The 57,671-nt window shown below is 73.7% G+C and carries 33 protein-coding genes and 1 pseudogene (2 of these 34 cut by a window edge); 19 read left to right on the top strand and 15 right to left on the bottom strand.

Annotated elements, in window-relative coordinates:
• Positions 1 to 634: the 5' portion of a phosphatase PAP2 family protein gene (locus OIE51_RS02130; protein ID WP_326595050.1), read on the bottom strand. It extends 1,280 nt beyond the left edge of the window; the window shows 634 of its 1,914 coding nt (coding positions 1-634); it begins with the start codon at positions 632 to 634; its stop codon lies off the left edge, out of view.
• A 1,177-nt stretch (positions 635 to 1,811) separates the two neighbouring features.
• Between OIE51_RS02130 and OIE51_RS02125 the strand changes: the two genes are divergently transcribed.
• Complete coding sequence (locus OIE51_RS02125) at positions 1,812 to 2,630, top strand: helix-turn-helix transcriptional regulator (protein WP_326595048.1); 819 nt, start codon at positions 1,812 to 1,814, stop codon at positions 2,628 to 2,630.
• Here OIE51_RS02125 and OIE51_RS02120 read toward each other — a convergent pair.
• The 9 genes and pseudogenes from OIE51_RS02120 to OIE51_RS02080 all read right to left on the bottom strand — a co-directional run bounded on the left by OIE51_RS02120 (position 2,568) and on the right by OIE51_RS02080 (position 28,609).
• Entirely contained in the window at positions 2,568 to 3,917 is a 1,350-nt protein-coding gene (locus tag OIE51_RS02120) for a cytochrome P450 (RefSeq protein ID WP_326595047.1), read from the bottom strand. The genes OIE51_RS02125 and OIE51_RS02120 overlap by 63 nt on opposite strands.
• Before the next feature lie 13 nt (positions 3,918 to 3,930).
• A complete protein-coding gene (locus OIE51_RS02115; RefSeq protein WP_326595045.1) occupies positions 3,931 to 4,140 on the bottom strand; it encodes an MbtH family protein in 210 nt (69 codons plus the stop codon).
• A 99-nt stretch (positions 4,141 to 4,239) separates the two neighbouring features.
• Positions 4,240 to 8,181: an amino acid adenylation domain-containing protein gene (locus OIE51_RS02110; protein ID WP_326595044.1), complete on the bottom strand. Its 3,942-nt coding sequence runs from the start codon at positions 8,179 to 8,181 to the stop codon at positions 4,240 to 4,242.
• Positions 8,178 to 20,621 carry an amino acid adenylation domain-containing protein gene (locus OIE51_RS02105; RefSeq protein WP_442811844.1) on the bottom strand — a complete coding sequence of 4,148 codons (12,444 nt, stop codon included), beginning with the start codon at positions 20,619 to 20,621 and terminating at the stop codon, positions 8,178 to 8,180. The genes OIE51_RS02110 and OIE51_RS02105 overlap by 4 nt, the downstream gene beginning before the upstream one ends.
• Positions 20,622 to 20,719: 98 nt before the next feature.
• A pseudogene (locus tag OIE51_RS02100) lies at positions 20,720 to 24,190 on the bottom strand (amino acid adenylation domain-containing protein); the annotation flags it as partial.
• Positions 24,183 to 25,268: a methyltransferase gene (locus OIE51_RS02095; RefSeq protein WP_326600461.1), complete on the bottom strand. Its 1,086-nt coding sequence runs from the start codon at positions 25,266 to 25,268 to the stop codon at positions 24,183 to 24,185. The gene OIE51_RS02095 and the pseudogene OIE51_RS02100, both read right to left, overlap by 8 nt.
• Positions 25,268 to 25,978: a DUF6875 domain-containing protein gene (locus OIE51_RS02090; RefSeq protein WP_326595042.1), complete on the bottom strand. Its 711-nt coding sequence runs from the start codon at positions 25,976 to 25,978 to the stop codon at positions 25,268 to 25,270. The genes OIE51_RS02095 and OIE51_RS02090 overlap by 1 nt, the downstream gene beginning before the upstream one ends.
• Before the next feature lie 34 nt (positions 25,979 to 26,012).
• Entirely contained in the window at positions 26,013 to 27,275 is a 1,263-nt protein-coding gene (locus OIE51_RS02085) for a pyridoxal phosphate-dependent aminotransferase (RefSeq protein ID WP_326595041.1), read from the bottom strand.
• A complete protein-coding gene (locus tag OIE51_RS02080; protein ID WP_326595040.1) occupies positions 27,272 to 28,609 on the bottom strand; it encodes a KamA family radical SAM protein in 1,338 nt (445 codons plus the stop codon). Before OIE51_RS02080 ends, OIE51_RS02085 begins: the two co-directional genes overlap by 4 nt.
• A gap of 272 nt (positions 28,610 to 28,881) precedes the next feature.
• Here OIE51_RS02080 and OIE51_RS02075 point away from each other — a divergent pair, with 272 nt between their 5' ends.
• Together OIE51_RS02075 and OIE51_RS02070 are read left to right on the top strand one after the other, a co-directional pair.
• The gene (locus OIE51_RS02075) at positions 28,882 to 30,123 is read left to right on the top strand and encodes a cytochrome P450 (protein ID WP_326595039.1); all 1,242 of its coding nucleotides are present in this window, start codon (positions 28,882 to 28,884) and stop codon (positions 30,121 to 30,123) included.
• A gap of 12 nt (positions 30,124 to 30,135) precedes the next feature.
• A complete protein-coding gene (locus tag OIE51_RS02070; RefSeq protein WP_326595037.1) occupies positions 30,136 to 31,362 on the top strand; it encodes a cytochrome P450 in 1,227 nt (408 codons plus the stop codon).
• A 104-nt stretch (positions 31,363 to 31,466) separates the two neighbouring features.
• Here the strand turns inward: OIE51_RS02070 and OIE51_RS02065 are convergent, their stop codons facing one another.
• The gene (locus tag OIE51_RS02065; RefSeq protein ID WP_326595035.1) at positions 31,467 to 32,567 is read right to left on the bottom strand and encodes a PLP-dependent cysteine synthase family protein; all 1,101 of its coding nucleotides are present in this window, start codon (positions 32,565 to 32,567) and stop codon (positions 31,467 to 31,469) included.
• A 114-nt stretch (positions 32,568 to 32,681) separates the two neighbouring features.
• Here OIE51_RS02065 and OIE51_RS02060 point away from each other — a divergent pair, with 114 nt between their 5' ends.
• The 6 genes from OIE51_RS02060 to OIE51_RS02035 all read left to right on the top strand — a co-directional run bounded on the left by OIE51_RS02060 (position 32,682) and on the right by OIE51_RS02035 (position 37,236).
• Positions 32,682 to 34,250 carry an MFS transporter gene (locus tag OIE51_RS02060; protein WP_326595034.1) on the top strand — a complete coding sequence of 523 codons (1,569 nt, stop codon included), beginning with the start codon at positions 32,682 to 32,684 and terminating at the stop codon, positions 34,248 to 34,250.
• A gap of 58 nt (positions 34,251 to 34,308) precedes the next feature.
• Positions 34,309 to 35,040: a TetR/AcrR family transcriptional regulator gene (locus tag OIE51_RS02055; protein ID WP_326595032.1), complete on the top strand. Its 732-nt coding sequence runs from the start codon at positions 34,309 to 34,311 to the stop codon at positions 35,038 to 35,040.
• Positions 35,041 to 35,102: 62 nt separating this feature from the next.
• On the top strand, positions 35,103 to 35,675 hold the full coding sequence (locus OIE51_RS02050; protein ID WP_326595031.1) for a DUF4240 domain-containing protein: 573 nt from the start codon (positions 35,103 to 35,105) through the stop codon (positions 35,673 to 35,675).
• A gap of 434 nt (positions 35,676 to 36,109) precedes the next feature.
• Entirely contained in the window at positions 36,110 to 36,409 is a 300-nt protein-coding gene (locus OIE51_RS02045; RefSeq protein WP_326595030.1) for an HNH/endonuclease VII fold putative polymorphic toxin, read from the top strand.
• On the top strand, positions 36,390 to 36,902 hold the full coding sequence (locus tag OIE51_RS02040) for an Imm50 family immunity protein (protein WP_326595029.1): 513 nt from the start codon (positions 36,390 to 36,392) through the stop codon (positions 36,900 to 36,902). Before OIE51_RS02045 ends, OIE51_RS02040 begins: the two co-directional genes overlap by 20 nt.
• Position 36,903: 1 nt before the next feature.
• Entirely contained in the window at positions 36,904 to 37,236 is a 333-nt protein-coding gene (locus OIE51_RS02035; RefSeq protein ID WP_326595028.1) for a hypothetical protein, read from the top strand.
• 1 nt (position 37,237) lies between these two features.
• Here the strand turns inward: OIE51_RS02035 and OIE51_RS02030 are convergent, their stop codons facing one another.
• Positions 37,238 to 38,554, bottom strand: coding sequence for a DUF2252 domain-containing protein (locus OIE51_RS02030; protein WP_326595026.1), 1,317 nt, complete (start codon positions 38,552 to 38,554; stop codon positions 37,238 to 37,240).
• A gap of 341 nt (positions 38,555 to 38,895) precedes the next feature.
• On the bottom strand, positions 38,896 to 39,651 hold the full coding sequence (locus tag OIE51_RS02025; protein WP_326595024.1) for a hypothetical protein: 756 nt from the start codon (positions 39,649 to 39,651) through the stop codon (positions 38,896 to 38,898).
• 325 nt (positions 39,652 to 39,976) lie between these two features.
• On the opposite strand from OIE51_RS02025, the gene OIE51_RS02020 reads away from it, so the two are divergent.
• From OIE51_RS02020 to OIE51_RS01990, 7 genes are all read left to right on the top strand, one after another.
• On the top strand, positions 39,977 to 40,621 hold the full coding sequence (locus tag OIE51_RS02020; protein WP_326595022.1) for an ABC transporter permease: 645 nt from the start codon (positions 39,977 to 39,979) through the stop codon (positions 40,619 to 40,621).
• Positions 40,618 to 41,685, top strand: a complete 1,068-nt coding sequence (locus OIE51_RS02015) for an ABC transporter ATP-binding protein (RefSeq protein WP_326595020.1) — start codon at positions 40,618 to 40,620, stop codon at positions 41,683 to 41,685. Before OIE51_RS02020 ends, OIE51_RS02015 begins: the two co-directional genes overlap by 4 nt.
• Positions 41,682 to 42,446 carry an ABC transporter permease gene (locus OIE51_RS02010; RefSeq protein ID WP_326595018.1) on the top strand — a complete coding sequence of 255 codons (765 nt, stop codon included), beginning with the start codon at positions 41,682 to 41,684 and terminating at the stop codon, positions 42,444 to 42,446. The genes OIE51_RS02015 and OIE51_RS02010 overlap by 4 nt, the downstream gene beginning before the upstream one ends.
• A gap of 88 nt (positions 42,447 to 42,534) precedes the next feature.
• Complete coding sequence (locus OIE51_RS02005; RefSeq protein WP_326595017.1) at positions 42,535 to 43,524, top strand: glycine betaine ABC transporter substrate-binding protein; 990 nt, start codon at positions 42,535 to 42,537, stop codon at positions 43,522 to 43,524.
• A 46-nt stretch (positions 43,525 to 43,570) separates the two neighbouring features.
• Positions 43,571 to 43,828 (top strand): hypothetical protein, encoded by a 258-nt coding sequence (locus tag OIE51_RS02000; RefSeq protein ID WP_326595016.1) that lies wholly within the window; start codon positions 43,571 to 43,573, stop codon positions 43,826 to 43,828.
• A 353-nt stretch (positions 43,829 to 44,181) separates the two neighbouring features.
• On the top strand, positions 44,182 to 45,408 hold the full coding sequence (locus OIE51_RS01995; protein ID WP_326595015.1) for a cytochrome P450 family protein: 1,227 nt from the start codon (positions 44,182 to 44,184) through the stop codon (positions 45,406 to 45,408).
• Positions 45,409 to 45,584: 176 nt separating this feature from the next.
• Positions 45,585 to 47,039 carry a DUF6882 domain-containing protein gene (locus tag OIE51_RS01990; RefSeq protein WP_326595014.1) on the top strand — a complete coding sequence of 485 codons (1,455 nt, stop codon included), beginning with the start codon at positions 45,585 to 45,587 and terminating at the stop codon, positions 47,037 to 47,039.
• Between the two features lie 75 nt (positions 47,040 to 47,114).
• Here the strand turns inward: OIE51_RS01990 and OIE51_RS01985 are convergent, their stop codons facing one another.
• Entirely contained in the window at positions 47,115 to 48,200 is a 1,086-nt protein-coding gene (locus tag OIE51_RS01985) for a ParB/RepB/Spo0J family partition protein (protein WP_326595013.1), read from the bottom strand.
• A gap of 483 nt (positions 48,201 to 48,683) precedes the next feature.
• On the opposite strand from OIE51_RS01985, the gene OIE51_RS01980 reads away from it, so the two are divergent.
• On the top strand, positions 48,684 to 48,896 hold the full coding sequence (locus OIE51_RS01980; protein WP_326595012.1) for an MbtH family protein: 213 nt from the start codon (positions 48,684 to 48,686) through the stop codon (positions 48,894 to 48,896).
• 106 nt (positions 48,897 to 49,002) lie between these two features.
• Here the strand turns inward: OIE51_RS01980 and ccrA are convergent, their stop codons facing one another.
• The gene (gene ccrA / locus OIE51_RS01975; RefSeq protein WP_326595011.1) at positions 49,003 to 50,352 is read right to left on the bottom strand and encodes a crotonyl-CoA carboxylase/reductase; all 1,350 of its coding nucleotides are present in this window, start codon (positions 50,350 to 50,352) and stop codon (positions 49,003 to 49,005) included.
• 516 nt (positions 50,353 to 50,868) lie between these two features.
• Here ccrA and OIE51_RS01970 point away from each other — a divergent pair.
• Both OIE51_RS01970 and OIE51_RS01965 read left to right on the top strand, forming a co-directional pair.
• Complete coding sequence (locus OIE51_RS01970; protein WP_326595010.1) at positions 50,869 to 52,410, top strand: tryptophan halogenase family protein; 1,542 nt, start codon at positions 50,869 to 50,871, stop codon at positions 52,408 to 52,410.
• Between the two features lie 217 nt (positions 52,411 to 52,627).
• A protein-coding gene (locus OIE51_RS01965; RefSeq protein WP_326595008.1) for an SDR family NAD(P)-dependent oxidoreductase crosses the window boundary here: on the top strand, positions 52,628 to 57,671 show its 5' portion. Its footprint extends 3,809 nt past the window's final position; only the first 5,044 of its 8,853 coding nucleotides appear in the window; its start codon is at positions 52,628 to 52,630; its stop codon lies off the right edge, out of view.

Here is a 57,671-nt window from a genome sequence, read left to right as displayed (position 1 = left end):
AGTACGTGACGCTGTCGCCGGGCAGCGCGGCCCAGGCCACCGCCGTGCAGGCGGCGAAGGCCCCGGCCGCGCCGGCCGCCCCGCGCCGCCGACCCGCGAGTGCCAGCAGCGGGACGAAGAGGAGCAGCACGGGCTGTAACGCGGCCCCGACGCCGATGAGTACGCCCCCTCGGCGTTGGCCGGGCACCAGCAGCCAGCCGGCCAGCACCAGCAGGACGGGCAGCAGGCCGGGCCGCCCCTCGGCGAGCGCCTCGCGCACGGGCCGTGAGACGAGCAGCAGACAGAGGGCGGCGGGCGGTGCGAGCCACGCCGTCCGGGCCGCCACGGGCGCGGGCAGGCCGCGCGCCGCGACCAGCCCGAGGGCGGCGACGAGCAGCAGGATGCCCACGGTCCACGCGGCGTCCAGCGCGATGCCGGGATCGTCGGGGAAGGGCTCCAGCGACAGCGCCGAGAAGGGCGGGTCGGGGAACGGGCCGCCGCCGTCGTAGCGGGAGCCGTCCGCGCCGAGCCACGTGTGCAGGGCGGTGAGCCGCTCACCCGCCGGCCGCCGCAGCAGTGTCACGGCCTCCCGGACGGCGAGGAACCCGGCCAGCAGCCACAGCGCCCCCACCGCCCACCGGCCACGGACGTTCACCGTGCCGTCCCCCTGTCGTCTCGTCCGCACCACCCGATCGCCCTCCGGTGTCGACGAGATGAACGGCCGGCACCGTGGAGAACTTACCGCGCCGCCTCCCGCCCCTCGCGCCCCCGGCCGGTCGCCACGCGGCGCGCACGTGGCGGCTCGCGGCCATCAGCCGCGGCGATATGACGTGCGTTCATATCTGATGGTCGATCTTTTTGTCAGCGAGGGGCGGTGCCGCGGCGCCGGTGCCCACAGCGAGCGCGCGGGGGCCGGTGCCCGTGGACGTTCGCGCGGCGGGGCCCGGCTGGGCAGGTGGGTGTCGTGGTGGGGTGCGTACACCCCGGGAGGTTCCAGCCGAACCATGCGCCTCTGATTGCCCATGGGCCGCAGCTCAACGCCTGAAAGATCGTCCGGGCCGGGGACCGGGGGGAATGCGGTCGGCCATGTGCGGCATCAACACGCAAGGGACAGTTGGGAATTGGTCGCGCCAAGCGCGGCGCGGGGCCGATCACCGCCGATCGCTCCCGGACGCGGCGCCACCACGATTACGCGGGACCGGCGGCCCGGAAAGGATTCCGCGCGGGGGCGCCACGGAAATCGGGGCGGGCGCCGTGGCACTCCACAATTCGCCGCCGGAGCCGCCCGTGAAATCTCTTACATGTGGAATTCGGTCGTCCGCATTGTTCGTGGGCGGCTTGATCCGGACGCCTGCCGGTCGGCGGCCGATCGGTCGCCGCTGCCCGGGGACGCCCCGGGAAAGCGCCACGAGCAGCCCTGACACCGACCCGCAGGCGGCGCTCCGCCCGCCATGACCCCGCCCAACTCCCCACCCATTTCAGTCAGTCAGCCCCTTGAGGCCCGATGTGACATAGATCACTGGCCTGGATTACCCGCTATGGCCGTCGCGGGACAGGCGGTATTTTATAAGGGCGATCTCGGGGGGTCGGGGAACGCCATAAACGTGTACGGGGCGTGTACGCGACAAGTGCGAGTAGTGGAAGTCGCGAGGACAGCGGAACGGACCGCGATCGGCAGTACGGGGGTCGATTTGAGCACGACGCGCAGCGGCATCGGTCAATTACCCGCGGACGACAGAGAATCACCTTCAGGAAAAGGGGCGGGATATGTCGAAGAGGCGCTTCTCCAGGCGCAGAATCTCATCCAGTCGGCGCTGGGCAGCTACAGCAGTATGCGAGGCGCCCCGCCCACCCTCATGGAGGCGCTCCCCTCGGAGGACGCCCTCCATTCGGTGATCGACCAGTGGCTCACGGATTCCGCGCGCCGGCCCGTGGACCTGTCCTTCGTCCACCATTCCACCGCCACCGCCCACCACAGCGGCTTCCCGCCGTGCCTGGAGGAGCGGCTGCTGCGGCGCGGAGCCTCCGTGCGCACCCTCGCGCTGGCCGGCGAGAACGGTGGGGCCGGGGCGTCGGGATATCTGGAGCGCCTGGTCCGGCACGGCGCCGAAGTGCGGGTGTCCGGCCAGCCGTTGCCCAGCTTCGCGGTGCTCGGCCGGACCATCGTCATCCTGCACACCAGCGCTCCCGGACAGCGGGTGTGCCTCGCGGTCCGGGAGCCGAACACCGTGCGCTCCCTGTACGCGCTGTTCGACGCCGTCTTCCACGGTGCCGTGCAGTGGACCCTGGCCGCCGGCTTCGCCTTCGACGACGACGGGGAGGACAGTCCGCTGCGCGAGGTGCTGGGGATGCTGGCCGCCGGGCACACCGACGAGGTGGCCGCCCGCGCGCTCAGCATGTCCGTGCGCACCTACCGCAGACACGTCGCCGAGGCGATGCAACGGCTGGGCGCCTCCTCGCGGTTCCAGGCCGGACTGCGGGCGGCGGCGCTCGGCCTGATTCCCGCCGCCCCCCGCACCACGACCGGTGGCGCCGCCGAGTCGGGTCCCGGGCGCGTCCCGGGCCAGGGGGCGCGGCGCGTCCCGCCGTCACCCCCGCGCTCCCGCCGGGCCCGCGGCGACCGGGGGGCGCCGTCCGGCGCGGGGGCGTAGCCGCACCGGGAGCGAGGCGAAGCCCCAGATGAGATGGGACCCCAGCCGCCGCGCCGGTCCCGCCGGTTCGGGGAGCTCCACCCGGTCACGGAGCTCCTCGAAGGTGACGGTGAGCTCGGCCAGGGCGAGGGACGAGCCCAGGCAGTAGTGCTCGCCGGGCGCGAGCGCCAGGTGGCGGTTGGGGGTCCGCGCCGCGTCGAACCGTTCCGGATCGGGGAAGACGGCCGGGTCGCGGTTGGCGGCGGGCAGCCAGACGGCGACCCGGTCACCGGCCCGCAGCCGGTGCCCGGCCAGCTCGGTGTCGCGTTCGACGGTGCGCAGCACGTGCATCGCCGGGCTGGTGTAGCGCAGGATCTCCTGCGCGGTGGTCTCCACCGGGTGGTCCGCCCGGCGCAGCACGGACCACTCGTCGGGGTGCAGCATCAGGGCGCGCAGCCCGCCCACCGTGGCGTGCCGGGTGGTCTCGTTCGCGCCGGAGACCAGGCCGTCGCAGTTGAGGTAGATCTCCTCGTCGGTCAGCGGGCGGCCGTCCACCGTGCCCCGGACCAGGGCCGAGACGACGTCGTCGCCCGGCTCCCGGCGGCGGCGTTCGACCAGCTCGGCGTAGTAGAGCAGGATGTCGGTGTGCGCCCTGGCCACCGCCGCGCGGTCGGCGCCGCCCCCGGCCGGGCCACCGAACGCGGTCATCGTCCGCTCCAGCATGAAGTCCCGGTCGGCGGGGGGCACTCCGAGCATGTCGCAGATGACCGACACGGGCAGCCGGGCGGCGACGTCGGTGAAGTCGCACACCCCGCGCTCCAGGGCCTCGTCGATCACGGCGCTCACGGTCACCCGCATGTTCCGGCGCAGCCGGGCGACCATTCTGGGCGTGAAGGCGGAGTTCATCACCCGCCGGAGCTGCGCGTGGCGCGGCGGGTCGGAGACGATGAGCATGCGGCCGGACGCCGCCCTGGTCGCCTCCGGGTTGTCGTCCAGCCGCATGCCCCGGCCGGAGACGAACAGCCGCGGATTTTTGAGCACTTCGGTCGCCTCGCGGTGGCCGAGCACCGCCCAGAACCACGTCGCGTCCGGACGCCGGTCGCGGTGCACCGGGGAGGCGGCGCGCAGCCGCGCCCACAGGGCCTCCGGCTCCCCGGTCCGGTACAGACCGGGGTCGGCCAGATCGGCCACGCCGGCCAGGTCGGCCACGCCGGCCAGATCGGCCACGCCGGCCAGGTCGGCCAGGCCAGGGTCGGCCAGTTCGGCCGGAGGGGGGTCGGCCCGGTCGGCTGGTTCGTCGCTGGTCATGGTCCCGGCCCGGTCAGTCGGCCGCGCGGCTGGTCAGGCTCCTGGGCCGCATGTCGGTCCAGTGCCGCTCGATGTAGTCCAGGCACTCCTGGCGGCCGTCCTCCTCGTGCACCACCGTCCAGCCGTCGGGCACGGCGGCGAAGGCGGGCCACAGGGAGTACTGCTCCTCCGCGTTCCGCAGCACGAGGTAGCGGGCGTCGTCGTCCTCGAAGGGGTTGGCCATGGGGTCTCGTCCTCTCAGTCGGGTGGTTCGATCGGGCTGTTCGTCGGGCTGTTCGGCCGGTCGGCGGTCGGCGGTCGGGCTCCCGGGCCGGGTCCGGTATCAGGAGCTGCGGTCCAGGGCGGCGCGGACCACGGAAGCGATCCGGGCGAGTTCGGCCGGGCGGGTCATGTGCCCGTGGGTGGTCCCGATGTCGTGGACATCGATCCGGCCGGTGACATACGGCCGCCAGGCGTGCGGATCGGGCGCGCCCTCGGGCCGCCCGAGGGTCGCGCGGAACAGCAGCAGGTCGCCGTCGTACGGCACCGGGCGGTGCTCCCGCGCGGCGCGGGCACTGGCGGGCAGGACGGCGGCGATGGCCGCCAGCTCGCGTTCCGACAGGTCCGCGGTCCCCGAGGCGCGCAGCAGCCGGGCGGCGCGGGCGGCGTCCAGCGGGCCGTCCCCGGCGGGGGGCGGCGCGATGCCGAAGTACTCGGTGAACAGGAACCGCAGGATCTCCGAACCGTCCACCGGCTCCGCCGCGGGCAGCTCCTCGGGCGGGTAGGCGTCCAGCAGGGCCAGCAGCGCCACCCGTTCGCCGTCGTCCCGCAGCCCGGCCGCGACGGCGTGGGCGAGCTGCCCGCCGAAGGACCAGCCGAGCAGGTGGTACGGGCCGGTGGGCTGGACCGCGCGGATCCGGGCGCGGTACTCGGCGGCGAGCTCCTCGACGCCGGCGGCCACCCGGTCGGGGTCGGTCAGGCCGGGCGCCTGGAGGGCGTATACCGGCCGGTCGGTGGGGAGATGGCGCAGCAGCCCGGCGTAGCACCAGCCGAAGCCGCCCGCCGGATGGACGCAGAACAGCGGCGCCCGGGAGCCGGTGGACCGCAGCGGCAGCAGCACGGACCAGGCGTCGCGGGCGGCGCCGAAGCCGAGGCGGGCGGCCAGTCCGGCGGGGGTCGGGGCGTCGAACAGGGCCCGGAGGGTGACATCGGCGCCGAGCACCGAGCGGATCCGGGCGATGAGCCGGGTGGCCAGCAGGGAGTGGCCGCCGAGCGAGAAGAAGTCGTCGTCGGCACCGACCCCCGGCACGCCCAGGACGTCCGCGAACAGCTCGCACAGCACCTGCTCGTCCGGATTCCCCGGCGGTGCCTGGCCGTGGGCGGCGGCGTCCGGCGCGGGCAACGCACGGCGGTTGACCTTGCCGTTGGGGGTGCGCGGCAGCGCGTCCAGCACCACGACGGCGCCGGGCACCATCGGTGCGGGCAGCCGGTCCGCCGCGTGGCGGCGCAGCGTGGCCGCGTCCGGCACGCGGTCGGCGGCCGGCACCGCGTAGGCCACCAACTCCTGTCCGCCCTCCGGCCGTTCACGGGCGGCGACGGCCGCCTCCCGGACATCGGGGTGGTCCAGCAGCACGGCCTCCACCTCCCCCGGCTCGACGCGGACCCCGCGCACCTTCACCTGGTCGTCCGAGCGGCCGAGGAAGGTGAGGCTGCCGTCCGGGCGCCACGCGACGAGATCCCCGGTGCGGTACATCCGCTCGCCCGGCGCGCCGAACGGGTCGGCGACGAACCGCCCGGCGGTGATCCCGGGCCGACCCGCGTAGCCGCGGCCCACCCCCGCGCCCCCGTAGTACAGCTCGCCGGGCACGCCCTGGGGCACCGGCCGCAGCGCGGAGTCCAGCACATAGGCGCGGGTGTTCCACAGCGGTCGGCCGATCGACCGGTCCCGCTCGTCGCACTCGGCGTACAGGCTCTCGCTGCTGGCCTCGGTGCAGCCGCAGAAGTTGACCAGCCGGGCCCGCGGGCAGATCCGCGCCAGCCGGCCCGGCAGGTCGTCCGGCATGGGCTCGCCGCTGCTGAGGACCAGTCGGAGCGAGGCCAGCCGCCCGGCGGGGCCGCCGCCCGCGTCCTCCTCCTCGCGCAGCAGGGCCTGGAGCAGGCTCGGCACGGCGGTGAGCACCCTGGTGCCGCTCTTGTGCACCAGGTCGGCGAGCGCGGCCGGGGATCCGGCGGTGGTCGCGTCCGCCAGCACGACCCGGCCGCCGTGCGCGAGGGTCTCCAGCACCTCCACGGTCCCGTCGATGAAGCTCACCGAACTCTTCGCGCACACTGGGTCGTTGTCCTCGAACGGATAGAGCTCCGCGAACCACGCCAGGCGGTTCACCAGCCCGCCCTGCGTGCCGACGACGCCTTTCGGGCGGCCGGTGGAGCCCGAGGTGTAGATCACGGACACCGCGGAGGCCCCGGTGACCGCGCCGCGCAGGTCGCCGGGGCGCGGATCGCGGGCCGGCCGTATCGCCAGCCGTTCCAGCGTGGACGGCTCGTCCAGGACCAGCGGAGGCCGGGCGGGCTCGGCGGACAGGGCGGACAGGGCGGGCTCGGCCGCCTGGTCGGTGAGGACGAGCACCGGGCGGGCGTCATCCAGCATGGCCGCGACGCGCTCCGGCGGGTAGGCGGGATCGACCGGCAGATAGGCGGCGCCGGACTTGAGGATGGCCAGCAGCCCCACGACCATGGCGACCGACCGGCTCGCGGCCAGGGCGACCACCCGCTCCGGCCCGGCCCCCTCGCTGATCAGCAGCCAGGCGAGGCGGTTGGCGCGCGCGTTCAGCTCCTCGTAGCCGATCTCCAGGTCACCGGAGACCAGCGCCACCGCGTCGGGGCGGGCGCGGGCGGACGTCTGGAGCAGCTCGGCCACGGTGACCGGCGGCACGTCGCGGCGAGTGTCGTTCCACTCGGCCAGCAGGCGGTGGCGCTCGGCCGGGGGCATCGGGTCGAGGGACGCGACGGACCGTTCCGGGTCGCCGGCCAGGGCCGTCAGGACCTCGACGCAGCCCGCGAGGATCGCGCGCGCCGCCTCCTCGCCGATCGCCTCCGGCTGATGGTCCAGCCGCAGGTGAAGACGCGCGCCGGGGACGGCGGCCAGCATCAGCGGATAGTGGGTGGCGTCCTCACCCGCCGCGCCGGTGACCCGCAGCGCCCGGGCGGTGGGGGTGGCGGCGCCGGCCGGGTAGTTCTCGAAGACCACCACCGTGTCGAAGAGCCCGTCCAGGCCGGCCGCCTTGTGGATCTCCGCCAGCGGCAGGTGGTGGTGCGGGGCCAGGGCGAGGTGCCGGTCGCCGGCCTGGGCCGCCACGGTCCACAGCGCGGCGCCGGGCGCGAGCCGGAGGCGGACCGGGACCGTGTTGATGAACAGGCCCACCATGCTGTCCACGCCCGGCAGTTCGGGCGGCCGGCCGGCCACCACCGTGCCGAACACGACATCGTCGCGGCCGGTCAGCCGCCCCAGCACCACGGCCCAGGCCGCCTGCACGAGGTTGCTGAGCGTCAGCCCCCGGGACCGGGCGGTCTCGGTGAGCGACCGGGTCAGGTCATCGCTCAGCTCGGCGGTCAGCTTCCGGGGCGGCACCGGGCGGCCGGGCGGGGCCGGGACCGCCCGGGTGGCTTCGTCCAGGCCGCCCAGCTCCGCGCGCCAGGCCGCGCGGGCGGCGTCGGCGTCCTGCGCGGCCACCCACGCCAGATACTCCCGGTAGGGGGTGGCGCCGGGCAGGACCGACGGGTCGCCGTCCGCGTCGTACAGGGCGAACAGCTCCCGCACGAGCACGGGCGTGGACCAGCCGTCCAGCAGGATGTGATGGTTCGTCAGCACCAGCCGGTGTCGTTCGCGGCCGAGCCGCAGCAGCGCCATGCGGAGCAGCGGGGGCGTGGCCATGTCGAAGCGCCGGGCCCGGTCGCCGGCGAGGAAACGCGACACCTCCGCCGCGCGGTCGGACGGCGGCAGGCCGGAGAAGTCCAGCTCCGACCAGGGCAGTTCGACGTGCCGGGGCAGGACCTGGACGGGCTGGTCGAGGCCGTCCAGCCAGAACGCCGCGCCGAGCTGCGGATGCCGGTCCAGCAGCGCCTGGCCGGCCCGGCGCAGCGCGGCGGCGTCCAGCGGGCCGTCGAGATCGAGGGTGAGCTGCGTGACGTACACGTCGGGCCCGTCGCCGTCGTAGAGGCTGTGGAAGAACAGCCCCTCCTGCAACGGGGCCAGCGGCAGCACGTCGGTGAGTCCGGACGGGTTCATCGCGGTGACCTCCACACTGCTTCGAGTCGGTCGATCTGTTCCTGGGTGAGGCTGACCAGCGGCAGGTCGGACGGGGTCCGCCCGCCCGCCGCCGCGCCGAGTCCGGCGAGCCGTTCCACGGCGGCGACCCACGTGTCGGCGAGCGTCCGCACGTCGTCCTGGGCCAGCAGCGCGCCCGGCCACGTCCACGCCGCGCGCAGCACCGGCCCCCCGGCGCGGTCCTCGGCCACCACGTTCAGCGCCACGGCGTGCGGCACGGGCAGGCCGGGGTCGGCGCCGCCGCCGAAGGCGCCGGGCTCCGGGGCGACGCCCCAGCCGTTGGCGGGGCCGGTGTCGCTGCCGGCCGGGAGCCGGCCGAGGTAGTTGAAGCCGACGCGCGGCACGGCCGGCCCCGACAGGGCGGGCGCCGTCGCCGGGTTGAGGTGGCGCAGCAGCCCGTAGCCGATCCCGTCGCCGGGGACCGCCCGCGCCTGCTCCTTGATCCGCTTCACCGCCTCGCCGAGGGCCGGACCGCCGCGCAGCGCGTCCCCCGGATCGAGGCCCGCCAGGTCGAGCCGGACCGGGTGGGCGCTGGTGAACCAGCCCACCGTGCGGGAGACGTCGGTGCCGGGCAGGTCGGCGCGGCCGTGGCCCTCGATCTCGACCAGCAGGCCGTCGCCGGGCGCGACGCCCCGGCCCTGCCGCCAGCGGGCCACCGCCAGGGCCAGCGCCGTCAGCAGCAGATCGTCGGCCCCGCAGTGGAACGCGGCGGCGACCGATGTCAGCAGCGCGCCCGTGGCCCCGGCCGCGACGACGGACTCGCGGTGCCGCGTGGTGGACGTCAGATCTCGCGTCGCGACCGGCTCCAGCCCGGGGGCGGGCAGACCGGGGTCCGCCACGATCCGCCGCCAGGCGGCCAGTTCGGCCACCCGCCGGGGGCTCGTGGCCTCGGCGGCCAGCGCCCGTGACCAGCCGCGGAAGGAGGTGACCACGGGCGGCAGCGCCGGATCGCGCCCGGCCTCGGCGGCGGACGCCGCCTCGGCCAGATCCTCCAGCAGGATCCGCCAGGAGACGCCGTCGACCGCGAGATGGTGAACGGCCAGCAGCAGCCGACCGGGCTCACCGGCCCCCGCGTCGAACCAGACGGCCGCCACCATCCGCCCCGCGTCGGGCGCCAGCGCGCGCACCGCGTGCCGGGACTCCGCCGCCAGAACGCGCTCCCGCCCCTCGGCGCTCAGGCCCCCGAACTCCACCCGGCGCAGCAGCTCACCGGCCCGCACCGACCCCGGCGGGGGGACGGTCAGGGTCCAGCCACCGCCGGACGTGGGCGCGCGGCGCATCCGCAGGGCGTCGTGATGGTCGATCAGGCTCCGCAGGACGGTGGCGACCGTCTCCCGGGAGAGGCCGGCCGGCACCCGGAGCAGCAGGGACTGGTGGAACGCCTCAGTGGGGCCGCCGAGTTCGCGCAGCCAGTGCATCACCGGGGTGAGCGTCACCTCGCCGGTGCCGTCGTCCGGCACCGCCGTCGCGGCCGGCCCGGCCGCGACGGCGACGGCGGCCAGCTGGGCCACCGTACGGTGCCGGAAGATGTCGCGCGGGGTCAGGGCGAGCCCCGCCGCGCGGGCCCGGCCGCAGACCTGGATCGCGGTGATGCTGTCGCCGCCCAGCTCGAAGAAGTCGTCGTCCACGCCGACGTCCCGCACCCCGAGGGTGTCGCGGAGGGTGTCGCGCAGCGCCGTCTCCAGCGGGCCGCGCGGCGCGCGGGCCGCCGTCCGGGCGGCGGGCTCCGGCGCGGGCAGCGCCGCACGGTCGAGCTTGCCGTTCGGGGACAGCGGCAGGCTCGGCAGGGTGACGAACATGCCGGGCACCATGTAGTCCGGCAGCGTCCTGGCGGCGAAGCCGCGCAGCGCCGCCGGATCGAGCGCGGCGCCGTCGCCGCCCCGCGCGGGCACCACGTAGCCGATCAGCCGCTGGTTGCGCGGGCCGGGCCGCGCGGCCACCGCCGCCTGGGCGACGGCCGGGTGCAGCGCGAGCGTCGTCTCGATCTCGCCCAGCTCGATCCGGTAGCCGCGGATCTTCACCTGTTCGTCGGCGCGGCCCACGAACTCCAGGCTTCCGTCCCGCCGGCGCCGGGCCAGGTCCCCGGTCCGGTACATCCGCTCGCCCGGCGCGCCGAACGGGTCGGCGACGAACCGCTCGGCGGTGGTCACGGGCCGCCCCCGGTAGCCGCGCGCGAGGCCCGCTCCGGCGAGGTAGACCTCCGCCACCACCCCCGGCGGCACCGGCATCAGCCGCTCGTCCAGCAGGTGCGCCCGCACGTTGCGGATCGGGACGCCGATGGGCGGCGTGCCCGAGCCGGTCAGCGGAGCGGTGACGGTGGCCGACACCGTGGTCTCGGTCGGACCGTACGAGTTGAGCATCCGGCAGCGCGGCGCCCACCGTTCCACCAGGTGTGGCGGGCACGCCTCGCCGACGACGAACAGGGTGGTGTCCGGCAGCAGCGCGTCGTCCGGCAGGATCGCCAGCACGGACGGCGGGATCGCCAGGTGCGTCACCTTGTGCCCGGTCACCAGGCCGAGCAGGTCCTCGGCGGCGTTCCAGGCGCCGGTGGGGTGCATGACGACGGTGCCGCCGGCCAGCAGCGTGACGCCGATCTCCCAGAAGGCGCCGTCGAAGCTGGGCGAGGCGAACTGGAGCACCCGGCTGCCCGGCCCGACGCCGCCCAGCTCGGCGCCGGAGGCGGCGACCAGGTTGGCCACCGCGCGGTGCGGCACCTCCACCCCCTTGGGCCGCCCGGTCGAGCCGGAGGTGTAGATGAGATAGGCGGGGTGTTCCGGGTGGAGCGGCGCGCGTCGGGCCGCGTCGTCCAGGTTCCCGTCGCCGGCGCGGCGCAGCGCGCCGACCGTCTCCTCGGTGCCCAGCGCCAGCACCGGCCGGCCGTCGAGCGCCGATCCTCCCTCCGGCGGGGCGTCGGTGACGACCAGCACCGGCCGGGCGTCGTCCAGCATGTGCGTGACGCGCGGGGCCGGGTAGTCCGGGTCCACGGGAAGGTGGACCGCGCCCGCCTTGAGGACGGCCAGCAGCGCCTCGGCCAGCCGTGGCCCGCGCGGCAGATGGACGGCGACGACGGCTTCCGGCCCGGCGCCCCGGGCCACCAGCAGCCGGGCCAGGCGGTTGGCCGCCGCGTTCAGCTCCGCGTAGGTGAGCTGCGCCTCGCCCGCCGTCACGGCCACCGTGTGCCCCGCCTCGCGGACCCTCGCCTCGAACAGCGCGGCGGCCGTCGCCAGCGGAGCGGGCCCGTGGTGCGCGGCTCGGTCCGGCAGGCGCCGTTCGTCCTCGGTGAGGATGTCCAGCGCGCCCACCGGCGTGTCCGGCCGGTCCGCCGCGCGGCGCAGGAGCAGCAGCAGCCGTGCGGTGAGCGTCTCGGCGGTCGCCGCGTCGAAGAGGTCGGTGCTGTACTCCACGCTGCCCTGGACGCCGTCGGCGACCAGGTCCCCGACGACACGCTCGCTGAACCCGAAGGTCAGGTCGAACCGGGCGGCCCCCGTCCCGACCGGGCGCGGACTCACCCGCAGGCCCGGCAGGTCGACCGGGGTGTGGGCGTTGTTGTCCAGCGCGATCATGACCTGGAACAGCGGATTGTGGGACATCGAGCGCTCCGCCCCCGCCACGTCCACGAGGTGGTCGAAGGGGAGGTCTTGGTGGGTGTAGGCGGTGAGGTTGGTGGTGCGGACGCGGGTGAGGAGTTGGCGGAAGGTGGGGTTGCCGGTGGTGTGGGTGCGCAGGACGAGGGTGTTGACGAAGAAGCCGATGAGGTGGTCGAGGTGGTCGTCGGTGCGTCCGGCGATGGGGGTGCCGAGGGGGATGTCGGTGCCTGCGCCGTGTCGGGTGAGGAGGGTGGCGAGTGCGGCTTGGAGGGTCATGAAGAGGGTGGTGCCGGTTTGGCGGGCGAGGTCGAGGAGTGCTTGGTGGAGGTCGGGGGGGATGGTGAAGGTGTGGGTGGCGCCCTGGTAGGTGCTGGTGGCGGGGCGTGGCCGGTCGGTGGGCAGGTCCAGTACGTCCGGCAGCCCCGCCAACGCCTCACGCCAGTACGCGGTCTGGGCGTGGGCCACGGTGCCGGGCCGCGCCGCGTCACCGAGGAGCTCGCGCTGCCACAGCGCGTAGTCGGTGTAGGTGACGGGCAGCGGGGGCCAGTCGGGGGCGTGGCCTTGGACGCGGGCGGTGTAGGCGTCGGTGAGGTCGCCGAGCAGGGGGCGCAGTGACCAGCCGTCGCCCGCGATGTGGTGCATCAGCAGCAGAAGCGTCCACTGCTCCTGCCCGTCCTTCCCGGTGCTGAACAGCGTGACTCGCAGGGGCGGTTCGGCCCCCAGATCGAACGGATGGCGCGCCGCGTCCGCGAGCTCCGCCTCCAACCGGTCCGCCTCGACGGCGTGTTCGCGTGGCGTGACCAGCCCCGGCGCGGCCGGGTGGATGATCTGCCGCGGCTCGCCGTCCCGTTCCCCGATGGTGGTGCGCAGCGGCTCGTGCCGGGCCACGAGGTCGTCCAGCGCGGCCCGGAGCGCGCGGCGGTCCAGGCTTCCCTCCATCCGCAGCGCGAGCGGAACGTTGTAGGTGGGGCTGGGGCCTTCGAGGCGGGACAGGAACCACAGCCGCCGCTGGGCCGACGACAGGGGAATGGCGTCGGGGCGTTCGCGCGGGGCGAGCGCGGGGCGGCGGCGGTCCTCGGCCGCGTGCAGCCGCTGGGCGAGCCGGGCCGGGGTCGGCGCGTCGAACAACGCCTGGATCGGCAGCTCGACGTCGAGGAGCGCGCGGAGCCGGCTGGTGACCCGGGTGGCCAGCAGTGAGTGGCCGCCCAGCTCGAAGAAGTGGTCGTCGACGCCGACGCGGGCGGTGCCCAGGACCTCCGCGAAGACCCGGCAGACGATCTCCTCCTGGGGCGAGCGCGGGTCCCGGCCGCCACCGGACACCGTCGCCCCGGGCACGGGCAGCGCCCGCCGGTCCACCTTCCCGTTCGGCGTGAGCGGCAGCGCGTCCAGCACCATGAACACGCCCGGCACCATGAACGCCGGGAGCAGCCCCTTGAGATGGGCGCGGAGTTCGCCCGTCAGCGCGGCGTTCCGGGGTGGCGCGGCCGGGCTGTTCGTCAGCGTGCCGGTCACGGGCGCCTCCCGGTGTGTCCCGGACAGCGCCCGCCCGGCCGCCCGGTCGGCGTCCACGAACAGCACGTCCAGCTCGGTTCCGGTCCGGTCCGCCGCCCACGTCACAGCGGTCTCGAACCCCAGCCGGTCACCGAGAGCGGTGAAGTCCTCCGGGTCCGGTGCCCGCGCCGCCCGAGGCGGTGTCCGCCACAGGTCGGAGGCGGCCCGCGCGTTGGGCACGCCGGTCAGCCGCAGCGCGGCCGGTCGTGGCCCGGCGGTCAGCCGCGCGGCCAGGCCGTCGAGGCCGGTCACCTCGGCGCCCCAGCGCAGGCGGGGCGCGTCGCCGACGGTGAGCAGCGGCCCGGTCGGCTTCTTGCGCAGCACCACCTCGTAGCGGTAGCGGGTGAGTTCGTTGTGCGACCGGCCGCGCTTGAGCCGTATGTCGGCCCCGCCGAGGTCCTCGGCCTCCCGGGCGAAGGCCGTGAACAGCGCCGGATCCACGAGCAGTTCGCGCTCCGACGCGGCGGCCAGCGCGGCGGCCCGGCTCACGTGCCCGTCCGTGGCGTCCGGCCCCAGCCGGGCGGCCTCGGCCGCCTCGTACAGTCCCCGGGCGGAGCGCAGGTCCCGGATGTCCCCGAGGAACAGGGCGCCGCCCGGGGCCAGCAGCCGCACCGCCTTGCGCAGCACGTCGAGGAGATAGGACTCGCTCGGGAAGTACTGCACGACGGAGTTGAGCACGATGGTGTCGAAGTGCCCCTCGGGCAGGGCGTCGACCGCGTCGGCGGCGAGCGCCCGCAGCTCGACCCGCGCCGCCGTCTCGGGGCGGGTGGCGAGCCGGGCCCGGAGCGTCTCGATCGCCTCGGACGACACATCGGTGCCCCAGTAGCTCGCGCACTCGCCGACCAGCGGGGCGAGCAGCAGGCCGCTGCCGACGCCGATCTCCAGCAGACGCCGGGGCCGCAGGGCGCGGATCGCCGCGACGGCCGCGTCCCGCCACTCCCGCATGTCGTCCAGCGGAATGGGCCGCCCGTCGTAGGCGCTCTGCCAGCCGGAGAAGTCCTCGCCGAGCGCGGCTCCCGAGTCGTCCCCGTACTGGGTGCGGAACACCGAACGCCAGGCGTCCAGGCGCTCCCGCTCGGCGTCGTTCCCGGAGGCGGCTCCGGCGGTACCCGGCACCACGTACGCCGTCAGCCGTCCGTCCCCGGTCTCGTCCCGGTGCACCGCCACCGCCGCGTCCGCCACGGCCGGGTGCCCGGCCAGCACGGCCTCGATCTCGCCGGGCTCGATGCGGTGGCCGCGTACCTTGACCTGGTCGTCGGCGCGTCCGGCGAAGACGAGTCGCCCGTCGGGGGTCCAGCGGACCAGGTCGCCGGTCCGGTACATCCGCTCGCCCGGCGCCCCGAAGGGGCAGGCCACGAACCGCTGGGCCGTCAGCCCCGCCCGGCCAAGATAGCCGCGCGCCAGAGCCGGCCCGCTCACGTACAACTCGCCCGCGACGCCAGGCGGCACCGGCATCAGCCGCTCGTCCAGGACGTATACGCGGGTGCCCGGCAGCGGCCGACCGATGGGCGGGGCGCCGTCCCCGGCGTGGAGCGGCTCGCTCGCCGTCGCGCACACGGTGGTCTCGGTCGGCCCGTAGGCGTTGACCATGGCGCGTCCGGCCGACCACCGCCGGACCAGATCGGGCGCGCACGCCTCGCCGGCGACCACGAGCGAGACCACGGACGGCAGTGGGCGGTCCTCCAGGGCGCGCAGCGCGGACGGCGGCAGCGTCGCGTGGGTGACGCCGAACTCCTCGGTCAGCGCGGCCAGCGGCTCGCCCGGCAGCAGCCGGTCAGCGGGCGCCACCACCAGGGCCGCCCCGGTCAGCAGCGCCATCACGGTCTCCCAGAACGCGGCGTCGAAGCTCGGCGAGGCGAACTGGAGGACCCGGCTGCCCGGACCCGCGCCGAGCCGCTCCGCGTGGAAGGCCGCCAGGGCGGCCACACCCGTGTGAGTCACCACGACGCCCTTGGGCCGCCCGGTGGACCCGGAGGTGTAGATCACGTACGCGGCGCGCTCCGGCTCGCCGGTCGCCGGCGGGGCCGTATCCGGCTCGGCCGCGAGGGCGGCCGACACGGCGGGATCGTCCAGGAGCAGGACGGGAACGTCCCCGGCGTCCGTGGTCCGGCGCGGATCGGCGGCGCTGTCGGTCACGAGCAGCGCGGGCCGGGCGTCGCGCAGCAGGTAGGCGACGCGCGCCGCCGGATAGCCGGGGTCGACCGGCACATAGGCGGCACCGGACTTGAGGACGGCCAGCGTCGTCACGATCAGCTCGGGGCCGCGTGGCAGCGCCAGCGCCACCCGGTCCTCCGGCGCGACGCCGCGCGCACGCAGCAGCCGCGCCAGCCGGTTCGCCCGCGCGTCCAGCTCCGCGTACGTCAGCTCGCCGCCGGGGAAGAGCAGCGCCGGAGCGTCCGGCGCCGCCGCGACCCGCCGCGCGAACAGCGCCGGAACGTCGGCCCGCGCCACCGGGGCGCCGGTGTCGTTCCACGAATCGAGCATCCGGTGTCGCCGCTCGCCCGTCACCAGCTCCATGTCGCCGATCGGCAGGTCGGTGTGGGCGGCGCAGGAGCGCAGCAGCACCTCCAGCAGCTCGACCGTGCGCGCGACGGTCGCCGGATCGAAGAGGTCCGTCGCGTACTCGACATAGCCCTCCAGGCCGTCCGGCGCCCCCTCGGCGTCGAAGGTCTCGTTGAGGCTGAGGGAGTAGTCGAACTTGGACACGCCCGGAACGGTCGGCACCGGCCGGATGTCGAGCCCCGGCACGGAGTAGTCGGCGGCCGGGGCGTTCTGGAGCACGACCAGGACCTGGAAGAGGGGCTGGCGGGAGAGGGAGCGTTCGGGATTGACGGCCTCCACCAGGTGCTCGAAGGGCAGGTCCTGGTGGGCGTAGGCGGTGAGATCGGTGGTGCGGACACGGGTGAGAAGGCCGCGGAAGGTCGGATTGCCCGTGGTGTCGGTGCGCAGGACGAGGGTGTTGACGAAGAAGCCGATGAGGTGGTCGAGATGGTCGTCGGTACGTCCGGCGATCGCGGTGCCCAGCGGAATGTCGGTGCCGGCGCCGAGCCGGGTCAGCAGCGCGGCGAGCGCCGCCTGCAGCACCATGAACAGCGTGACCCCGGTCTCCCGGGCCAGGTCCAGCAGCGCCCGGTGCAGGGAGGCGTCCAGCGACACCCAGTGCACGTCGCCCCGGAAGCTGGTCACCGCCGGGCGCGGCCGGTCGATGGGGAGCGGGAGCTGTCCGGGGATTCCGGCCAGCGCCTCCCGCCAGTACGCGGTCTGAGCGTGCGCCAGGCTCTCCGGATCGGCGTCGTCGCCGAGGAGTTCGCGCTGCCAGAGCGCGTAGTCGGTGTAGGTGACGGGGAGTGGGGGCCAGGTGGGGGTGTGGCCTTGGAGGCGGGCGGTGTAGGCGTCGGTGAGGTCGCCGAGCAGGGGGCGTAGTGACCAGCCGTCGCCCGCGATGTGGTGGACCAGGAGCAGGAGTGTCCACTGTTCCTGTCCGTTCTTCCTGGTGGTGAAGAGTGTGGCGCGCAGGGGTGGTTCGGTGCCGAGGTCGAAGGGGTGGCGTACGGCTTGGGCCAGTTCGGTGTCGAGGTCGTTGTGGTGGGTGGTGCGGTGTCGCAGTGTGATGAGTTGGGGGGTGGCGGGGTGGATGTTCTGTCGTGGTTCGCCGTCCTGTTCCCCGATGGTGGTGCGTAGGGGTTCGTGCCGGGTGACGACGTCGTTGAGCGCGTTTTCCAGGGCTGTTGTGTTCAGGTCGCCGGTGATGCGCAGGGCGAGGGGGATGTTGTAGGTGGGGCTGGGGCCTTCGAGGCGGAAGAGGAACCACAGCCGCCGTTGCGCGAAGGACAGCGGCACGACCTCCGGCCGCTCCCGCCGCTCGACGGGAGGCCGCCGGTGGCCCTGTGCGGTCTCCAGCCGGCGCGCGAGCCGGGCCGGGGTCGGCGCGTCGAACAGCGCCTGGATCGGCACATCCGTGTCGAGCAGCGCCCGCAGCCTGCTGACCACGCGGGTCGCCAGCAGCGAATGCCCGCCCAGCTCGAAGAAGTGGTCGTCGACGCCGACGCGCGGAGCGCCCAGCACCTCGGCGAACACCTGGCAGACGATCTCCTCGCGCGGCGAACGGGCCTCCCGCCCCGCGCCGGTCACCGTCGCGCCCGGCGCGGGCAGCGCCCGCCGGTCCACCTTCCCGTTCGGCGTCAGCGGCAGCGCGTCCAGCACCACGAACGCCCCCGGCACCATGAACGCGGGCAGCCGTTCGGCCAACCGCCCGCGCAGCCGCTCCGGGACCGGCCGGGTGCCGTCCTCGGCCGGCACCACATAGGCCACCAGCCTGCGGCCGAGCGCCGGATCGTCCACCACGGTGACGGCGGCCTGCGAGACGCTCGGATCGTCGGTCAGCGCCGCCTGGATCTCGCCGGGCTCGATGCGGTGGCCGCGTACCTTGACCTGGTCGTCGGCGCGTCCGGCGAAGACGAGTCGCCCGTCGGGGGTCCAGCGGACCAGGTCGCCGGTCCGGTACATCCGCTCGCCCGGGGCCCCGAAGGGGCAGGCCACGAACCGCTGGGCCGTCAGCCCCGGCCGCCCGACGTAGCCACGGGCGACGCCCCGCCCCGCGATGTACAGCTCACCGACGACGTTCGGGGGCACCGGGCGCAGCGCGTCGTCCAGCACGAAGCAGCGGTCCCCGTCCAGCGCCCGGCCGATCGGCACCGTCTCCTCGCGCACCGCGCCGGGCGTGCGCAGCGGGTGGCACACGGCGAACGTGGTGGTCTCGGTCGGCCCGTAGGCGTGGACCACGGTGGTGTCCGGGCAGAGCTCCAACGCCCGGCGGACGGCCCCGGGGGCGACGAACTCGCCGCCGAACCAAACCTCTTGAACGGTGGCGAGGCACTGCGGCCGGGTCTCGACCAGGTGGTTGAAGAGCGCGGTGGTGAGGAACACCGCGGTGACGCCCCGTCGGACGAGGGTGTCGGCCAGAGCCGACGTGTCCAGGGCACCGGCGGGGGCCAGCACCGCTTCGCCGCCGCGCAGCAGCGGCACCCACATCTCGTAGGTGGAGGCGTCGAAGGCGAAGGGCGAGTGCACCAGCACCCGTTCGTGCGCGGACGACCGCCACCGCCGGTCGTCCACCAGCGCGAGGATGTTGGCGTGGGTCACGCCGATGCCCTTCGGCCGGCCGGTGGAGCCGGAGGTGTACATGACGTACGCCAGCTCCGCCGGATCCCCGGCGTGCGGTGCGTCGTCGGCCGCCTCCTCCGCGCCGCCGGACCGGTCCGTCCGCAGCACGGGGACACCCGGCGGGCACAGCCCCGCCACCGGCTCGCGGTCGGTGACGAGCGCGGCGGCGCCCGTCTCCGTCAGGACCTGCCGCATGCGCGCCACCGGGTCCGCCGGATTCAGCGGCACGTACGCCGCTCCGGCGCGCAGCACGGCCAGCGTCGCCGCGGGCAGGTCGGCCGACCGGTCCAGGAGCACGGCGACCCGGTCGCCGGGCCGCACCCCGAGACCGCGCAGCCGCGAGGTCAACGACCCGGCACGGGCCGCGAGTTCGCGGTACGTGACGGCCGCGCCGGTCGGCTCCCGGACCGCGACCGCGTCCGGGGCGCGCGCGGCCCGCTCGGCGAACCGTTCGTGGACGGTGGCCGGTTGTCGCCCGGCGCGGGCGTCGGGCCCGGCGCCGTTCCAGTCGACGGTCAGCCGGCGCAGCTCCGCGTCGTCGAGGACCGCGATCCGGTCCAGGGGCTGTCCCGGGTCCTCCGTGACCGACCGGAGCAGCCGCACGAGCCGCGCCGCCAGCGCCTCGGCGGTCGCCGCGTCGAAGAGGTCGGTCGCGTACTCCAGGGAGCCCGTCATGCCGCCCGCGCCCGGCCGCCCGGCCGCGTTCTCGTCCTCGTCGAAGCTCAGCGTCAGATCGAAGCGGGACACCCGGGCGCTGACGACGTGGGGACGGATGTCCAGCCCCGGCACGCGGATGTCGGCCGGGGGATTGTTGTTCAGCGCGATCATGACCTGGAAGAGGGGCTGGCGGGAGAGGGAGCGTTCGGGATTCAGGGCCTCCACGAGGTGGTCGAAGGGGAGGTCTTGGTGGGTGTAGGCGGTGAGGTTGGTGGTGCGGACGCGGGTGAGGAGTTGGCGGAAGGTGGGGTTGCCGGTGGTGTGGGTGCGCAGGACGAGGGTGTTGACGAAGAAGCCGATGAGGTGGTCGAGGTGGTCGTCGGTGCGTCCGGCGATGGGGGTGCCGAGGGGGATGTCGGTGCCTGCGCCGTGTCGGGTGAGGAGGGTGGCGAGTGCGGCTTGGAGGGTCATGAAGAGGGTGGTGCCGGTTTGGCGGGCGAGGTCGAGGAGTGCTTGGTGGAGGTCGGGGGGGATGGTGAAGGTGTGGGTGGCGCCCTGGTAGGTGCTGGTGGCGGGGCGTGGCCGGTCGGTGGGCAGGTCCAGTACGTCCGGCAGCCCCGCCAACGCCTCACGCCAGTACGCCAGATCGTCTTCCGCCCCGCCCTCGTCGAGGAGTTCGCGCTGCCGCAGCGCGTAGTCGGTGTAGGTGACGGGGAGTGGGGGCCAGGTGGGGGTGTGGCCTTGGAGGCGGGCGGTGTAGGCGTCGGTGAGGTCGCTGAGGAGGGGGCGTAGTGACCAGCCGTCGCCCGCGATGTGGTGCATCAGGAGCAGGAGTGTCCACTGTTCCTGTCCGTTCTTCCTGGTGGTGAAGAGTGTGGCGCGCAGGGGTGGTTCGGTGCCGAGGTCGAAGGGGTGGCGTACGGCTTGGGCCAGTTCGGTGTCGAGGTCGTTGTGGTGGGTGGTGCGGTGTCGCAGTGTGATGAGTTGGGGGTGGCGGGGTGGATGTTCTGTCGTGGTTCGCCGTCCTGTTCCCCGATGGTGGTGCGTAGGGGTTCGTGCCGGGTGACGACGTCGTTGAGCGCGTTTTCCAGGGCTGTTGTGTTCAGGTCGCCGGTGATGCGCAGGGCGAGGGGGATGTTGTAGGTGGGGCTGGGGCCTTCGAGGCGGAAGAGGAACCACAGCCGCCGTTGCGCGAAGGAGAGCGGCACGACCTCCGGCCGCTCCCGCCGTGGCTCGGTGGGCGGCAGCGCGGCGTCCAGCCGGGCGGCCAGGCCGCCCGGCGTCGGCGCGTCGAAGAGGTCCGCCACCGTGAGGTCGCCGCCCACGGCGGCCCGAATCCGGACCAGCAGCCGGGTCGCCAGCAGCGAATGCCCGCCCAGCTCGAAGAAGTCGTCCCCGACACCCACCCCGGGCACGCCCAGCACGTCCGCGAACAGCCCGCACAGCAGCTCCTCGCGCTCGGTGCGCGGGGCACCGGAGCCGGCGCCCGTCGCGGGGAGGGCCGGGGCGGGCAGCGCCCGGCGGTCCGTCTTGCCGTTCGGCGTGAGCGGCAGCGCGTCCAGGAACACGACCGCGCCCGGCACCATGGGGTCCGGCAGCCTGCTCGCGACGAACGCGCGCAGGGCGTCACCGTCCGCCGCCGCCCCGGCCGCCGGGACCACGTACGCCACGATCCGTTCGTCGCGCACCGCCGCCGCGACCCGGGCGACGGCCGGGTGGCGGCCCAAGGCCGTCTCGATCTCGCCGAGTTCGACGCGGTGGCCGCGCACCTTGACCTGGTCGTCGGCGCGTCCGGCGAAGACGAGTCGCCCGTCGGGAGTCCAGCGCGCCAGGTCGCCCGTGCGGTACATCCGCTCGCCCGGCGCCCCGAACGGGCAGGCCACGAACCGCTGGGCCGTCAGGCCCGCCCGGCGCAGATAGCCGCGCGCCAGCGACCGGCCCGCGACGTACAACTCGCCGGTCTCGCCGGACGCGACCGGGCGCAACGCCTCGTCCAGGACGTACACCCGGGTGCCGCGCACGGCGGTGCCGAGGGGTATCTCGCCCTCGTCCCCGGTGAGGGACTCGCTCATGGTGGCGCACACGGTGGTCTCGGTGGGGCCGTAGGCGTTGACCAGGGACCGGCCCGCCGACCACTCCCGGACCAGGGTGTCGGTCACCGCCTCCCCGGCCACGGTCAGGCGGGAGACCGATGGCAGCCCGAGGCCCGTCATGGCCGCGACCGCCGAGGGCGGCACGGTGAGGTGGGTGACGCGGTTCCGCGCCACGGTGTCCGCGAGCGCCGGGCCCGGCGCGAGCCGGTCGGTGGGGGCGACGACCAGGGTGGCGCCGGTCAGCAGGCCCATCGCCAGCTCCCAGAACGCCGCGTCGAAGCTGGGTGAGGCGAACTGGAGCACCCGGGCACCCGGCCCGGCCGCCAGGCGCGCCGACTGCGAGGCCACGAGGTCCGCGACCCCGGCGTGTGTGACGACGACCCCCTTGGGCCGCCCGGTGGAGCCCGAGGTGTAGATGACGTACGCCGGATGCGCCGGGTCGGCCCCGGCACGTCGCGTCGCGTCGGCGGCGTGGGCGTGGGCGTGGGCGGTGCCGGGGTCGGCGGCCTCCGGCCCGGCGGGGGCGGCCGGGTCCAGGGTGAGCCGGGGGAGACCGTCGAGCTCCACGCCGGACAGGCCGGCCGCCGGCTCGGTGAGGAGGAGGGCCGGCCGCGCGTCGGTCAGCATGTACTCGATCCGCTCCACCGGGTACTCCGGATCGACCGGCAGGAAGGCCGCGCCCGTCTTCCACACCGCGAGCATGGCCGTCACCAACAGGGGCCCGCGCGGCAGCGCCAGCGCCACCAGACGCTCCGGGCCCGCGCCGCGCTCCGCCAGCCGCCGGGCCAGCCGGTCCGCGCGGGCGTCGAGCTCGGCGTAGGAGAGCGGCGGCTCGCCGTCCGCGACGAGCGCCTCGGCCCCGGGCGCCGCCGCGACCCGGCTCTCGAACAGGGCGGCGGCCGTCCTCGGCACGCCGCACGCGCCCACGCCCACGTCCGTGCCCGCGCCAACGCCCACGCCCGTGCCCGCGTCGGCGCCCGCGCCCGTGCCTGTGCCTGTGCCTGTGCCCGTGCCCGCGTCGGCGCCCACGCCCGTGCCCGCGTCCGTGCCCACGCCCACGCCCACGCCCGTGCTCGCGTCGGCGCTCGCGTCCGTGCCCGTGCCCGTGCTCGCGTCCGTGCCCGCGCCTGCGCCAACGCCCACGCCCGCGTCCGCGCCAACGCCCACGCCCGTGCCCGCGTCCACGCTCGCGTCCGCGCCCGTGTTGCCCGCAGACGTGCCCGTGCCCACGCCCACGCCCGTGCTCGCGTCCGTGCCCACGTCCGTGCCCGTGCCCGTGCCCACGTCCACGCCCGTGCTCGCGTCCGTGCCCACGTCCGTGCCCGTGCCCACGCCCACGCCCGTGCTCGCGTCCGTGCCCACGTCCGTGCCCGTGCCCGTGCCCACGTCCACGCCCGTGCTCGCGTCCGTGCCCACGTCCGTGGCCGTGCCCGTGCTCGCGTCCGTGCCCGTGCCCGTGCCCACGTCCGTGCCCACGGCCCTGCTCGCGTCCGCGCTCGCGCTCGCGCTCGCGCCGATCCGGCCGTGCGGGGGCGCGATCACTCGCATGGGGGTCCGGGGCCCGGCCGAACCGATCCGGTCCAGCAGCCCGACGAGCGCGGTGGCGTGCCGGGCCACGTCCTGCGGGGTGTAGATGGCGGCGTTGGCCCAGAGGGTGAGCCGCAGCTCGCCGGTGGCCGACTCCTGGAGCATGAACTCCAGGTCGTCCACCGGACCGATGGCGATCCAGCGGCGGACGGCCCGCAGGCCGCCGAAGGAGGGCTCGGCGGAGAACGCGAGCACGTTGACGATTGGCCCGTACAGCTTCGGGGCGCGGCCGTGGGGCGCCAGGTCGCGGCGCAGCCGCTCGTACGGATACCGCTGGTGGACCAGGGCCTGCCCGACCGTCCGTCCGACCCGCTCCGCGAACTCGGCCAGGGTGGCGTCCGGGTCGTAGGCCAGGGCCAGCGGCTGCATGGTGGCGACCATCCCGGGCACCGCCCGGCCGGTGTCGGTGGTCCGGCCGGTGACCGGGAGGGTGAGGACCGGGTCGAGCCGGCCGGTGGCCGCGTGCGTGTGCGCGGCCACGGCGGCGATCGCCAGCCGCGTCCAGCGCGTCCCGATCCGGTCGGCCTGGTCGCGCAGCCGCGCCAGGACCCGCGCGTCGGCCGACACCTCGTGGCGGACGAACTTTCCTCCGGCCGGCGCCGATCGCCCGCCCAGCCGCACGGGAACCGGAGGCCGCCGGAAGTGCCCGGTCCAGTGGGCGCGGTCGCGCGCGAAGTCGGCGGAGCGCGCATACGCGGTCTCCTCGTCGATCAGGGCGCGCAGCGGCGGCGGCGGCTCCCCGGGCACACCGGCTCCGTCGGGCCCCCACCCGTCGCGTGTGTCGTCCGTGAGCAGGTGGTCGTAGAGCTCCGCCGTCCTGCGGGTGAGCAGCCACACGCCGTACCCGTCGAGCACGATGTGGTGGTAGCGCTGGTACCACCAGAAACGGTCGGCGGCGAGCCGGAACAGCGCCTGGGCGTGGGCTGGTCCGGCGGTCAGATCGACCGGACGCGCGAGGTCGGCGCGCGTCCACGCCTCCGCCACGGCCTCGGGGTCGGCGGACCCGGCCAGGTCGAGCACGGTCAGCGGAACGGTCCGGGCCGCGTCCGGGTACTGGGCCGGTCCGTCCTCGTCGGCCAGGAAACGGACGTGCAGCGCGTCGGTCTCGGCCGCCGCCCGCCGGGCCGCCGCCTCGAACGCGTCCACCCGCAGCGGCCCCGCGATCTCCAGCACGGACGCCTGGTTGTAGCTCGACCCCGCCGGGTCGAGCTCGTGGCCGTAGTAGGCGGCGAGCTGGGCGCTGGTCAGCGGAAGACGCCCGGAGCGGGAGGAGCGGGAGGAGGGGGAGGAGGGGGAGGAGGGGGCAGGGGAGTGGGGGATGCGCTCAGACATGATCGGTGCTCCGCTCGCTGCGTCGGCCGATGGCGGATGAACGGGTGGGCGCCGCGCCGGGGGACGCCTCGATGAGGACTTTGTGACCGGTCAGGCGGTGGACCGAGGTCAGGTGGAATCCGGCCGCGGCGAGCAGCCCGCCGAAGCCGCGCGCGGTGCGCTCCCGTCCCGGCAGTACGGACAGCATGTAGAGCGACATCAGCGCGGTCATCCGGGCCCGGGGGCCGGTGTCGGGGCCGTCGTCGGCGGCCAGTTCGATGACGAGGAGGCGGCCGTCGGCGGGCATGGCCCGGCGGCAGGCCCGCAGGACGGTGACGCACTGGGCGTCGTCCCAGTCGTGCAGGATCTCCCGCATCAGGTAGACGTCGCCGCCGCCGGGGACGGCGGTGAAGAAGTCGCCCTCCGTCGCCTCGGCGCGCCCAGCCAGCCCGGCCTTGCCGAGCCGTTCCCGGGCGGCGGTCACCGCGGCGGGCCGGTCGACCAGGACGCCGCGCAGCCGGGGGTGGGCGTCCAGCAGCCGGGCCAGCAACGCGCCGTCGCCGCCGCCGACATCGACCAGGAGGCGCGCCGCCGACAGATCGCACGAGCGCAGGATGGCGGCGATCTCCAGGTCCAGATCGGCCGCCTGGGAGCGGTCGAAGATCTCCCGCAGCCACGGCCGCGCTTCGAGGTGGGCGAAGAAGTCGGTGCCGAACTCGGTGTCGAACGCCGGCCGGCCGGTGCGCAGCGTGTCCGGGACGCCGTGCCAGGCGCGGCCGGTCACCGCGTGGGCCAGCAGCGCGGTCGGCAGCGCGGTGCCGGGCGCCTCGGTCGTCAGCGCCGAGCCCAGCCGGGCCAGGGCGAAGCGGTCGTCCCCGTGTGCCTCGAAGACCTCGAACGCCACCAGCGCGGTCAACGCCTGCCGCAGGCTGGGCTCATGGGCGCCGGTCAGCCCGGCCAGCTCCGCGACGCTCCGCGGGCCGGCCGCCAGAAGATCCGGGATGCCCAGCTCCGCGATGCCGCACAGCGCCCGGGAGACGAGCGGGGCGAACAGCAACGCCCGTACGGCCACCGCGTCTTCCAGCTCGTCCGGGCGCATCACGGCACCCGCCTCTCCGGGCCGCCGGCCGCCGGGTGGCGGGCCTCGGCCGCCGCGAACAGCCGCAGCAGAAGCGGATCACCGATCCGGCCGTCCGTGAAATGTCCCCCGAAACGGGCCCGGTAGGCGGCGAACCAGTGCGCGCGGTCGTGCAGGAAGAGGATGTCGTGGGAGGCCATGCGGCGCACGGCCAGCACGGGGATGGGGGAGCGGGAGACCTGGAACCCGCTGTTGCGCACCGACCGTTCGTCGCAGGCTGAGTGGAACTGGCCGATCATCAGGCCGCGTTCGACCGCGACATCCTTCAGTCGCGCGTGCGCCTCGTCCAGGGCTGCCAGGCCCTCCCCGACCAGGTCGGGCATTGCCACGACGAGGCTGTCCAGCGCCGGTTCCCGCTGGTCGGCGCCGGTCGCGGGCAAGCTCAGCAGGTCACCGGCGAGCGTCTCGCGCAGCTCGTCGGGGTCCTTGCCACTGATCTCATATCGGAGATGGACGCGCAGCGCCCCGGAGTTCATCGCGGCGGGGACGAACGGGCAGACGGGACCCTTGCGGTGGAGCGCCTGGTGCGGCCGGCCGATGTACTCGCGCAGCCAGGCGAGCAGCACGGGAAGATCCCGCTCCACCCGGGCCTCGTACCCGTGTGGCGGCGACACGGTCACATCGCCGCCGGAGCGCGCGGCCGACGTCTCGATGCCTGACTGGGCACTCATGGTGATCTGCCTCCTTCAGGGGTACGGCGGCCGGTCAGGCCGTCAGCTTCGCCAGGGCCTCGGCGAGCCGGTCCAGCTCCCGGGCCACGTGCGGCAGCCCTGCCGGGTCGGCGGAGTCCAGCGCCGTGCGGCGCTGCTGGTCGGTGGCACCGTGCAGCAGGCTGGTGGCGGCGCGGAAACGCAGGGCGCGGGGGTCGTCGCCGAAGTGGTGGCCGCCGAGCACCGCGACCCCGTGGCGCTCCAGCAGCACCCGTTCCAGGGAGGCGGAGTCGACGGCCCCGTGGCCGGCGAGCGCCTCGCGGACCGGCTCGAAGTCCGGGTAGACGTAGAAGCCGCCGGCCGGGGGCCGGCAGTCGGCCCCGGCCGCCACCACGACCCGGTGCACGGCGCGGGTCACCCCGGCGTGCAGCCGGGCGCCGGCCCGGACGTGCCCGGCCAGGTCCGGCGGCTCGCCGAAGGCGTAGTCGGCCACCGCCCGCATGGGTCCGGCCAGCCCGGACCACACCTCGCTCGCGGTCGCCAGGACCCGGTCGCGCAGGGCCGTGCCGAGGTCCCCGGCCGGGAAGCGGGCGGTGCCGATCCGCCAGCCGCCCAGGGCGTGCGTCTTGCTCAACCCCGTGGTCACCACGGTCCGTTCGGGGGCGGCCTCGGCGGGGCTGAGGAACGGCGTGGCCGGGTCGTGCAGGAGATCCCGGTAGATCTCGTCGGAAACGACGATCAGGTCCTCCTCGCGGGCGACCGCGCAGACCCGCCGCACCAGCGACGGCGGCGCGAGCGTTCCGGTGGGATTGTCGGGCAGCGTGAGCACCAGCAGGCGGGGCCGCCGGCCCGCCTTCCGTTCCGCGCGGACGGCGCGGGCGAGCGCGTCCGGGTCCGGGACGCCGCCGCACTCCGCCGGGACGGCGACGGCCGTGGCCCGGCGGCCGAGCAGCCGGGCCTGCGGAGCGTAGGTGACCCAGGCCGGGCACGGCAGCAGCACGTCGCCCTCGACGGCGGCGACCAGCGCCATCAGCAGCGGTTTGCTGCCGGGCGCCAGGACCACCTGGCCGGGCTCGGTGGGCAGCCGCCGCCGGGCGTGGTAGCCGGCCACCGCCCGCAGCGCCCCCGGGTCACCGGCGACCGGGCCGTACGCGGTGCGGCCGGCACCGTCCAGCAGCGCCCGCGTCAGCCCCTCGTGGAGCGGGACGCGGGCCTCGCCGAAGCCGAGGTGGACCACCGGCGCGCCGGCGGCCCGGCGGCGGGCCACCTCCTGGTCGAGGGCGAGGTTGGGCGACACGGCGGCGGGGCGGAGAGTCATGGGCGCGCTCCGGTGGCGGCGGGCGCGGCGCCGCTCAGCGCCGCGAGCAGGTCGGCGTCGGTGGCGGGGTCGGGCTCCAGGTCGTCCAGCCAGGCGGCGGTCGGCGACCAGCGGGCCCGGAAGGGCCGTGCGACAAGCCCGGGGTCACGGGCCTGGAGCAGCCGCAGCCGGAAGAACCGGCCCTCCGGCAGCTCCTCCACGCCGTCGACCACGGCCTTGCCCACGGACGCCGACATCACCGGGCCGCGGACCGTGCGGGCCAGGCCCGGCAGCCGGCTGTAGGCGTCCCGGAAGATGCCGGCCGCCCGGTCGAGGCTGACCTGGAAGTACCGGTAGGGCCCGGTGTCCCGGGCGACGAACATGTAGTAGGGCACGCAGCCCGCCGCGAGTTCGGCGCGCCACAGCGCCGACCAGGCGTCCGCGCTGTCGTTGACGTGGGCCATCAGCGGCGCCTGGCAGTACACCGAGGCGCCGGTCGCGCGAACGCGGGCGAGGGACCGTCGCGCGAGCGGTGTGGCGAGCTCCCGCTCGTGGCTGAAGTGGGCCATCACCGCGAGCGTGCGGCCGGACGCCACCACCTGTTCGAACAGGCGCAGCGCGTCGTCGGCGTCCGGGTCGGTGGTGAAGCGCTGCGGCCAGTAGGCCGGTGACTTGGTGCCGATCCGGATCGTCCGCACCCGGTCCACCCGCAGCAGCGGCTCCAGATGCGCGCGCAGCCGCTCGGAGGACATCACCATCGGGTCGCCACCGGTCACCAGGACATCGGTGACCTCGGGGTGCTCCCGCAGGTGGCGGATCAGGTCCTCCGGTCCCGGAGCGGCGAACCGCAGGTCGGGCGCCCCGATGAACTGGGCCCAGCGGAAGCAGTACGTGCAGTAGGCGTGGCAGGTCTGGCCGTGCCCCGGGAAGTACAGGACGGTCTCCCGGTACTTGTGCTGAAGGCCGGGCACCGCCGCGCCGTCCCGCCGGGGCACGTTGAGGTCGAGCTGACCGCCCGGGTGCGGGTTGAGCCGGGCACGGATGCCCGCCACCGCCGCGACCACTTCCCGGTCGCCGTCCGGGCGGCCGTCCAGTCGGCGCAGCAGGTCGACATCCTCGCCGGCGAGCATCCCCGGCTGCGGGAAGACGAGCTGGAACGCCGGATCGTCCGGCACCCGCGACCAGTCGATCAGCTCGGTCAGCACGTACTCGTTGACGCGGAACGGCAGCACCCGGCTGAACAGCCGGACTGTTTCCCGTTCTTCGCCGCCCAGCGGGTACCGGCGCACGATCTCGTCGAGCTGCCTCGGTCCCAGAGCGCGGAACCGGCTGCCGCCGCGGGCCGTCGTCTGCACCCTGATTCCCCCGTTTCCGCTTGTGCCGGTCACTGACGTCCGTCGTGGTCACCGACGTCCGGATGGCTCGGAAAACCCTCATACCGGCCGAGGGGAACGCTAAGCCGCCCGCCGTGCCCCGCCGGGCGATCTGGCACCTTCCTGACCCGATGACGTCAGCTTCCGGCAGCGACCCGGAGACGACCGCCGCGCGCGGCTAGCGTCCGGCGTGACAGCGCACCGGACAGCCGACGGGGGCCGACCGCCCCCGGCCCGCGAGGAGTGAGGCCGCGATGACCCGACCGATGGAACCGACGGAAGCCGCCGCGGGCCAGGGCGTGCCCCGGCCCCCCACAGGTGTCGGTGACGGGCGTGAACTCCTCGCCTGGCTGCGGCTGATGCGCGACCGGCATCCGGTGTGGCGCGACGAGACCACGGGCGCGCTGCACGTGTTCCGCTACGCGGACCTGTTGCACGTCCTGTCCACGCCCGCCGTGTTCAGCTCCGACTTCTCCGCGATCATGCCGCCGCCGGAGGAAGGCGCGCCCAACTTCACCGAGGGCGTGCTGACCATGACCGATCCGCCGCGCCACGGAAAGCTGCGCCGGCTGGTCAGCCAGGCGTTCACCCCGCGCATGATCGCCCAGCTGGAGCCGAAGGTCGTCGGCCTCACCCGCGAGCTGTTCGACACGGTGGCCGGCGCGGACGACTTCGACCTGGTGGCGTCCGTCGCCTATCCGCTGCCCGTCATCGTCATCGCGGAGATGCTGGGCATCCCGGCGGCGGACCGCGAGCTGTTCCGCACCTGGGGCGAGGCCCTGCTGTCGACCAACTACGAACTGCCGGTGGGCGCCGTCCCGGACGGCACGATGCCCGAGGACATCGTGCGCCAGCTCAGTGAGATGCACGCCTACCTGCTCGGCCACGTCCGGGACCGCCGCGCCACGCAGCGCGGCGATCTCATCAGCAGCCTGGTGGCGGCCGAGGTCGACGGCGATCGGCTCACCGACGGGGAGACCGTCAGCTTCCTCAACTTCCTCCTGCTCGCGGGCCACTTGACCACATCGCTACTGATGGGCAACACCCTGCTCAGCTTCGCCGACCACCCCGACCAGGCGGACGCGGTGCGGGCCGACCGCGAGCTGGTGCCCCGGGCGATCGAGGAAGTGCTGCGGCACCGCCCGCCGGTCGTCTTCCAGGCCCGCGTCACGCGCGAGGAGACCGAGCTGGCCGGGGTCACCGTCCCGGCGAAGGTGCCGGTGATGTGCTGGCAGATGTCGGGCAACCGCGACGAGCGGCACTTCCCCGACCCCGACCGCTTCGACATCGGCCGTACGCCCAACGCCCACCTGACGTTCGGCCACGGCATCCACTTCTGCATCGGCACGCCGCTGGCCCGGCTGGAATCGCGGATCGTGCTCAACGAACTCCTCGACCGCTACCGGGACATCGGGTGCGGCACGCCGGTCTTCTACGAGCGCAGCCCCGAGATCTTCGGCGTCAAGAGCCTGCCCATCACCGTCCAGCACGCCTGAGGAGACGACTCCATGACGTCAACGCCCCCGGACACCGCCCCCGCCTCGGCCGGGCCCCCGCCCGTAGTGGGCGACGGCGCCGACCTGTTCGCGTGGCTGAGGGAGACCCGGCGGACCGATCCGGTATGGATCGACCCGGCCAGCGGCGCCTGCCACGTGCTCACCCACGCCGACGCCCTGCGGGTGCTGTCCGAACCCGCCGTGTTTTCCTCGGACTTCAGCGCGCTGGCGCCACCGCCCGAGCCCGGACTGCCCAACTTCGCGGAGGCGTCGCTGAGCGTGACCGATCCGCCGTTCCACGGTCGCCTGCGCAAGCTGGTCAGCCAGGCGTTCACCCCGCGCACGGTGGCCGGTCTCGAACCGCGCATCGCGGAGGTGACCCGCGAGCTGCTGGACGCCGCCGCCGGCCGCGAGCAACTGGACCTGGTCGACCACCTCGCCGGGCCGCTGCCCGTCGTGGTCATCGCGGAGCTGCTCGGCATCCCCACCTCCGACCGGGAGATGTTCCGCCGCTGGGCCGAGTACCTCCTGCCGCCCAGTGGTGATGTGACGGCTGGTCAGTTCGTGGAGGGCGGCTACGCCAAGACGCGGGCCGCCGAGCTCAACGAGATGGCCGACTACCTGCTGTCCCACGTCCGCGACCGGCGCGCCCGCTCCCGGGACGACCTGCTGTCCCGGCTGGTGGCGGCCGAGGTGGACGGCGAGCGGCTGACGGACAAGCAGACGGTCAACTTCGCCGCGTTCATGCTGCTGGCCGGGCACCTCACCACCACCCTGCTGCTCAGCAACGCGTTGCTGTGCTTCGAGGAGACCCCCGGCTCGCTGTCCCTGCTGCGCGAGGACCCCTCGGCCGTGCCCACCGCCCTGGAGGAGGTGCTGCGGCACCGCCCGCCGGTGGTGTTCCTGTACCGGCTCACCCGCGAGGACACCCGGATCGGCGCGGTCGACGTGCCGGCCGGCCGCATCGTCGTCACCTGGATCGTGTCGGCCAACCGCGACGAGCGGCAGTTCCCCGACGCGGACCGCTTCGACCCGCGCCGGACGCCCAACGCGCACCTGACGTTCTCCCACGGCATCCACTTCTGCCTGGGGGCGCCGCTGGCCCGGATGGAGTCCTCGATCGTGCTGCGGGCGCTGCTCGACCGCTACCGCGACATCGCGTGCGGCGAGCCGGAGTACCACCAGCGGCCGGACATCTTCGGAGTGACGCGGCTGCCGGTCACCGTCCGCGCGGCGTGAGGCCGTCCGCGCCGCCGCTCGACCCCGCACGGCTCCGGCCTTCACCACTCCACCCGCCACCGGCCCGGGGGGCCGCCCGACCGGCCCGGGGAGCCGCCCGCCGTTCACTCCGCGCGGGCGGCCTCCCAGGTGCCGGTCGTGGTGAACCGCCGCAGATCGGCGAGCGGCCCGTCCAGCCGCCAGCCCTTGCCCGCCACCCACGTGTCGTCGTCGTACGTGTCCCGGTACGGCTCGCCGCCGTCGCCGACCACCATGACCACCGGACCGGTGGCGCCCTCCGCCCGCATCCGCTCCAGGATCTGGAACGCGCCCCACAGGCACGCGCCGCTGGAGGGACCGGCGTGCAGCCCGGTCACCGCCCGCAGATGGCGCATCGCCGCGACGCTGGCGGCGTCCGGCACCGGGATCACCAGGTCCACCACCGAGGCGTCGAAGGCCGGCTCCACGCGCGGGCGGCCGATGCCCTCGATCCGGGACGGCATGCCGGTGCTGTACCCGGGGCAGTCGGTGGCCCAGCCCGGGAAGTACGCCGAGTTCTCCGGGTCCACCACGGCCAGCCGCGTCGGCAGGCCGCGCAGCCGCAGATGCCGGCCGATGGCCGCCGAGGTCGCGCCGCTGCCGACACCCGTGACGATCCAGGCCGGCTGCCCCTCGCCGGCCGCCTCCAGATCGTTCAGGATCTCCGGCCCCAGCCCGCGCGGGCCGCGCCAGTCCAGCGCGTCGCCCACCCGCGAGAAGTGGTCCAGATAGTGCCCGCCGACGCGCTGGGCCAACTCCTCGGCCCGCTTGTAGACGGCCAGCGGCGGATCGACCGGGAAGCACCGGCCGCCCTGCTCCTCGATCCGGCGGCGCTTGCCCTCGGCGGTCCGCATCGGCACCACCGCCGTGTAGGACAGGCCCAGAAGCCGGGCGAAGTACGCCTGGGAGACCGCCATGTTCCCGCTGGTGGCCTCGAAAAGGGGTGTGCGCCGGCCGATCTCACCGGTGGCCAGGGCGTCGAGGAACAACGCGCGGGCCACGCCGTGCTTGAGGCTGCCGGTCGGCCGCGCCGACTCGTCCTTCAGGTGCAGCGACAGCCCCGGGCCGCCGGGCAGCGGGAAGGGGCGCAGCGGCGTGGGCCGCTCGGCGGCCTGCTCGTCGAGGAGCATGTCGATCGCGTCGCGCGCCCAGGCGCTGGGTGCCCGGTCATCCGCTCGGTGTCCCACGCGGCATCTCTCCGTTCGCCTCGGCCGGGCACTGGCCGATTCCGTGCCCGGCGCTCTCGTCCACTGTACGACCAACTCGTATGATGTACGAGTCTTCCACTGAGAGGGGTCCCCATGCCGGCTCTGGAGCGTGACCGCCGATGGCTGGTCCTCGGCGTGCTGTGCGTGTGCCTGCTGACCACCGTGCTCGACAACACCGTGCTGAACGTGGCCGTCCCCGCCCTGATCGGGGACCTCGGGGCCAGCACCTCCGACGTGCAGTGGATCATCAACGCCTACTCACTGGCCATGGCCGGCTTCCTCATCGCCTCCGGCGCCATGGCCGACCACTTCGGGCGCAAACGGGCGCTCTTCACGGGCCTCGCGCTCTTCGGCGCCGGCTCGCTGTTCGGCGCGCTCGCCACCACGGCCGGCGCGTTGATCGCGGCCCGCGCCGTCATGGGCCTGGGTGCCTCGCTGCTGATGCCCAGCACCCTGGCCGTGCTCATGCACGTCTTCGGCGACGAGGAGCGGATGAAGGCCATCGGGATCTGGATGGCGGTCTCCGCGGCGGGCATGGCCGGCGGCCCGGTGGTCGGCGGCTTCCTCCTGGACCACTTCTGGTGGGGCTCGGTCTTCCTGATCAACGTGCCGGTCGCCGTCGTGGGACTGGTCGCCATCGTCTGGCTGGTCCCGGAGTCGAGGAATCCGGACAGCGAACGGCCCGACGGGGTCGGCGTGCTGCTCTCCGTGGTGGCCATGGTCTCCCTCGTCTGGGCGGTCATCGCGGCCCCCGAGCACGGCTGGACCGACCCGCTCGTCCTCGGCCCGCTGCTGCTGGCCGTGGCCGGGGGCGCCCTCTTCGCCGTCTGGGAGCACCGGAACCCGGCCCCCATGCTGGACATGACGTTCTTCACCGACCGCCGGTTCACCGGGGCCGTGCTCGGCGGGCTGCTGGCCGCGTTCGGCATGGGCGGCTCGTTGTTCCTGCTCACCCAGCAGCTGCAGTTCGTCCTCGGCCACAGCCCGCTGGAGGCCGGGCTGCGGATCGTGCCGTTCGCGATCTCCCTGCTCGTCGGCAGCGGCTTCGTCAGCTCCCGGGTGAGCAAGAGCCTCGGCCTGGCCAGGACCGTCGCGCTCAGCATGGGCTTCGCGGGCCTGGGTCTGTGCGGCATCGCCGCGGCGAGCGACAGCGGATACGGCTGGCTCCTGCCCGGCCTGGTCGTCGTCGGCCTGGGCATGGGCACCGCCGGCCCCGCCGCCGGGGCGGCGTTGATGGGCGCGATCCCACCCGCCCGCGCGGGCGCCGCCGCCGGGGTCAACGGCACGCTCCAGGAGCTCGGTTCGGGACTCGGGGTGGCCGCGCTCGGCGCCGCCCTGGTCGCCAGGTTCGACGCCGGGCTGCCCGACAGCCTCCCGGACGGGGCGGAGGACTCGCTGCCCACGGCCCTGGCCGAGGCGGACGGGGACCTGGGCGCGATCCGGGACGCCTTCGTGTCGGCGCTGGAGACCAGCCAGTTCCTCGGCGCGCTCGCCGTCGGCGTCGGTGGCGCCGCCGCCGGATGGCTGCTGGGCTGGGCCGGCCGGGGCGCGGCCCCCGAGCAGGCCATTCCGGGCGTGCCGGACGCGCCGGACGCGCCGGGCATGCCGGGCATGCCGGACGGTGAACCCGCCGGTCCGCCGGCCCGGCAGGGCTCCGTGTGACGGCCGTACGATGGCAGTCCGCCGGACGGGACCGGCACCGACCCCGAGGAGACCAGGTGTGGGCGCACGCGATCAGGGGAGCGGGAGCGACAGTGTGTGGCTGGCTCCGCCCGCCCGCCGGACCGGCCCGCCCGGCCTGAGCCGCGCGCGCATCGTTGAGGCCACCGTCGGGCTGCTGGATGCCGAGGGACTGGGCGCCGTCTCGATGCGGCGCGTCGCCGCCGAGCTCGGCGCCGGCCACATGTCGCTGTACTGGCACGTGGCCACCAAGAGCGCGCTGCTGGAGCTGGCGCTTGACGAGGTGTTCGGCGAGGTGGGCCGCCCGCCGGCCCACTTGCCCTGGCCGGAGCAGCTCCGCGCGCTGGCCGCCGCCCTGCGCGCCATGTTCCGCGACCACCCCTGGGCGACCCGGCTGATCGGCGAGTATCTGAACATCGGCCCCAACGCCCTGGGCGTCACGGACAGCGCGCTGGGCGTGGTCGGGCGGACCGGCCTGGGCCCCGGGCAGGTCGACAGCGCGGCGGCCCTGGTCCTGGAGTACGTCTGCGGATTCGCCACCGCCGAGGCCCGCATGATGAGCCGCGGGGCGGACGAGCGGACGTTCGAACGGCTGTCGGACGCGGTCCGGTCGGGACTCACCGAGCTGACGTCCCTCAAGGAGCTGGCGGACCGGGACATCGGCACACCCCTGCAGATAAGGGACCGCAACTTCGCCTTCGGCGTGGACTGCGTCATCGCCGGGATCCAGGTCCTCGCCCGCGCCGACGAGGGCCGGGACGCGGGCCACTGAGCCCGCATCAGCACGGTTCCTGGCGGGCACGGATCGGGCATTCGGGCGTTATGATCCGGCGCGTGGAGGGTGAAGTCTGGTGGGAGCTCATCGAATCGGCGCGGGCGGCGGCCGGAGACCGCGCCGATGACCGGGACCCGCCCGACGACCCGCTGCCCGCCGCCCTGACCGACCGGCTGACCGCGCTGGAGCCGCGCGAGATCGCCGCGTTCACCCTGTGGACCATCGACCGCACCGACTGCGCGTACCGCTATCCGCTGTGGAACGCGGCCTATCTCATCGAGGGCGGCTGCGGGGACGACGGTTTCATGGACTTCCGGGACGGACTGATCCTGCTCGGCCGCAAGACGTTCGGCGAGGCCGTGCGGGAGCCCGATTCCCTGGCGGAGCTGGAGGTGGTCGGCCGGATGGCCCGCGAGGAGAGCGGCTGGATCGGCTACCAGGCGCTGAACGCCCCGATCCGCGAGGCGTACCTCCGCCTCACCGGCGAAACCCGCACCCTGGAGGCCGCCCTGGAATCCGGCCTCGCCACGACGACCCGCCCCCGCCGCCCGTTCGGCGAGAACTGGGACCCCGAGAACCCCGAAGAGACCCGCCGCCGCCTCCCCCGCCTGTCCGCGCTGTTCCTGGCCTGACGCCCACGGGCGACACCGCCTGCGGACGGGGCCGGACGTGACGGCGAGCTCGGCCGACAGGCGACGTGTTCACTCCTCGCGGGAATTCCGTTCCGCCCGCAACGTTTCCAGGAGCTCACGCGCGTCCACGATCGCGGTCTGGTCCCAGCCGCTCGGCGACCTCGGCTTCCCGCAGGTCCCCTGCGGCGTAGCAGAAAGGAGTGGGGATTCGCGCGTGGGGAGGGGGAAGGAACCGGGCCCCCTTACTGCGGCTTGTCCGGGGGGATCCCCGCTTGTCCACGACCTGTGACAGAGCGGGCGTTGAACGGTCGTGTTGGCGCGCATAGCGTTCCGGTGAATAACGTTTGCAGGGTGGGGGAGTGCTCATGACACGGCCGTCTGACTGGTCCCCGGTGGGGATGGATTCCGATCCGACGCCGGGGAGTCCGGATGAGGTGTGTGAACTGGCGGAGGGGCTTCAGGCGTTCGCCGATGATGTGGGTGAGGCGCTGGGGAAGATCCGGCAGATCCTGGACGACGATTACCAGCCGGTGATGTTCTACGAGGAGGTCCACCTCACCAACCGGGACGAGTTGATCGTCTATCAGGACCACCACACCGGACACCGCTACGGCGATCCCAACGGCGTCGGCGACCAGCCGCCTCACGTGCACGTCAGGCCCTACGATGACCCACGCAATGGACAGATCCCGGGCTGCGAGGAGCATTACTACTATGACCCCTCACTGGGCTGACCTGCTCACCGACCGGGAGCGCATCGCCCGGTACTACAGCGAGGTCCCGCCGCTGGACGGTGCGGTGCTCCGGTCCGTCCGGCTGGACCGTGACGGTCCGACGCTCCTGCTGCGGCTCGACCTACCCGTCTTCCCCGACCGGCCGGAGGAGGAGTGGACGGTGGCGGGCTGCGACCGCTTCCAGTGCCAGATCCGGTTTCTCGCCGTCGAGGACATCCGGGTGGCGGGTTGGCCGTTCCTGGGCGGCGTGGACCTCGGCATCCAGCCGTTGGAGCCCGCCGAAGAGCGCCGCGTCGCCGTCGTGGCCCGTGCTCGCGCGGATGGGGCGGACGTGGTGCGGTTCAGCTGCAACGCGTCCCTGTCGGTGGGACACCTCGCGGCCTACCGCGACGGCGACGGCGGACCGTACCTGCACGCGGGCCGGGTGGACCGGATCCGCTTCGGCACTCGCCTGCCGAACCCCACCGACAAGGCGTACTACGAACGGCTCTGAGATGACAGATACGGGCATCACCTCCGTCCACATCGACGAACGCGACGACCGCTCGGTGACCGTCAGCACCCGGCACCATGGCCTGCCCCCCGACGCCCCGGCGGAGTGGCGCGAGCGTGGTTTCAACTCCTACGAGGAGCACACGGTCTATACCTCGGTCGACGCGCTCGGCGTCGTTGGCTGGACCCATCTCCCCATCGAGCGCTGGGAGTCGGCGGACCTGTCGGACAACCGGCGGGCCGTCGCGCTCACCGGCCCCGGGACGTCCGTCCGCTTCCACGCCGACGCCACCACCACGCGGCACCGGCGTGGCCTGCTGTCCGGGGGCCGGTGATCTACAGGCCGGGGATGCGGCCGTTGCGGAACAGGTCCACGAAGATCTGGTGGTCGGACCGGGCGCGGATGCCGTAGGCGTGGGCGAAGTCCACCAGCATGGCCGCGAAGCCGGTCCCGTCCGCGGCGATCGCCGCGGCGATCGCCGCCTCGGTGGAGAACGGGACCAGCGAGTGGCCGCTGGAGTCGTCCGCCGCCGCGTGCATGGTCGCCGTGGCGCGGCCCAGGTCCGCGACCACCTGGGCGATCTCGGCCGGATCGTCGATGTCGGACCAGTCGAGGTCCACCGCGTACGGCGACACCTCGGCGACGAGCTGGCCGGCGCCGTCCAGCTCGGTCCAGCCCAGCCACTGGTCGGCGTGGGCCTGGAGGGCGCGTTGCGAGATCACCGTGCGGTGGCCCTCGTGCAGGAAGTACGAGCGGACCCGCTCCTCCAGGATGTGCCGGGAGACGGCCGGGGTCTGCGCCTGCTTGATGTAGATCACGACGTCGTTCTCCAGGGCGTCGCTGTTGCCCTCCAGCAGCAGGTTGTACGACGGCAGGCCCGCGCTGCCGATCCCGATGCCGCGGCGGCCGACGACATCCTTGACCCGGTAGGAGTCCGGCCGGGCGAGGCTCGATTCCGGCAGCGTCGCCAGGTAGCCGTCGAAGGCGGTCAGCACCTTCTCCCGGGTCGCCGCGTCCAGCTCGATCGCGCCGCCGCCGGGAGTGAAGCGGCGCTCGAAGTCGCGGATCTCGCTCATTCCGTCCAGCAGACCGAAGCGGGTGCGGGCCCGGGCGTCGCGCAGCGCGGTCAGCAGCGGGCCGACCGCCGTGTCCAGGGTGAACGGCGGCACGTCGTCGTCCTTCGCGCCGTCGGCCAGCGCGTGGATACGCTCGTGGTACGCGGCGGCGTACGTCCGGACCAGGTCGCTGATCATCCCGTCGCTGAGCGCCTTGGTGTAGCCGAGCAGCGCGACCGAGGCGGCGAAGCGCTTCAAGTCCCAGGTATAGGGCCCGACATACGCCTCGTCGAAGTCGTTGACGTTGAAGATCAGCCGACCGTTGGAGTCCATGTACGTGCCGAAGTTCTCGGCGTGCAGGTCGCCGTGGATCCACACCCGCAGGGTGCGCTCGTCCAGGAACGGTCCGCCGCGCTGCTCCGCCGCCAGGTCGTGGTAGAAGAGGCAGGCCGTGCCCCGGTAGAACGCGAACGCCGAACCCGCCATCTTCCGGAACTTGACCCGGAACGCCGCCGGATCGGCCGCCAGCAAGTGTCCGAACGCGGTGTCGAGGACGCCGAGTATCTCCTCGCCGCGCTGCTCTGCCTGGGTCGACATCGCGAACTGCCTCCTGATGAACCGGGATCTGCTGAGCGGAGCCTATCGGCGGCGGCCGGGCCGTTCAGCGCTCGGGGTCGAGCTGCACGGACCACGGTTCGGCGCCGTCCGTGTCCCGCAGCCGGACGGTCATCACGGAGGGGTGGGGCGCGCGGGACGCCCGGGGTGCCCGGGACGGCCGGAGGGGGGAAGGGCGAACGGCGTTGGAACGAAACGGCGAAACGGCGGAACGGCGCCGGAACGACGGCGGGGCGTGCCGCGGATCGCGGCACGCCCCGGTCGTGGGCGGACGAGCGTGAGTGGGTGCGGGTGGGTGCGGGTGGGTGCGTGGGTGGGCGTGGCTACCGGGTCACCGACGGGCGGGCGCCGTTGCCGGTGGTGGCGGGGGAGGAGGAGGCCGGGAGCGGCTCGGTCTCCGGCGCCGGGGACGCGGCCGACGCCCCCTCCCGGCAGGCGAGATGGACCGCCTCCAGCATCGCCCGGGGTCGTTCGGCGCGGATCGCGCGCTGCTCGTCCGCGGCCTGGCCGGCGAAGCCGAGCCAGACGTCGAGGAGGAAGCGCAGCACCAACTGCCAGCCCCGGCGCGAGCGCCACATCGTCCAGCCGATGTAGAGGTCTGTGCCGTGCGGGAAGACCGAGACATACGCCTGGTAGTACCCGTCGCTCACCCGCAGCCGGTCGTTGACGCCCTGGTCGCCGGGGAGGTCCGCGCGGTGCGGCGTGACGGACAGCGGGCTGCGGTGCTCGCGCAGGGCGTCACCGATCCGCTGGTGCGCGTCCGCCGCGCGCTCGTGACGGTCGCTCAGCAGCACCCGCCACTCGGCGACCGGTTCGGTCGCCCGGCCGAACATCAGCACGGCCGTGTAGGAGATCATCCCGAGGACGACCGAGGCGCCCACCAGGAGGCCGGTGATGTCCACGTCGGCCCACCACTGGAACAGGATGATCGTCAGCGGGAACATCGTCACCAGGTGCGCCACCAGCAGGGCCTTGAGGAACTGGCTGCCCAGCGTGCCCCAGCGCACCGTGTCGTCCAGGCCGGGGTCCAGGGCCCCGAAGGTCGTCGTCCTGGCGTCGTCTTCTTGCCAGTTGGGCATGCTCTTCGCTCTCGGCACGTCCATCTGTCTCGCCCCCATGAGGTGCAGGTCGTAAGGCCGGACTCCGATGGTCTCAGCGGGGACGGGGGGCCGGGAAGATCTTCGGGCCACCGATTCGCGCGTTGGCATACGGCGTACGCTCTCGTCCGGTGATTCGCCTGCTCACAGCCTCGCGCGGCGTTGACACTGTGACATGTGCCACTCGTCCGAGGCTGCCGTCCAGGCCCAACACCCGTTCCTCGCACGGGAGTACGGTCAGCACCATTGAAGATCGGAAAGGGCGACAGGAGGATGGGGAGATGCGATCGCAAACAGGAGCCCCCCGATGAGCTTCTCCGAGTATCTGTCGGAACGGTGGCCTGACATCGTCGTGTTGATCAACGAGCATGCCCAAGTCGTCCTGATCGCCGTCGCGATCGCGGCCGTGATCGGCGTCGGCACGGGCATCGCCGTCGCGGGTCACCCCCGGGCCGGGGGGCTTCTCCTCGGCGTGACCGGCACGATGCTCACCATCCCCTCCTTCGCCCTGTTCGGCCTGCTGATCCCGCTGTTCGGCCTTGGCTCGGGACCCACCATCACGGCCCTGGTCCTCTACGCCGTCTTCCCGATCCTCCGCAACACCGTCACCGGCCTCCAATCCGTCCCCGGCGCGGTCGAGGACGCGGCGCGCGGCCTCGGGCTGGGCCGCTGGGAGCGCGTCCGGCGCGTCCATCTGCCGCTGGCGTGGCCGGTCGTGCTGGCCGGGATCCGCACCGCCACCCTCATGAGCGTCGGCATCGCCGCGATCGCCGCCGCCGTCAGCGGCCCCGGCCTCGGGGAGCTGATCTTCGGCGGCCTGGCCCGCATCGGCGGCGCCAACGCCCTCAATGACGCGCTCGCCGGAACGCTCGGCGTCGCCCTGCTCGCCCTCGCCCTCGACCTCCTCTTCGTCGTCCTGGGCAGGCTCACCACGTCGCGAGGCATCGCATGACCGACCCGATGATCCGGCTGGACCGGGTCAGCAAGCAGTACCCGGGCCAAGCGGCCCCGGCCGTCGCGGAGTTGTCCCTCGACATCGCGGCCGGCGAGATCGTCGTGCTCCTCGGCCCGTCCGGCTGCGGCAAGACGACCACCCTCCGCCTGATCAACCGGCTGATCGAGCCCACCACGGGCCGGGTCTTCCTCGACGGCGAGGACGTCACCCGCGCGGACCCCGACCAGCTGCGCCGCCGGATCGGATACGTCATCCAACAGGTCGGCCTTTTCCCGCACTTGACCGTTGCCGACAACATCGGGCTCATCCCGCGCACCCTCGGCTGGGACAAGAAGCGCGTCCGGGACCGCGTCGACACGCTGCTCGACCTGGTGGGCCTGGAGCCCGCCACGTTCCGCCGCCGCCATCCCAAGGAGCTGTCCGGCGGACAGCAGCAACGGGTCGGCGTCGCCCGCGCGTTGGCCGCCGACCCGCCCGTGATGCTGATGGACGAGCCGTTCGGCGCCATCGACCCGATCACGCGCGAGCGGCTCCAGGACGAATTCCTCGACCTCCAGGCCAAGATCCGCAAGACCATCGTGCTCGTCACGCACGACGTCACCGAGGCCGTCAAACTCGGCGACCGCATCGCCCTGTTCGGCGAGCAGGCCCGCATCGCTCAGTACGACACGCCCGCCACGATCCTCGCCGCTCCGGCCGATCCCTTCGTCGCCTCGTTCATCGGCTCCGGCGCCGCGATCCGGGGCCTGCGCCTCGTGCCCGTCGGCTCCCTGGCCCTCGACCCCGTCGAGGTGGTCGCCGAGGACCAGGACACTCCGGGGGAGACCGGCCCGGGGCGCGCCGTGCGGGTGGACGCCGCCGGGAAGCCGCGCGGCTGGCTACGCCCGGCCGACAGCCCCGGCCTCGCCGTCGTCCGGGCGGACCAGAGCCGTTACGACGCGCTCGACGCGATGCTCCGCGCCCGCGACGACACCGCCGTCGTCGTGGACGGGGCGGGCGCGCCGATCGGCACGGTCTCCTGGTCGGTCATCGCGCGGGAGAGCCCCGGGGAGCCGTCGTGACCGACGCGCTCACCGACCGCCGGCCGCGCGACGCGGCGCGCCCCTCGCCGTTCGGTCTCCTGGTCACGCCGGTGCTGCTCGCCGCCGCGTGCGCCGCCCTGTACGTCTGGCTGCGCGGCCAGGACCTCGACAGCATCGAGTCCCGGGCGATCAACCGCGACGTCATCACCGAACAGCTCGTGGAACACGTCAAGTTGGTCGCGGCGTCCACCGGCCTGGTCATCGCGATCGCCGTGCCGCTGGGCGTGCTGCTCACCCGGCCCCGGCTCGGCGCGCTCGGCACGCCGCTGCTGATGCTCGCCAACATCGGTCAGGCCGTGCCCTCCATCGGGGTGCTGGTGCTGCTGGCGGTCACCGTCGGCGTCGGATTCCAGGAGGCCCTGATCGCGCTGGTGCTCGTCTCCGTGCTGCCGGTGCTGCGCAACACCATGGTCGGCCTGCGCGGCGTCGACCGGGCCCTCATCGACGCGGGCCGGGGCATGGGTCTGACCAGAACGGCCGTCCTCTTCCGGGTCGAACTCCCGCTGGCCGTCCCGGTGATGATGGCCGGACTCCGGGTCGCGCTGATCCTCAACGTAAGCAGCGCGACGCTGGCCACGTTCACCAACGCCGGGGGCCTGGGCGGCCTCATCAGCACCGGCATCGCCCTGAACCGGACCTCAGTCCTGCTCACCGGAAGCGTCCTCACCGCCGTCCTCGCCCTGACCTGCGACTGGCTGGTCGGCCTCGCCGAACGCTACCTGCGCCCCCGGGGCCTCTGAACCCCGTTCACCGAGCCCTCGTTCGCCCCCGAGCCCCCGTTTTCCGAGCCCCCGTTTCCCCGTTCCTCTCAAGGAGTGAAGGTCTTACATGCGCTCGTTCTCCCGCCGCCCGCTCCTGGTCGGCCCACCCGCGCTCGCCGTCGCCCTGGCCACCCTCGCCGGCCTGACCGCCGGCTGTGCACTGGACACCTCGGACGGCGACGCGGAGCCCGGCAGCCTCGCCGAGACCGCGTCGCTGGACGGTGCCTCCTTCACGGTCGGCTCCAAGGAGTTCACCGAACAGCTCGTGCTCTGCCAGATCACCGGCCTCGCCCTGAGATCGGCCGGCGCCGACGTGTCGGAGGAGTGCGGGCTCCAGGGCAGCAACACCACCCGTGGCGCGCTGGAGTCCGGCGACATCGACATGTACTGGGAATACACCGGGACGGCCTGGATCAACTTCCTCGGCCACACCGAGCCGATCGACGACGCCGCCGAACAGTACGCCTCCGCCGCGTCGGAGGACCTCGAACAGAACGAGATCGCCTGGCTCACCCCCGCGCCGGCCAACAACACCTACGCGATCGTGGTCAAGACCAGCACCGCCGAGGAGTTGGGCGTCGCTTCCCTCTCCGACTACGCCGAGCTCGTGGCCGACGACCCCGGGCAGGCGTCGCTCTGCATCGCCAGCGAGTTCGCCGGCCGCGACGACGGGCTCCCCGGACTGGAGGAGGCATACGGCTTCCACGTCCCCGACGGCGATCTGGCCACGCTCGCCGAGGGCGCCATCTACAACGCCGTCGCCGACAACGACCCCTGCAACTTCGGCGAGGCGGCCACCACGGACGGCCGCATCGAGGCGCTCGACCTGACCGTCCTCACCGACGACCGGAGCTTCTTCCCCGTCTACAACCCGGCCCTCACCGTCCGCGCCTCCGTGCTGGAGGAGTACCCCGACCTGGAGGGGATCTTCGAGGCGATCGCCCCGGCCCTCACCGACGAGGTGCTCCAGGGCCTCAACGCCCGCGTCGACATCGACGGTGAGGAGCCCACGGACGTGGCCCGCGACTGGCTCCAGCAGGAGGGCTTCATCGGCTGAGGCGCTGAGGCGCTGAGGCGCTGACGCGACGGAGCGGACCGGGTGGATGGAGCGAACTGAGCGGACCGGGCTGCGCGGCCCGGCCCGGCCCGCCCCGGTCATGCTCCGTCGTCGCGGCGCAGCCGCCGCCACCCTGACCGAACGCCACCGCGCCCGCGTCCTCGCGGACGCGGAGACCCGGTGCGGCGGGAGGACGACGAGCGGCAGTCGGCCGCGCGATCGTCCTCTCGATTCGATGGCCCCGGCCGACCTCGGGAACCGCCTCCACGTCGCCATCGGCCGGACAGCGGATCCGGACAACTGACACCCACCGGCTGCCTCCCGCCTCTCCACTACGTGAACGTGTCGCATGCGTTCATGCGTCGGCAAGGGGCGTGCCGCTGTCCGTCATGTGACGCCGTCACATCTTCCGGCGCGACCGGCCCCGGCGGGGTATCCACGGCAAGGCGGTGTTCATACGTTTGATTCAGGCAGCCGCAATGCCGGAACTCCAGCGCGACGAAGGCACTTCTGTCACTTCGGTACCTGTCACCTCGGCACCTCTCACCCCGCGCGCCCGCCGCCGCGGCACGCCCGGAGGACAAGCATGGACAGCGCCCCCCGCTCGCTCGCCCCCCGCTCGCTCGCCCCCCGCCCAACCCCAGGAAGGAAGGCCCCGTGATCACGCACCCCACGTATGTCATGGACCCGACCGCACGCGATGTGGCCGCCGAGGCCGCGCGCCTCCGCCGGCTCGGTGACCTCGTCCGCGTCGAGCTGCCCGGCGGAATCCCCGCCTGGGCCCCCACCCGCCACGTCCTCTTGAAATCGCTCCTCACCGACGACCGCGTCAGCCGTGACCCGTCGCAGCACTGGACGTTATGGCGCGAGGGCTGGATCGAGGCCCACCCGGAGACCCACTGGATCTTCACCTGGGTCGGCCTGCGCAGCATGATCACCGCCTACGGCCCCGACCACCGGCGGCTGCGCACCCTGATCTCCCCGGCGTTCACCGCCCGCCGGACCGCCGCCCTGCGGCCCGCCATCGAGCGGCTGACCGCCGGGCTCCTCGACGGGCTCGAAGCCGCGCCGCAGGACGACCCGGTCGACCTGCGGATGGGCTTCGCGCACCCGCTGCCCATGGGTGTCATCTGCGATCTACTCGGCGTGCCCGACGCACACCGCCCCGCCCTGAAGCTTTTCTTCGACACCATCATCGACACCACCGTCCCCGGTGAGGAGGCCGGCCGCGTCCTGGAGGACCTCAGAGCCGCTCTGGCCGAGCTCGTCGCCCTCAGACGCCGCGAGCCCGGCGACGACATGACCAGCGCCCTGATCGCCGCCCGCGACGGCGGCGACGGGCTCAGCGAAGCCGAGCTGGTCGACACCCTGCTGCTGATCGTGGGCGCCGGCCACGAGACCACCGTCAATCTGATCGGCAACGCCACCGTCGCCCTCCTCACCCACCCCGACCAGCTCGCCCTGGTCCGGTCCGGCCGGGTCCCATGGATCAACGTGATCGAGGAGACGCTGCGCTGGGCGCCGTCCATCGCCCACCTCCCGCTGCGGTTCGCCGTCACCGACATCGACATCGCGGGCGTCACCGTCCGGGCCGGCGAGGCCATCCTCGGCACCTTCGGCGCGGTCGGCTGGGACCCCGAATTCCACGGTGACCGCGCCCACTTGTTCGACGTCACCCGCGAGCCGAGCAGACACCTCGCGTTCGGCTACGGCGCCCATCACTGTCTGGGCGCGCCCCTGGCCAGGCTGGAGGGGGTCATCGCGCTGCCCGCCCTGTTCGAGCGCTTCCCGCACCTCGCGCTCGGCGAACCCGCGGAGAGTATGGAGCCGTACCCCTCCTTCATCACCAACGGCTACCGCGCCCCGCTGGTACGCCTCACCTGAACGTCACCCAGGGCGGCCCCGGGTCCCGCGCGAACGCGGCCCGGCCCCGGGGCCGGGGGCGCGTCCACGCCCGACGGCCCGCGTGCGGCGGGGGGCGGGGGGCGGGGGGAACCGGCGGGGGGCTTCGGGAGTCATGAGGGGGGTAACCGTTCCTCCCAGCCCACGGATCGCGCCTCATGACCGCTTCGTTCAGTGACCCCTTTCTCGGCCTTGCCCGGCCCCACCTCGCCTGGGCCTGTGAACAGCTCGATCTCTTCGAGGCGTTGGTGCCCGTCGGGACGACCTCCTACGATCTGGACGCGCCTTCGGTGAGCCGCTCCGGGGTCACCCTGCGCGCCCACATGATCGGCAGCTACGCCCTGGACGGGACCTGGCTGTGGGCCTGGGGCAACGACCACTACCGGGACCGGCCCGCCGCAGCGCGGTCCCGGGAGTTGAGGGAGATCGGCGAGCGCGTCGGCGTGCCGGAGCTGACGGAGGCGATGCTCGACTTCAACCACTTCCCCAACCCCCGGCTCGCCGCCGACCACATGCTGCTGATCTGCGTCGGCCTGCTCGACGGACTCGGCGGCACCAGCTGGGCGTTCAGCGAGCGCGGGTGGATGTTCATGGTCGTGGACGATCCGGCCGTGCCGCGTGCCGAGCCGAGGCCGGCGGGGCTCGCGCGGGCTCTGCGCAACGGTGCGGCGCTGGTGCCGGGGCCGGCGCTGAAGCCGGTGCGGGGGTGGTTCAAGCGGCACGGCGTCGAGCCGGAGTACGGGCCCGGCCGGGTGGCGGGCACGCTGCCCCTCGGGGACCGGATCACGGTCGCGCTCGAAGCCGAGGAGGTGACCGGGGTGGAGGTCACCGGGGCCGACGGAGGAGAACCCCGGTCCGCCACCCTGGAGAAGCAGGAGCTGATCGGCCGACAGGTCGTGCTGGAGCGGCAGTTCCCGCCCGCGCTGCTGTCGGTCGCCGCCCGCCAGATCGCGTTCTCCATCCGGCGCACCCGGGCGGTGATCGAATACGCCGAGGATCACCTGGAGTTCGACGGCCGGCCACCCCGGTGGGACGAGGAAGCGGGCGAACTCCGTTTCCCCGGCGGTGCGCTGGCCGCGCGCCGGCTCGGTGCGTACGACCTGGACGAGGGCTGGTTCGCCTGGGCGCCTGACACCGGGGACATTCGCGCCCGGCTGGCCGAGGAGGCGGGCGGTGCGGACGGCCTGCCCGAACTCGCCGGGGAGCGGCTGGACCTGACCCGGTTCGGCGCGCCCGAAGCCGTCGCGGTGACGCTCGCCCGCACCGCCGCGAGCACCTCGGGGTACGCGTTCTCCTCGCTCGGCAACGAGTTCTGGGCGGTCACCGACGAGCGCCTGCCGGCGGTGCCCGACACCGATCCGCAGACGGCGACGGAGGAGATCAGGGCGGGCGCGAGCTGGCTGCGCGGCATCACGCCGGCGACGGCCAGGGACGAGACGACGCGTTCCATGGCCACGTCCTACTTCGAGCGGCTGGGCCTCCAGGTCTGGCACTACGGCCAGCCGGACTTCCTCAGCGGCGTGCTCGGACTGTACGAGGTGCGGGTGTACTTCGCGCCGGACGGGACGATCACCGAGGTCTCCCCGGGTGTGCTGATGGCTCCCCGCGGGTGACACCGCACGGGCGTCGTACGGGCTGTGCGACCCGTGCGACGCCCTCTCCGCGTGGTGGTGGAGCGACGGGTGAGATCAGCCCCTCACCCGATCCGGGGTGCTACTCGCGTAGAATGAATGAACACGTCCGATTTCCCGGGCCATGTCCTGGGCCTCCGTGCTCCGCAGCTCCACGTCGTTCGCGAACTGCAGCCACTGCTCCGCGACCATCCGGGCGGCGCGGACCACGTCGGCCGCGCGGTGCGACGGCACGCCGTCGACAAGACTCTGCCGCTGTTCGGGACTCAGTAGATGGTTCCCGAGTAAGTGGAGCAGTGCCCGGCCCATCTCGGTCATCCGCAGGGACGGGTCCCGGCGCATGCTCGACAGCACCCGTTCGGAGATGACGGGCGGCGGGGGCGGGGCGGGCCGGTCGGGGTCCTCGGGTTCACGGGTCTCCGACCGGCAGGCGCCGTTGGCTCGTTCGGCCAGGCGCAGCTTGGGCGGCACGGGGTCCTGGCCCAGGCGCATCCGCTCGCGCACGTCCCGGGCGGTGGCGACGGCGACCCCCGCCTTGCTCGCGATCTCCCGCAGGGAGGCGTCGGGAGTCTCCGCGATCACCCGGCTGGCGGCGATGCGGCCCGCGGCCCCGTTGACCGGGCGGCGCCGGCCGTCGCGGCCCGTCCTGAGCGTGAGTTGTGCGACGGTCCCGTCCGAACGGGTGCGCAGCGACGCCACCAGGCTGGGGGAGAGGCAGGTGACCACGGCGATTCTCCGGTCCGACCAGTGCGGGTGGCTCTCGATGATGCGCGTCGCGGCGGCGACCCGGTCGTTGCGCGAAAGCGGCATGCCGTGCTCGGCGTTGAGCTTGACGGCGAGCACGAAAACGTCTTCCGGACTGCCGTCGATGAAACGGACCTCGATGTTCTTCTGGCCGCGCAGCGCCGCCGCGCGCAGCCGGTGCATTCCGTCGACGATGCGCATCGTCGGCCGGTGCACGACGATGGGCGGCAGGGGGGCCTCCGACTCGGCCAGGGTTCTCGTGTGCTCTTCGATCTCTCCGGTTAACCGTGGGGAGTCGGCCGGCAGCAAGGAACCGATGGGAATGAACTCGGTGCGGTAAGACATAAGCTGGTCGTCGATGGCGAACGGCGACTCGTCACGGACCTGTGAATCGGACACGGGGTCCCCTCTGTAGCTGTTCAGTAGACATTGCCGACGTAGTCAACGTGTGTGCACAACGAACAAACCAGCACCCGCCAAAACCGGTCAACTATGGCGTGCCAGAACTTTTGGCCAACTGCTCGTTAATGGCTCAGGTCATGGCGGACGGAAACGCGCCTGACGACTCGGGCTCTTCGCGCGAAATATCCATGGCGCGTGAAATGTGCACGGCTCGCAGCTCCCTGGGTTTTCGAAGGTGATCCCAAGATGTCCGATGCGTGTGGGGGTGCCGGATGTCGGGTACCTCTCGGTACTCTTGCGCGATGCACGATATCAGCCGCTCTTCGGTGCATCCAGAGCGCCACTGACGGTAGGCTCCGGACCGCACGTCATACCCTGGAGTAATTTCCCCGAATCGCTTTTGTCGTGATCTGACGGGTCGCCGCCTTCCTATGTGGCTGCTGGGACTCACGAGGTGAAACGGGGCGAAAGGAGTCGGATATGTCCAACCCCTTCGAGAACGTGGATGCCGCCTATTCGGTGCTGGTGAACGAAGAAGGCCAGCACTCTCTCTGGCCGGCCCACATCGAGGTGCCGGCGGGCTGGGAGGCGGTCCACGGCGAGGCCGCGCGTCAGGAATGCGTCGCATTCGTCGAGGCGTCCTGGCGCGACATGCGCCCGGCGTCCCTGATCGCCGCCGGCCCGCACGACTGACCGCACGACCGACCGCACGATGACAGCGCGCCGGGCGGCGGGCCGGGCGCGGGGGGCGCGGGTGGGGGGAAGGCCGGGCGCGTGGAGGCGTGGCGCGGGCCGCCGGTCAGCGGCCCGCGCCGCCGGGGGCGGTGCGGAAGCGGTGGAGCGCGTTCTCGTGCCGGGCGCGCAGCTCCGCGTCGCGCACGCCGAGCCCTTCCGCCGGGGCGAGACACAGCACGCCGACCTTGCCCTGGTGGCGGTTGTGGTGCACGTCGTACACCGCCTGGCCGGTCTGTTCGAGGGAGCACACCTCGGAGAGCGTGGGGTGGATCCGGCCCTTGGCGATCAGCCGGTTCGCCTCCCACGCCTCCCGGTAGTTCGCGAAGTGGGTGCCGACGATCCGCTTCAGGTGCATCCACAAGTAGCGGTTGTCGTAGACGTGCTCGTAGCCCGACGTCGCGGCGCACGTGACGATGGTGCCGCCGCGCCGCGTCACGTAGACGCTCGCCCCGAATGTCTCCCGGCCCGGATGCTCGAAGACGATGTCGGGGTCCTCGCCGCCGGTCAGCTCCCGGACGCGCGCGCCGAACCGCTTCCACTCGCGCGGGTCCTGCGTGTGCTCGTCCTTCCAGAAGCGGTATCCCTCGGCGGCCCGGTCGATGACCAGCTCCGCCCCCATCCGGCGGCACACCTCCGCCTTCTCCGGGCTGGACACCACGCAGACCGGGGTCGCCCCGCCGTGCAGCGCCAGCTGGGTGGCGTAGGAGCCGAGCCCGCCCGAGGCGCCCCAGATCAGCACGGTGTCGCCCTGCTTCATGGCCGCGCCGTTGCGGGAGACGAGCTGCCGGTAGGCGGTGGAGTTCACCAGGCCCGAGGCGGCGGCCTCCTCCCAGGTCAGGTGCCCCGGCTTCGGCATCAGCTGGTTGGCCTTCACCAACGCCAGCTCCGCGAGCCCGCCGAAGTTCGTCTCGAAACCCCAGATCCGCTGCTCGGGGTCGAGCATGGTGTCCGCGTGCCCGTCCGGGTGGTTCAGCTCGACGGAGAGGCAGTGCGCCACCACCTCGTCGCCCGGCCGCCAGGCGGACACGCCCTCGCCGGGCCGCAGCACCACGCCCGCCAGGTCCGAGCCGAGCACGTGGTACGGCAGGTCGTGCCGCGCGGCCAGCGGCGACGTCTTCCCGTACCGGGACAGGAAGCCGAACGTCGGCAGCGGTTCGAAGATCGAGGACCACACGGTGTTGTGGTTGATGCCGCTGGCCATCACGGCGACCAGCACCTCGCCCGGTCCGGGGGTGGGGGTCGGCACCTCGTCCAGGTGCAACGACTCGCGCGGGTCCTTCTCCGCGGCGGGCAGGCCGTCGAACATCGCCACCTCGTCGGCGTGGAGCGTGATGCCCCGATAGGACTCGGGGACCGGCAGGCTCCCCAGGGCGGTCGGCTCGCCCGCCAGGATCGCGTCGAGGATCTTGTCCATGTCATCGAGCCTTTCGAGACGGATCGGGAGCGGCCGGCTCGGTACGGGAGCGGCCGGCATGGTGCGCGAACGCTCGCACGGCGCCACGGGGTCACGGGGCGACAGGCCACGCGGACGAGGCACGGCGAGGAGTGCGGGCCCTTCCCGTGGACGCGGGCCGGTGGATGTGGGCCGGTGGACGCGGACCGGCGGTGCCACGGGCGCGCGCGATCGTCGGCCGGGAAAGCCGTGACGCCGGCCCACGCCCTGTCGCGGCGGCGGCCGGGCGACTCATCGTGGCACCCGCCGAACGTCACCGTCCAGCGTGGAACATGCCGAGCGGACGACCCCCGACCATGCGTTCAACTGTCCGTGCCGAGCAGTTGAACGTGGTGCCCGTGACGCCGTTCGCCGCTCTCCTGGCGAACAGGAAATCGCTGTCTACTATTTGAATGTTCTGACGCGAAGGAATTCACGGGCAGCCGTTTACGGCTGTCCCCCAATGGGCTGGACACATACTTCCGGAAGGGTCCACAAATGATCAATTCCGTGGTAATCGTCGGCGGCGGAACCGCTGGCTGGATGACCGCTTCCTACCTGAAGGCCGCCTTCGCGGACCGGATACAGGTGACGCTCGTCGAATCCGAGCGCGTTTCGCGGATCGGCGTGGGCGAGGCGACGTTCAGCACCGTCCGGCACTTCTTCGATTTCCTCGGCCTGGACGAGGCCGACTGGCTGCCCAAGTGCGCGGGCGGCTACAAGCTCGGCATCCGCTTCCAGGACTGGAGCAAGCCGGGCCAGCACTTCTACCACCCCTTCGAGCGGCTGCGGGTCGTGGACGGGTTCACCCTCGCCGACTGGTGGCTCGAACTCGGGGACCGCGACCAGCCGTTCGACCGGCAGTGCTTCATCACCACCAAGCTGTGCGACACCAAGCGCTCGCCGCGCATGCTCGACGGCTCCCTCTTCGCCGCCGACCTCGACGGCTCGCTCGGCAAGTCCACCCTGGAGGAGCAGCGGGCCCAGTTCCCGTACGCCTACCACTTCGACGCCGACGCGGTGGCCGGCTACCTCACCGAGTACGGCGTCCGGCGCGGGGTGCGGCACGTCATGGACGACGTGCTGGACGTGGCGCGGGACGAGCGCGGCTGGATCAGCGCCGTGCGCACCAAGTCCCACGGCGAGCTCACGGGTGACCTGTACATCGACTGCACCGGCTTCCGCGGCCTGCTGATCAACGAGACCCTCGGCACGGAGTTCGAGTCGTTCGCGGACGTGCTCCCGAACAACAAGGCCGTCGCCCTGCGGGTGCCGCGCGAGGACGCCACCGAGATGGACCCCTACACCAGCGCCACCGCCCTGAGCGCCGGCTGGATGTGGACGATCCCGCTCTTCCGCCGCAACGGCACCGGCTACGTCTACTCCGACCAGTACATCACCCCGGAGGCCGCCGAGCGCGAGCTGCGCGCCGCCGTCGGACCCGGCGCCGTCGAGGACGTGGCTGCCAACCACATCACCATGCGCATCGGCCGCAACAGCCAGGCATGGGTGGGGAACTGCGTCGCCATCGGGCTGTCCTACGCCTTCGTCGAGCCGCTGGAGTCGACCGGGATCTTCTTCATCCAGTACGCCATCGAGCAGTTGGTGAAGCACTTCCCCGACGAGGCGTGGGACGAGCGGCTACGCGCGGACTTCAACAGCCGCATGTTCCATGTGGTCGAGGGCGTCAAGGAGTTCCTGGTGCTGCACTACAAGTCCGCGCAGCGGGAGGACACCCCGTACTGGAAGGAGGCGAAGCTCCGCAAGGCGCCCGACGCGCTCGCCGGGCGGCTGGAGCTGGCCTCGTCGCACCTGCTGGACGACGAGACGATCTTCCCGTACTACCACGGCTTCGAGAACTACTCGTGGAATGCCATGAACCTCGGCCTCGGCCTCATCCCGCCGTCCGCCCGGCCGGCCGTCAGGCACATCGATCCCGGCAACGCGCGGCGGGAGTTCGTGAAGCTCAAGGCGGAAGGCGACGCGATGGTAGCGGCTCTGCCCAGCTGCTACGAGTATCTCGCCAGCATCAATGACTGAGCACCGGAAAGCGTGACAGTCCCATCTTGACGGCCTTTGCGCGCTCGTAGATCCTGATTCCTGTTCAGGGCGGACCCCGAGGAAACGCGAGTGCGGACCGCGGCTCCGACATTCTTTCTGTTTCTCTCTCGATGAGGAATCCCGCGAATTCCGCGATATCGCCCGGATCCTCGCGAAGAATTTCTGGCAAGCCTCTAGCGCACGGGAGGACGGTCTGATGCCGGGCCGCGAATCTGAAACGCTCGTCGACCATTTCCATGCCCTCTTCGACGAGCAGCCGGAGAAGAGCACCTTCCGCTTTCTCGTGGACGGCGAGGGCGCGCCGCTCGGCATGACCAACGCCGAACTGGACCTGCGCGCCCGCACCATCGCGGCCACGCTCAGGGAACGTCTCCCGGCGGGGGAGCGGGCGCTGATCCTCTGCCCGGCCGGACTCGACTACGTGACGTCGTTCTACGCCTGCCTGTACGCGGGCATCATCGCCGTCCCGGTCTATCCGCCGGACCCCGCCTTCCTCAAGCGCACCCTGCCCCGGCTGATCGGCGTCCTGGAGGACGCCGAGCCGGCCGTGATCCTGGCGCCGCGCGCCACCGTCGCCCTGGCGGACCAGTTCGCCGAGAACGCGCCCGCGCTGCGGCACATCGCCTGGCTGGCGGTCGACGATCTCGACCCGGCGGCGGCCGACGGCTGGCGCCATCCCGGCACCGGCGGCGACGACATCGCGTTCCTCCAGTACACCTCGGGCTCCACCAGCCGCCCCAAGGGCGTGATGGTCACCCACACCAACCTGCTGCACAACATGGACTCCATCGCCCGGGAGTTGTTCCGCGGCGACCCGGAGCAGCACATGGTGAGCTGGCTGCCGCCCTTCCACGACCTCGGGCTGATCTTCGGGCTGCTGACACCGGCCTACGCCGCGTTCCCGGTGACCTTCATGTCGCCGTTCTCCTTCCTGAAGCGTCCCTTCCGCTGGCTGAAGGCGATCTCCGACACCCGGGCCACGGTGAGCGGCGCGCCCAACTTCGCGTTCGACCTCGCCGTCGCCAAGGTCACCGAGGAGGAGCGCGCGACGCTCGACCTCGGCAACTGGCACGTGGCGCTCAACGGGGCCGAGCCGGTCCGGCTGGAGAGCATGGAGCGCTTCGCCCGCGCCTTCCGGGACAGCGGCTTCCGGCGGCATGTCCCCCTCCCCTCCTACGGACTGGCCGAGGCCACCCTCGTGGTCTCCACGGGCGGCCCGACCACCGAGCCCGTCTGGCGCGACCTGCGGCCCGCCGCGCTCGCCGCCGACATCGCGGTGGACGCCGGTCCCGGCGACGACTCCCGGCCGCTGGTGAGCTGCGGCGAATCGTTCGCGGACCAGACCGTCGTCATCGCCGACCCGCAGACCCTCACCCGCGTCCCGGAGGGCCGGGTCGGCGAGATCTGGGTGTCCGGGCCGAGCGTCGCGCGCGGGTACTGGCGCCGGCCCAGGGAGACCGAGGAGACCTTCGGGGCCCGCCTCGCGGACACCGGCGAGGGGCCGTTCCTGCGTACCGGCGACCTCGGATTTCTCGACGGCGCCCGGCTGTTCATCACCGGTCGGATCAAGGACGTTGTCATCATCGCGGGCAAGAACCACTACCCGCAGGACATCGAGCGCACCGTCGAGAGCGTCGACCCCGCGCTGCGGCCGGGCTGCGGAGTGGCCGGCTCCCGCGACCTCGACGGCGAGGAACGGCTCATCGTCGTTCAGGAGTTCACCGGCGGCCGGGCGCGGGCCGACCACGAGCGGGTCATCGCCGCGATCCGCGCCAAGGTCGCCGAGGAGCACGGCCTCCAGGTGTTCGGCATCGCGCTGGTCCGGCCCGGCGTGGTGCCCAAGACCTCCAGCGGCAAGCTCCAACGCGCCGCGTGCCTCAAGAGTTACCTGGAGGGCGGCCTGCGGAGCGTCGCCACCTGGCGGCTGGACGAGGAGACCCCCGCTCCCGCCGCTCCGGCAACGACCGCGGCTCCCGCCGCTCCGGCGGCGCCGCCCGCCCCCGCCGCTCCGGCGGCGCCGCCCGCCCCCGCGTCCACTCCTGCCCAGGCGGCGCCGCCCGCGATGAGCCGCGCCGAGCTCGACCAGTGGCTGCGGCAGGCACTCGCCCGCGCCGCCGGCGTCGAGCCCGGCGTCATCGACCCCGCCCTGCCGTTCGCCGGATACGGGCTGCGGTCGGTGGAGCTGGTCACCCTGATCGGCGACCTCGAACAGCGCCTCGGCCGCACCCTGCCGACCACCGTCGTCTGGGAGTACCCCACCGCCGAGAAGCTCGCGGACTTCCTCACCGGCGACCCCCGGCCCCCCGTCCCCGCGCCCGCCCCGGCCGCCGAACCGGCTGTACCCGCCCCGGCCGTGCCCGGCACGCCCGAGCCCGTGGCCATCGTCGGCATCGGCTGCCGCTTCCCCGGCGGCGTGGACGGCCCGGAGAGCTTCTGGCGGCTGCTGCGCGAGGGCCGCCACGCCGTGACCGAAGTCCCCGCCGACCGCTGGAGCATCGAGGACTACACCGCCGAGGACCCCGCCACCCCCGGCCGGACCAACAGCCGCTGGGGCGGCTTCCTCGACGGCGTCGACCAGTTCGACCCCCGTTTCTTCGGCATCCCGCCGCAGGAAGCGGCCCGCATGGACCCCCAGCAGCGGCTGCTCGCCGAAGTCGCCCACGAGGCGCTGGAGAACGCCGGCCTGCCCGCCGACCGGCTCGCCGGCTCCCGCACCGGCGTCTTCATCGGCATCTCCTCGTTCGACTACGGCACCCGCCAGCTCACCGAACTCGACGCGATCGACGCCTACACCGGCACCGGCAGTGTCCTCAGCATCGCCGCCAACCGCCTCTCCTACCTCCTGGACCTGCGCGGCCCCAGCATGGCCGTGGACACCGCCTGTTCCTCGTCCCTGGTCGCGGTCCTCCAGGCGTGCGACAGCCTCGCCAAGGGCGACTGCGACCTGGCCCTGGCGGGCGGCGTCAACCTCGTCCTGTCCCCGGCCCTCGCCATCAATTTCAGCAAGGCCGGAGTGATGTCCGCCGACGGCCGCTGCAAGTCCTTCGACGCGGGCGCCGACGGCTATGTCCGCTCCGAGGGCGCCGGGGTCGTCGTGCTCAAGCCGCTCAGCCGGGCGCTGGCCGACGGCGACCCGATCCACGGTGTCATCCGCGGCGGCGCGGTCAACCAGGACGGCGCCAGCAACGGCATGATGGCGCCCAACCCCCGCGCCCAGGAGGAGGTGCTGCGCGCCGCCCATGCCAGGGCCGGGGTGCGGCCCGAGCAGGTGCACTACGTCGAGGCGCACGGCTCCGGCACCATTCTCGGCGACCCCATCGAGGCCAAGGCGCTCGGCGCCGTCCTCGCCGAGGGCCGCGACCCCGCCCGCCCCTGCCTGATCGGGTCGGTGAAGACCAACCTGGGCCACATGGAGGCCGCCGCCGGGATCGGCGGGCTGATCAAGGCCACGCTGATGGTCCGCGAGCGCACCGTTGCGCCGAGCCTGCACTACGAACGGCCCAACCCCCACATCCCGTTCGGCGAGCTGTCCCTGCGGGTGGCCGACACGCTCCAGCCCTGGCCCGTGCCCGAGGACCCGGCCGTGGCCGGGGTCAGCTCCTTCGGGTTCGGCGGCACCAACGCCCACCTCGTGGTCGAGGAGCCGCCCCGCCCGGCCGCCGCCGACGGGTCCGGCCACCACGGCGCGGTCGCCCTGACCGTCTCCGCCCGGGACGAACGGGCGCTGCGCGACCTCGCCGCCCGCTACGAGGCCCGGCTGGCCGACCCCGAGCCCGGACTCACCCCGCACGCCCTCGCCTCCGCCGCCGCCCTGCGCCGCGCCCACTACGAACACCGGCTGGCCGCCGTCGGCGGCACCCTGCCCGAACTGCGCGCCGCCCTCGCCGCGTTCGGTCGGGGCGAGCAAGCGGCCGGGCTCTTTGCCGGCACCGGCAGGACCGGGTGGCGCCCCCGCCCCGCGTTCGTCTTCTCCGGGCAGGGTCCCCGCTGGTGGCCACTGGCCGCCGACCTCCTCGACACCGAACCCGTCTTCCGGGGCGTTCTCGAACGCTGCGACGCGCTGCTGCGCCGGCACACCGACTGGTCGCTGCTCGACCAGCTCACCGCCGACCGCGCCGCCTCCCGCCTGCTCGACACCGCCGTGGGACAGCCCGCGCTCTGCGCCGTCCAGATCGCGCTGGCCGCCCTCTGGCGCTCCTGGGGGGTCGAGCCCGCCGCCGTCGTCGGCCACAGCGTCGGCGAGATCGCCGCCGCCCACGTCTCGGGCGCGCTCGCCCTGGAGGACGCACTCGTCATCGCCCTCCAGCGCGGCCGGGCCCTGCACGCCGCGACCGGCAAGGGCAGGATGGCGGTGGCCGGCGTCACCCTGGACCGCGCCCACGAGATCCTCGCCGAGCGCAAGCCGGGCCCGGTCTGGGTCGCGGCCAGCAACAGTCCCGGCTCCACCGTGTTCTCCGGCGAGGAGACCGCCCTGGAGAACCTGGCCAAGGCCCTGGAGGCCGACGGCGTCTACTGCCGGGTCCTGGAGTCGGTCGAGTTCGCCTCCCACAGCCCGCTGATGGAGCCCGTCGCCGGCGAGCTGTGGCGGCTGCTGACCGGCCTCGCGCCGCGCGCCGCCGCCATCCCGATGATCTCCACCGTCACCGGCGAGGCCATCGACGGAGACCGGCTGGACGCCGAGTACTGGGCGCTGAACCTGACCCGGCCCGTGCGGTTCGACGCCGCCGTCACCGCGCTCGCGGACGCCGGCCATGACGTGTTCGTCGAGATATCCCCGCACCCCATGCTCGACGGGGCCGTCACCGAGCGGCTGTCCCTCCAGCCGGACGCCGCCGACGGCGTGGTGGTCGCCTCGCTGCGCCGGGACGAGCCCGGCCGCGCCGCCCTCCTCGGCGAGCTCGGCCGCCTCTACAGCGCCGGCTTCCCCCTGGAGTGGGCCCGTGTCCACGGCCCGGCCGCGCCCATGGTGGACCTGCCGACCTACCCCTGGCAGCGGGAACGCTGCTGGTCCGGCGACGCCACCCGGCGGCGGCACCCGGCCCACGACGGCCACCCGGTCCTGGCGTCCTTCGTCCGCTCCGCCGCCGAACCCCGCGCGCTCCACTGGTCCGCGCCCGTCGACCTCGAAGGCTTCGGCTATCTGCGGGACCACGTCGTCGGCGGCACCGCCGTGCTCCCCGCCAGCCTGGTGCTCGACGCCGCCCTGGCCGCCGCGCGCGAGGCGCTGGGCGACCCCGCCG

This window comes from Streptomyces sp. NBC_01803, assembly GCF_035917415.1.
Lineage (GTDB): Bacteria > Actinomycetota > Actinomycetes > Streptomycetales > Streptomycetaceae > Streptomyces.
The sequence above is the reverse complement of the archived record's forward strand: the minus strand, read 5'-3'. Positions and strand labels throughout refer to the sequence as shown.

Excerpts from the sequence above, each read along its gene's own strand:
- OIE51_RS02125 (WP_326595048.1), top strand. The coding sequence starts at position 1,812 with ATGCGAGGCGCCCCGCCCACCCTCATGGAGGCGCTCCCCTCGGAGGAC.
- OIE51_RS02120 (WP_326595047.1), bottom strand. The coding sequence starts at position 3,917 with ATGACCAGCGACGAACCAGCCGACCGGGCCGACCCCCCTCCGGCCGAA.
- OIE51_RS02115 (WP_326595045.1), bottom strand. The coding sequence starts at position 4,140 with ATGGCCAACCCCTTCGAGGACGACGACGCCCGCTACCTCGTGCTGCGG.
- OIE51_RS02110 (WP_326595044.1), bottom strand. The coding sequence starts at position 8,181 with ATGAACCCGTCCGGACTCACCGACGTGCTGCCGCTGGCCCCGTTGCAG.
- OIE51_RS02095 (WP_326600461.1), bottom strand. The coding sequence starts at position 25,268 with ATGCGCCCGGACGAGCTGGAAGACGCGGTGGCCGTACGGGCGTTGCTG.
- OIE51_RS02090 (WP_326595042.1), bottom strand. The coding sequence starts at position 25,978 with ATGAGTGCCCAGTCAGGCATCGAGACGTCGGCCGCGCGCTCCGGCGGC.
- OIE51_RS02085 (WP_326595041.1), bottom strand. The coding sequence starts at position 27,275 with ATGACTCTCCGCCCCGCCGCCGTGTCGCCCAACCTCGCCCTCGACCAG.
- OIE51_RS02075 (WP_326595039.1), top strand. The coding sequence starts at position 28,882 with ATGACCCGACCGATGGAACCGACGGAAGCCGCCGCGGGCCAGGGCGTG.
- OIE51_RS02070 (WP_326595037.1), top strand. The coding sequence starts at position 30,136 with ATGACGTCAACGCCCCCGGACACCGCCCCCGCCTCGGCCGGGCCCCCG.
- OIE51_RS02060 (WP_326595034.1), top strand. The coding sequence starts at position 32,682 with ATGCCGGCTCTGGAGCGTGACCGCCGATGGCTGGTCCTCGGCGTGCTG.
- OIE51_RS02040 (WP_326595029.1), top strand. The coding sequence starts at position 36,390 with ATGACCCCTCACTGGGCTGACCTGCTCACCGACCGGGAGCGCATCGCC.
- OIE51_RS02035 (WP_326595028.1), top strand. The coding sequence starts at position 36,904 with ATGACAGATACGGGCATCACCTCCGTCCACATCGACGAACGCGACGAC.
- OIE51_RS02030 (WP_326595026.1), bottom strand. The coding sequence starts at position 38,554 with ATGTCGACCCAGGCAGAGCAGCGCGGCGAGGAGATACTCGGCGTCCTC.
- OIE51_RS02025 (WP_326595024.1), bottom strand. The coding sequence starts at position 39,651 with ATGCCCAACTGGCAAGAAGACGACGCCAGGACGACGACCTTCGGGGCC.
- OIE51_RS02020 (WP_326595022.1), top strand. The coding sequence starts at position 39,977 with ATGAGCTTCTCCGAGTATCTGTCGGAACGGTGGCCTGACATCGTCGTG.
- OIE51_RS02015 (WP_326595020.1), top strand. The coding sequence starts at position 40,618 with ATGACCGACCCGATGATCCGGCTGGACCGGGTCAGCAAGCAGTACCCG.
- OIE51_RS02005 (WP_326595017.1), top strand. The coding sequence starts at position 42,535 with ATGCGCTCGTTCTCCCGCCGCCCGCTCCTGGTCGGCCCACCCGCGCTC.
- OIE51_RS02000 (WP_326595016.1), top strand. The coding sequence starts at position 43,571 with ATGGAGCGAACTGAGCGGACCGGGCTGCGCGGCCCGGCCCGGCCCGCC.
- OIE51_RS01990 (WP_326595014.1), top strand. The coding sequence starts at position 45,585 with ATGACCGCTTCGTTCAGTGACCCCTTTCTCGGCCTTGCCCGGCCCCAC.
- OIE51_RS01980 (WP_326595012.1), top strand. The coding sequence starts at position 48,684 with ATGTCCAACCCCTTCGAGAACGTGGATGCCGCCTATTCGGTGCTGGTG.
- ccrA (WP_326595011.1), bottom strand. The coding sequence starts at position 50,352 with ATGGACAAGATCCTCGACGCGATCCTGGCGGGCGAGCCGACCGCCCTG.
- OIE51_RS01970 (WP_326595010.1), top strand. The coding sequence starts at position 50,869 with ATGATCAATTCCGTGGTAATCGTCGGCGGCGGAACCGCTGGCTGGATG.